We start from the raw sequence: 52,964 nt of genomic DNA on the forward strand, positions 1-52,964 counted from the left end.
GTACTTTGTACCTGTTACAGCAAGACATGGCGGCCTCGCGCAGGGGTTCCACCTCTTCCCATCCCGAACAGAGAAGTTAAGCCCTGCAGCGCCGATGGTACTGGGGTTACACCCGGGAGAGTAGGTCGCCGCCTCATTATTTATAGAGCCTTTCAGGAAACTGGGGGGCTTTTTTGTGTTTTAGGGGATGGGGGTTAATAGTACCAAGTATGAAGGATGAAGGATGAAGGATGAAGGAGCAGGTTTTGGGGTTTGGAGTACCGGGGGAAGGGTTGGATGCCCTGAACAGGATTGTTTTTGCCCACATCTTCCTGTCCAGGTCCGGTGTGGCGGATAAGCTCCACCATGACGGACAGGCCCTGCAGCGCCGATGGTACTGGTACGCCGCGGCGCACGGGAGAGTAGAGCCTGTCCCGAATGTCGGGATCGCCGCCCCATTATTATAGAGCCTTTCAGGAAACTGGGAGGCTTTTTTGTGTTTTAGGGGATGGGGGGTAATAGTCCCAAGTACCAAGTATGAAGGAGGAAGGAGGAAGGAGCAGGTTTTGGGGTTTGGAGTACCGGGGGAAGGGTTGGATGCCTTGATCAGGACTGTTTTTGGTCCACCTCTTACCTTCCCGGTCCGCCGCAGCGGGAAAGAAGTGCGAAGTACCAAGTAGTGACTATCAAGGTTTTTTGGTACTTAAGGAAGAAGTAGCTTCGGTACCGTAAAAGTGTCATGGCCTCCTTTGCTGGTAACCTCTCGATTGTGAACCACAGATCACACAGATGTACACAGATAAAGCTTCGCTTTTGATAAGGTTTGCTGTGTTGGCTTTTAGAAATATCCATTTAGTTTCAGCCAATATCTATTAGTATCTATCTAATATCCATTGAATATCCTGAATAAGGGTTTTTATATTGAAGAGGGTAATACTTGATCCGCTTAGCGGAATCTTTTTAATTGTAAAAATATACCTCCCCTAATACTGGGTAGTGATCGGATGGGTATTTTTTTCCATAATTATCTGTCAAAATCCCATGCCTGATTACTGAGATTCCTGAACTCACAAATATATGGTCTATGATATCTTGCGATAAATTGTTCCAATCAAAAGCTTTGAAAGTTCCTTGATTTCCGAATGATGGTAGTTTGGAAATCTTTCTTGAATCTGAAAAAAACCTGTGATTCTCAATTTGTTTGTAAGCTGGGTTTTCTTCATTCATATTGAAATCTCCCAAAAAAATCACAGGTGCTGAGTTTGTATTAATGGAGCTTATTTTTTTATCGTTATAAAAAATAGCACTGAACTCCCCCTCTTCTCCGCCATGATTCCGTCCAACTCCCAAATATGGGTAATTCAAAGCTGATTTCATTTCTTCCAATTGATGAAAGAAACCTTCCTGTGTGCCGATTATATCCATTTGGTGGAATAATATCTGATTGATCAAATGAGGTGCCCTGCCTTTCCATAAGTTGCCTTCATCATTAGGGCTGTCAAACCTTATATTGTAAATAGCCACATTCAATGACTGTGCTATCAATAAATTTGAGCTCATTGCCGAATTGAGTATAATGAGGGCTAAACTTTGAAATATGAAGGAAAAGCTGATTTTCATACAAGTAAATTTTAATGAAGTCATTAATTTAGAGAATTCGAAACAAGTCATGAAGCCATTTATAAAAGTGAGATAAAAATTATGAAATCTATAAACCCAAAAGATATAAGTACAGGAGAATTACATGGCTACTTACTGGGAGCAATCGCCCCAAGGCCGATTGCATTTGCAAGCACAATAGACAAAGAAGGTAATGTCAATCTCAGCCCTTTTAGTTTTTTCAATGTCTTTGGTTCCAATCCTCCTGTTCTTATATTTTCCCCGGCCCGTAGGGTAAGAGATAATACTACCAAGCATTCATTGGAGAATGTGAAAGAGGTCAAAGAGGTGGTGATAAATATGGTCAATTACAGTATGGTAGAGCAAATGTCCCTAGCCAGTACTGAATATGATAAAGGGGTCAATGAGTTTGTAAAGGCTGGATTGACAGAGGTGGGCTCAACGCTGGTGAAGCCTCCAAGAGTGGCAGAATCACCTGTAGCATTTGAGTGTAAGGTACTCCAAATCTTACCTGTTGGGGAAGAAGGGGGAGCGGCCAACCTGATTATATGTGAGGTGGTCATGGTCCATGTGAAAGAAGATGTTTTGGATCATGATGGGAAAATAAGCCCATTCAAACTTGATTCGGTAGCCCGTATGGGTGGCGATTGGTATTGTAGAGCCAATGGGAATGCACTTTTTGAAATCCCTAAACCAATTAGGAATAAGGGAATCGGAGTGGATACCATTCCAACAGAAATAAGAAATAGCGCAGTGCTGACTGGAAATAATCTGGGGAGGTTGGGAAATGTAGAAAAGCTTCCCTCAGGAGATGATATTGAAGCGTATTCTCATAATCCTGTCATTCAGGAATACAAGGTCCGTTTTCAAAATGATCCGGAAAGCTATATTTTTCATCTTCATGAATTTGCCAAAGAAAAACTTGAATCGGGAAATATAGAAGAGGCTTGGAAAATACTACTACAAAAATAGAGAAAGGGGAAATTCCCATTTCTCTATTTTTCAGATCTTTTTTAAAATTGTCTTATTTTATATTCATATCATAAGGCATACGGAGCATTAGCCCTTCCATTCTTTTTAATTTTTCCAATTCACTTGCATAAGGAGCTAAAGGACCCAATTGCTTGATTTTTGCACGGGTATGCACTTCATTGGTAAACTGACTGAAGAATCTTTCAAACCAAGGCTTCACCTGAGGATAGTACACGGCTCTGTAATCATCTTCTATATCAGCTTTAGAAGCAGCGACTTTAATGGCATCTTCAAGATTGCCCAAGATGTCAACTAAACCATTTTCCAGGGCTTGATTTCCAGACCATACTCTTCCGGATGCCACTGCTTTGATTTCATCTGCGGATCGGTTTCTTCCCGTAGCTACCCTATCAATGAAAAGCTCATATCCATCATCCACGTATCCTTGGAAGATACTTCTTTCTGTATCGGATAAGCTCCTTGTAGGACTTAAAAAATCGGATAGTTCCCCAGTTTTTGCTACATCAGTAGTGATGCCCAGTTTGTTTTTAAGGAGTCCCTCTGCATTGAACCACAAAGCAAAAATACCTATGGAACCTGTAATCGTATTGGGTTGTGCTACTATAGTATCTGCTGCTGCAGCCATGTAGTATCCGCCAGAGGCAGCAACATCTCCCATGGAAGCGATAACGGGTTTCTCTTTTTTAGCCCGGTCAATTTCCCTCCATAATACTTCCGAAGCTAGGGCGGACCCTCCAGGTGAGTTGATTCTAAGGACTATTGCCTTTATGTCTTTATTTTTCCTTGCTTTATTTATTTCTTTTGCAAACTTCTCTGAGCCTATCATGCCGTCCATTTCACCGCTCACAATTTCTCCTTCAGCTACTATGACAGCGATGCGGTTTTTGGATGATTTCCCTTTTGACTGGGAAACCTTGTTGATTTTAGTGACATTGATGGTTGGTATTTTATCGTCCTCTTCTAAGCCAAGTTTTTGTCTGATAAGATCCAATACCTGATCTTCATAAAATAACCCGTCAATCATATTGAGCTCTACCGCATCAGCTACCTTCCTGATCAGCATTTTAGAATTGATATCTCTGACAGTCTCAGGGTCGACACCTCTACTCTGGGCTACTTCGTTTATAGCTAGATTATTTAGATCCTTTAAGAAAGATTCAGTCTGCAGCCTGTTTTCTTCGCTCATCTCCTCCAGTAAAAACGGTTCAACAGCACTTTTAAAATCACCCACTCGGAAAACTTCCGGTTTGATTTCAAGCTTTTTAAATAGACCTGTGAAAAAGATAATTTCAGATGCAAAGCCGTTGTATTCCAGTAAACCGGCAGGGTTTAAGTAAACCTCGTCCGAGACACTACTGAGGTAATACCCGTTTTCACTATAGAATTCACCATAACTGAGGATGAATTTTCCGGATTCTTTGAATTCCAACAGTTTGTCCCTTAGCTCTTTCATATTGGCCTGACCGGCTGTGAAAGTTCCTGCTTTAAGGTAAATGCCTTTGACATTATCATTTTCTTTGGCAATTTCTATTGCTCTTTTTAAGCTGGTGAGTCCAACTGTGGGTACACCTCCAAAAAGGCTTAGGCTAGAAAATGAAGGATCATCATCATTGGTCCTTTCCACCATGACCCTGCCTTCAAGATCCAATACCAAGACGGTGTTTTCCTTTACTTTCACCTCGTCTTCGGAAGATGAAATGATGGCAATAAGTCCTGCGAAAAGAAAAAAGCTGATGACTGAAAAAACCAATAGGCCGACAATGACAGCCAATACATTTCCAAGAAATCTCATAGTAAGTCAGTTTTATTTCCCCTAAAATTACCGCTTTTTTAGTTAAGTTTAACTTTTTACAAGATACTTATGGGAAAACTTGTTGTAATCATTGGAGGAAATATAGGGGATAGGCTCATGTATATGCGAAAAGCAAGCCAACTTCTGGAAAACAGGATCGGAAAAGTGAAAGCAACTTCCTCTATTTATGAAACGGCTGCTTGGGGCGGGAATTCGGAGGGTGACTACCTGAACCAGGTTTTGCTTATAGAAAGTGAAGATAGTGCCTCAGTTATTTTGGAGAAGATTTGGGAAATTGAAGCCCTATGCGATAGGAAAAGGGACACCAAATGGGGAAATAGGACAATGGACATTGATATACTCTACTTTGGTAATGAAGTGATAGATACTCCAAATCTTCAGATCCCACACCCGCAAATTGCAAATAGGAAGTTTGTATTGGAACCCCTTTCAGAAATAATGCCTGACTTTATCCATCCTGTTCTCAAAAAGACACAAACCGAACTATTGGCGAAGTGTAAGGATCAGTCCTGGGTCAAAAAATACAAAAGCCCGGAGTGAAACCCGGGCTTGTTTATCTTTAAACGCTTGCCGTTTCGGCTTCTTTATGGATCTTTTTAACTAGGCCCTGTAATACTTTTCCCGGCCCGCACTCCAAAAAGATGCTTGCACCATCTTTTACCATATTTTGCACAGATTGGGTCCATTTAACAGGTGCGGTCAGCTGGGCAATAAGGTTCTTTTTGATTTCTTCTACATCGCTCACAGCCGTAGTACTGACATTTTGATAAACCGGACAGATTGGGTTATTGAAAGTGGTTTCTTTGATTGCTTTTTCCAATTTTTCCCTGGCAGGCTCCATAAGAGGGGAGTGAAATGCCCCCCCTACCGGTAATGGAAGGGCCCTCTTTGCTCCGGCTTCTTTCATTTTTTCACAGGCGATCTGAATGCCCTCATTTGACCCGGAAATTACCAGTTGACCCGGACAATTGTAATTGGCAGGTACTACTGTTTCATTTTGTATAGATGCACAGATTTCTTCTACTTTTTCATCCTCAAGACCTAGAATAGCAGCCATCCCTGAAGGATTGATTTCGCATGCTTCCTGCATGGCAAGCGCTCTTTGATAAACCAACTTGAGCCCATCTTCAAAAGACAAGGTTCTGTTGGCTACCAAGGCCGAAAACTCTCCAAGGGAATGTCCCGCAACCATATCCGGTTGAAAATCTGCTGTGGTTTTGGCAAGAATTACGGAATGTAAAAAAATTGCAGGTTGAGTAACTTTTGTTTGCTTAAGTTCTTCATCTGAACCGCTGAACATGATGTCAGAAATTCTAAAACCTAGAATTTCATTTGCCCTTTCAAAAAGAATTTTAGCATCTTCATTCGTTTCATATAATTCTTTGCCCATGCCTGAAAACTGAGCACCCTGTCCGGGAAAAATGTATGCTTTCGTCATTTTGTTGTTTTTTGAGTTCCAGGGCAAATATAAGAATAAAATAAAAGTGCAGGAGACTACCTCTTCCTTGGTATAAAGTCTATACCCCTAAATCATAGATTTCGCGGATTTCATTTAGGATTTTCTCAAAATTTATTTCCAGATCCTTTAGTTGGCCAGTTGCCATATCAAAAACCCATCCGTGTACCTGCATCCCCCTTTTCCTTACGGCTTTTTGTACTACAGCTGTTTTTAAGAGGTTGATGCATTGTTCCTGAACATTGAGCTCCACAAGTCTATTATTGCGCACGGTTTCATCTTCTATGGCATTTAATTCCTTTTTGTGTAGCCTGTAGACATCCCTGATATTTCTCAACCAAGAGTTCAGCAGTCCTAAATCAGCAGCTTCCATAGCTGACTTGACACCACCGCAAAAATAGTGGCCACATACGACCACATGGTTTACTTTTAGATGCTCTACTGCATATTCCAGTACAGACATGACATTGAGGTCTATGCTGATTACCATGTTGGCAATATTCCTATGAACAAAAACTTCACCTGGGTGAACTCCCATCAAATCCTCAGCTGACACTCTGGAATCTGAGCAACCTATGTAAAGAATGTCAGGACTCTGTCCTTTTGCTAAGTTTGTGAAATAATCAGGATTATTGTCTAATCTTTTAGTGATCCAGTCTTTATTATTTCTAAAAACACTCTCCAAGTCCATTGTAAATCTTGTTAGTAAAAATTAATAGTTAAAATCAACGGCCTTCAAGAAATTTGGCTCTTTCTTCGTCTGATGGGAAACGACAGGTTTCTCTTTTGCCAAACCATTTGTAGCGGTTTTTGGCTATCCAATCATAAATAGGATCCCTGATAAATGAAGGAATAACGATTAATGCGTAGGCTAGGGGCCATAATCCACTCAGATTTCTTGAAATCTCCAAGGCAGCCCGGCTTTTATAATAAATTTTATCCTTACGTATCAATATGATAGAGTCCAAGTAATCCTCTTTTACATCAAATTCTTCCAGTATTTCCTTTGACGTTTCATCCTGAAGTGCTCCAAATTTGAACTTATCTTTTTTATCTCTAACAATGATAAAGTCTACAGCGTCATTGCAAAGGTTGCAGACTCCGTCAAACATCACTATGTCATACTTTTCCTGAATACTCATCGGATGACCTGGATTGTGCCTTTCAGCTTCTTCTGCTGGAGTGCAGGATCCAAGGCATCAAACATGACTGTGGCACTGTAGAAATAAGTACCGGCAGGAAGATCATTGCCATTCATGTCGCGACCATCCCACCTGATAAAGATATCGTTCTCACTTGCTGTAAGGCTATTATAATTGAATACTTCTACTCCCCACCTGTTGACTATGAAGATTTCTACACCTGTTACGAACCTAGGGCATTTGGAAAATGGTGCGTCAAACGCCATGAAGGTTTCATTGATACCATCTCCATTTGGCGTGAAAGCATTGGGTAAGTCATAATTGGGGCAATTATCCACACAAACGACATTGCTTGGGTCACTCTCGTTTCCAGACCTGTCAACTGCTGTAATGTAATAACACCCTCGGAATGTAGGGAGGTTGGTGATGGTAGCCTGAAGATCAAAAGGCGAATAAGTTCCGACCAAATTGAAAACTCCATCTTCTCCATCAGGAGTGAAATACAACCTAAAACTACTTAGTTCATCATCACAGTCACCTGAGAAATCAGGTTCCCAGCTCAGTCTATGTTCAAAATTATTGAATCCGCAGATTTTATCCGAAAGAAATTCTGTACAGTCCGGTCCTTCAAATGTCAGTACAGGTGGGCAGGGAAGCCTGTCGTCATCAGGTCTTGCACAGACTATTTGGGATTTATTTTCAAGTGGATATTCCAATTGATCTATGTTGTATGCACCTTTGGTAATGACATAGTAGCAATATTCAATGTCCCTTTGCAATGGCACGCCATTATGGCTACCGTCATCAAAGTAAGTAAACCCGGCGGAAGTCACATCCACTTCAGCTATTAGTTCGAAGGTGTCTTCATCTTGAGCGTCAGCATCCGTTCTGTTTCTGTACACTTCATGGGTGAATTCTTGTATGGCATTGTTCCATGGCACATTGAAATCCCAATTGAGTTCAATGGCTTCATTGATAATTGTTGGTGAAAGCCTAACCGAAGAAGCTGAACTGGAGCTGTCAATGGTAGTATTGTTTTCCCGTAAGATTACTTTATAGTTGTATACCAGGTTTTCAGTATTCAGACCAACATCTGTAAATGAGGTATCAGATGTCGTAATCACAGATACCCTGTTTTGATTCCCTGTGAAGCCGGTATTCCGGAGAAGTTCATAAGTAAATGGACCTGGGAACTGTTCCCGGTCAATATCATAAGGTGGGGTCCATCGGATGAAAATTTCCCCATCTTCTGTATCCGTGGCTTCCACACTTACATTGGTGATGAGTGGTACATCTACATCTACAGTAATACATATTTCTTCAGAGACAATACTTTCGCCCAGTCTTGGCGTAGGGAAGGCAGCTACCAACCTGTAACAATAAGTGTTTCCAGGTGCGAGTCCTTCTCCATTGTTATCGTCTACAAATTCGAATATGTTCATGTTGGTGGTGCCTACAAGCTCATAACCTGCCCGAATTCCTGTCTCGCAGGAATCAGGTTCATAAGGGTCTGAGTTGAGCCTACGCCAAACCTGCATGGTTTCGGCACTGTTAGCACAGGAATAAGGATCCCATTCCAGCTTGGCTGAGCGGCCTTGTTGCTGCTCAATATTATCGATGACAGGAGGAGGTCCCACTACTTTAATTCTCCAAGTCCTTATATCTACTAAAGCTGGTCCCGAACTTGGCTGGTCAGTGATCCTCACCCTTACTTCATAATCCCTTTCTCTAACATGGTTACAGACGGTCTGCCACTCGAAATTAACAATACCAGGACTTGGCTGAAAAGAACTTAAAGGATTATAGGAAGCTGGAGAAGTATTTATTTCAAACGGTTCTCCAAATAACTCAATTCTTATAGGGTTTCCATCGGGGTCTGATCCTTGTATGATTTCCTCTATTTTGGTACCCGCGACTACACAGAGGTCCGGAGGAAGTTCCAATTCTGGGCGCTGATTATTGGTGTTTTCAATAATGATCTGCATGTCCCTGATCACATATCCGATCAAACGGTATTCTCCTCCTATCCGCCGCCATTCTTGCACCTGCAATGCAATGTTATATTGACCGGCAAGACCAGGGGCATCCCATACTAAGTCGCCTGTGATGGGATCCATAGAAATAAAGGGGTTACCTGAACCATCTTCCCGGTTAAAAGAAAACTCGCCTGAAGCAGGGCTTCTGTAATTGTTTACAAATCTCTGAAATCCCTGTTTGGGTCTTACGGTAATTTCATCGAAAAAATAAGCTAGGCTATCTCCGTCGGGGTCAAATGCACCTGGATTATGGATATATCTCACATTTACTCCTCCATTATCTACAGGTGGAATGGTCAGGACCGGTGAATTGTTGATTCCGATAAACGGATCAATGGTAATCATGGTCTCTACATAAAATGGTGTATCCACCGAATTGTCCATGTTGAGGGTATTCGCATTTCTGTTGAATTCCCTAAACCAAATGGTGTATTGACCGGGACCTTGATAAGTATGGGTAATGACAAAAGTTGTCTTTTCAATATTATTGCCCAGTTGTTCTACGGTCTGAAAATCATTTTCAGTATTTAGTCTCGTTTCTCTTCCATCACCAAAATTGATGTCTCCAGGCCCCAATACCACAGTGGACCGGGTGTCAGTATAACCAATTACTGTAATTCTGTACGTTAGTGCTGTTGTGCTGACCCTTTCAGCAATTATTTCTCCTGCGCGTATATGGGTAGCTTGGGAGTGATGAATGGCTAAGCCAAACATGCAACAGAAAATTAAAAGTATGTATTTGATTTTCATAGATACCAGACTTTACCGTACAAGATATACGAATTTAACTTATTCAGGACTAAATTATTTTTTTAATCAAACAATAATTTTAAACACTTGGTTAAGATTGCACTCGAAATAAATGATTTATAGTGATAAAGCGTTCTATTTAGAACGGTTTAAAATAAGTTCAATCGTTTGTGTTCAGATTGTTTGCTAAGCTTTCCAAATGTAAATTTGGCCCCTAAGTTTAATAAACCAAAAATCAACGAACACTTAAGAAAAAGTATATGAGTTGGGTAACTAAAACCTTGAATAGCACCCTGGGCAAGAAACTCTTGATGGCCCTCACCGGATTGTTTCTGATATTATTTTTGGTAGTACACTTGGCTGGAAACCTTCAGCTGTTGCTGCCTGATGAAGGTGAATCTTTTAACATTTATGCGCAGACCATGGCCAACAATCCGATCATCAGGGTTGTTTCTATTGGTAACTTTGCTTTTATCCTTATTCACGTGATCTGGTCAATTTTGCTCACAAGGGCTAACAAAAAGGCCCGTCCTGTTAATTATGCAGTAAGTAAAGCCGGTACCAATAGTACTTGGGCTTCCAGAAATATGGGGATTCTAGGAACAGTGATATTGTTGTTCTTGATAATCCACTTGAGAGGGTTTTGGTACGAGTTCAAGTTTGGGGAAATTCCCACAGCGGTGTATGATGGAGTGACATACAAAAATGTATTTCTAATCATTGCAGAAGCATATTCCAACATTGCTTATGTGGCAGTGTACGTGGTAGCAATGGCCTTTCTGGCTTTTCACCTTTCCCATGGATTTGCAAGTGCATTCCAGACACTGGGACTTAACCATGTCAAATATTCTCCTTTGATCCAAAAAGTCGGTATCGGCTTCGCGATAATTGTTCCAGCACTGTTTGCCCTTATTCCTATTGTGATGTACATCCAATCGCTTTAAGGTAATTGTAAATGTTTATGGAAATTAAAATTTCAGTCAGATGATATTAGATTCAAAAATACCTGATGGCCCATTGGCCGAAAAATGGACCAAACATAAATTCAACATCAAGCTGGTCAATCCGGCCAACAAAAGAAAATACGATGTCATTGTAGTGGGAACTGGCTTGGCCGGTGCTTCTGCGGCAGCTTCATTAGCCGAACTGGGCTACAACGTAAAAGCTTTTTGCTTCCAGGATAGTCCAAGAAGGGCGCACAGTATTGCCGCCCAAGGAGGTATAAACGCCGCCAAAAATTATCAAAACGACGGAGATTCTGTATTCAGGCTTTTCTATGATACTATCAAAGGAGGAGACTACAGAGCAAGGGAAGCAAATGTGTACAGGTTGGCAGAGGTGTCGGTAAGTATTATCGATCAGTGTGTTGCTCAGGGTGTACCTTTTGCAAGAGAGTATGGAGGATTGCTTGCTAACCGTTCTTTCGGTGGTGCTCAGGTTTCCCGTACTTTTTACGCCAGGGGTCAGACCGGTCAGCAGTTGCTATTAGGGGCATATTCCGCATTGAGCCGTCAGGTTGCAAATGGAAAGGTAAAGTTGTACCCAAGAACAGAAATGATGGATGTGGTGACCGTTGATGGAAAAGCCAGAGGTATCATTACCAGGAATCTGATTACCGGAGCGATAGAATCCCATTCTGCACATGCAGTACTTTTGTGTACAGGAGGATATGGGAACGTGTTTTTCCTTTCTACTAATGCGATGGGTTCCAATGTGACTGCAGCATGGAGAGCACATAAAAAAGGGGCATTGATGGCAAATCCATGCTATACCCAAATTCACCCAACATGTATTCCTGTATCGGGAGATCATCAGTCCAAGTTGACATTGATGTCCGAATCTTTGAGAAATGATGGTAGGGTATGGGTGCCGGCTACTGTTGAGATTGCCGAAAAACTAAGAAAGGGACAGATCAGTCCAAACGATATCAAGGAGGAAGACAGAGACTATTATCTGGAAAGAAAATATCCATCTTTTGGTAACCTTGTCCCTAGGGATGTGGCTTCCAGGAATGCCAAATATGTGTGCGATGAAGGTAGAGGCGTAAATGAGACAGGTGAAGCAGTGTTTTTGGATTTCCGTGATGCGATTATCAGAGATGGAGAGGATACTATCCGTGCGAAATACGGCAACCTCTTTGATATGTATCAACAAATTACTGGGGACAATCCATACAAATTGCCTATGATGATTTATCCCGCGGTGCACTACACAATGGGCGGGTTATGGGTAGATTACAACTTGATGACCAACATCCCAGGGCTGTACGCTTTAGGTGAGGCTAACTTCTCCGATCATGGTGCGAACAGATTAGGAGCGTCTGCTCTGATGCAAGGTCTTGCGGATGGTTATTTTGTGATTCCATATACCATTGGAGATTATTTGGCACAATCCGGATATGATAAAGTAGGTGCAGATCATCCTGAATTTAAAAAATCTGAAAAAGAAGTCCAAGATAGGGTTCAGAAGCTTTTGAGTATAAAGGGTAAGAAAACCGTAGATCACTTCCATAAGCGTTTGGGTAAGATCATGTGGGATTACTGTGGTATGGCGAGAACTGCTGAGGGTCTGACCAAAGCTAAGGCCATGATCAAAGATCTGAAAAAGGAATTCTGGACGGACGTCAATGTATTGGGAGATAATGAAGAACTCAATCAGTCATTGGAAAAGGCACATAGAGTGGCGGATTTCATTGAATTGGGAGAATTGATGGTAGATGATGCCCTGCACAGAAATGAGTCCTGCGGAGGTCACTTCAGAGAAGAATATCAAACTCCGGAAGGAGAGGCTTTGAGGGATGATGAAAACTTCGCCTATGTGGCAGCATGGAAGTATTTGGGAGAAGGTCAGGAAGAAGAGTTGGTTAAAGAGCCGTTGGTGTTTGAAAACGTGAAGTTGACCCAAAGAAGTTATAAGTAATTCTAAAGCATTAAAACTCGTAAGAGCCATGAATTTAACATTGAAAATCTGGAGACAGAAAAATAAATCTGACAAAGGCGGATTTAAAGATTATAAAGTAAGTGACGTATCCAAAGACATGTCCTTTCTGGAGATGTTGGATGTATTAAATGAGCAGCTTTCGGAAAAAGGTGAAGATCCTGTTCACTTCGACCATGACTGTAGAGAAGGCATTTGCGGGATGTGTTCCCTTTATATTAACGGGAAGCCACACGGTCCTTTGCAGACCACTACCTGTCAGCTACACATGAGGTCTTTTAATGATGGTGAAACCATTACGATTGAGCCTTGGAGAGCTACTGCATTTCCAGTAATGAAAGATCTGGTTGTAGACCGTTCATCTTTTGACAGGATCATGCAAGCAGGAGGATATGTTTCTGTCAATACCGGTGGAGTACCTGATGCCAATGAGATTCCCATTCCGAAAAGAATCGCTGATGAAGCATTTGATGCGGCTACCTGTATAGGTTGTGGGGCTTGTGTAGCAGCCTGTAAAAATGCCTCAGCCATGCTTTTCACTTCTGCTAAAATTTCACAGCTGGCACTTTTGCCTCAAGGTCAGGTGGAAAGGAAAGAAAGAGCTGAAAGGATGATTGCACAGATGGATGCGGAGGGCTTCGGCGCATGTACCAATACAGGTGCCTGCTCGATAGAGTGTCCAAAAGGTATCAGTCTTACCAATATTGCCAGGATGAACAGGGAGTATTTCTCTGCGGTAGTAAGTTCAGAGAATGTTTGATATTGAGTTTATTTGAAATTGAAAGCCGGCTAGTCCGGCTTTTATTTTTTAAGAATTTTAAAATTTCTAATCTTAGTTTAAGATGAAGGTATTTGTCTCAAATGATATTTTTTAAATAAAAATTTGACTTTATTTTTTTTTTTTAGCTTAGCTATGCTAGCAAGAATCAGTTGTGAGTTTGGTATTTCTCTCAAGGAGAAGTTTTTAGAAAATATGTTTTAAACTAAAAAAAATCCTGAAATGAAAAAAAGAAATTTATTAATTGGATTGTTTACACTACTCTTTGGAGTTGGTGTTTATGCGGGTTGCCCAGTGGTAGATTGCGGTGCAGATTGTGGTTCGGGTAGTGTTTGTTCCATTACACAATATGTAAACGGGCAGCAATGTTCTTGGACAATTTGTTATGGTGTAGGACCTTCTGACAATTATTAATGAAGGAATGAAATTTAACTTTGCGAGGGGAATTATTGAAATTTCCCTCGCCTTAAATCCTGAATGTAATTGATTTTAAAATATGGGAAGGTGTTTTTTTATATTGGTTGTATTTTTGATGTATTGTGATTCTAAATTAGAGTTGCAATCTGTTGATTTTAAATTTTCTTATGATTCCTTTTCAATACAAAAGTCATTAGTAGGAAAGAAACTTGATTTAGGTACAATTTATTCCCCTGTTGATATTTTTTTTGATGATTCACTTCTTTTTGTGTCATCTATTGGTCAAAATTTTAATGTAACTGTTTTTGACACGCATGATGATTATTCAAAGCTAGCTCATATTTTTAAAAATGGTGCTGGCCCTTCTGAGACATATTCAGTTGCTAAGATGGATTTTTTAAAGGATGGATCGGTATGGGTTCATGATATTATGGCTACTTCTATGAAGCGTTTCAACTTTTCTTCGATTATGGACTCAGTTTTTGTTGAGGAATTGGAAAGTGCTTTTTTTATGAATCCAATACTTTCTGCAGTTTATGTAAATGATAGTATTTTTTATACCACTACTCAAGGTGTTTTTCCACATTCTAGATTTTATGTTTACTCAAAGGATGGAGATGAAATGAGATCTCATGGAAGCTATCCAAATTTTGGTTTGGAAATTCCCCCCACGGTAGAAGTGGATGTATTTTGGGCAAAATCAATGGTACACCCTTCTAGAGAAAAATTTATTTTGGCATATGAGTATTTAGACTTAGTGGAATTATTTTCAAGGGATGGAAATCTCATAAAGCGCATACATGGGCCATTGCAATTTTTACCAAGTTTTGATATTGGAGAAAGAGGAGGGACTCCATATATGAAGCGTGTTTATGAAAAAACCCGACATGCTTACAAGTCATTGGCAGTCAATGAAGAAGAAATATTTTTGTTATTTGCTAATGGAAGAACAAACAAGCCTGGAGATAAGGAAGCTTCCATTCACTATTTTCATGTAGTAGTTTTAAATTGGAATGGCGACCCTATAAGATTTTATGAACTGGACCATGCTGTAGCCTCTATTACGGTTGATTGGAACAACAAGATACTGTATGGCTTGGATAGAATAGAATCAGAAATTTATGCATTCCAATTTTAAAGTTTATTTTTACTTTTTAAACATCGGATAAATTAGACAGTTTCTCGTTTTTAGACCAATTTAAATATTTGTATCTTTGAAAATTACTATAATTTAGAAATTTTATTTGATTAGATATTTACTGAGGAATGCACCTTATTGATCTGGGGATTTTTATAGGCTATATGGTGGCCATGCTTGGTGTTGGGTACTATTTTATGAACCAAAACAAAAGCCAGGATGATTATTATGTAGGTGGGAGAAGTATCGGGAGTTGGCACATTGGCCTTTCTGTAGTCGCTACGGACGTAGGAGGCGGATTCTCAGTCGGCCTGGGTGGGCTAGGCTTTGTGATGGGGCTTTCCGGTAGCTGGATGCTTTTTACAGGATTATTGGGAGCTTGGCTGGCAGCTGTATTTTTGATTCCTAGGGTGAAGTCAGACAAAGCCTTCGCAAGTTTTTATACATTCCCTCAAATCTTTAAACACCTCTTTGACAAGAAGGTGGGTATTGTTGCTGCCATCATCTCGATGGTGGGCTATTTAGGGTTTACGTCTTCCCAGTTATTGGCAGGAGCTAAATTAGCTTCCGGAACATTTTTGGAGCTAAGCCTTACCCAAGCTTTGGTCATCATGGGTGTGATTGCAGTGGTTTATACTGTATTGGGCGGTCTTAAGGCAGTGATTTATACAGATACAGTGCAGTGGATTGTCCTGATGTTGGGTTTTATATTTATAGGACTTCCAGTGGCCTACTATCATGTAGGTGGTTGGGAAAGTATAAGGGCAACTCTTCCCGATGAATACTTTACTTTGACTAATCTGAGGTGGCAGGATTTTGCCAATTGGGGGATAACGATCCTGCCGATATGGTTCATAGGTATGACTTTGTATCAAAGGATTTTTGCCAGTCGGGATGAGAAATCTGCCAAGAAGGCCTGGTTTATCGCAGGATTGTTTGAATGGCCTATCATGGCTTTTATGGGAGTAGGCCTGGGTTTGCTTTCCAAGGTAGCCTTTGAGCAGGGGCTTTTGATCATAGATCTTGAAAATCTGGATCCGGAAATGGGTCTGCCAATTTTGCTAAGGACAATCTTACCGCCCGGAATATTGGGCTTGATGATGGCGGCCTATTTTTCTGCAGTGCTATCTACAGCGGATTCCTGCCTAATGGCCGCTTCCGGAAATTTGTCAACTGATATTTTTGGTAAATGGCTTAATGCAAAACCTGAAAAACTTCAGATTAGGTTTAGTCAGCTTTTTACCTTGATTTTAGGTATATTGGCATTAGTGGTGAGTATGCAGATGACCAATGTGCTGGAATTGATGCTTTACAGCTATGCCTTTATGGTCTCAGGCCTCTTGGTTCCCATACTTTTTGGATTGTTTACTGATAAAAGAGAGCCTTGGGCTGCGGTTGCTGCCATGATTTCAGGCGGGACAGTCACTGCGACATTGGGAGCCTTAGAGATAAATCTGCCATTTGGACTTGATCCAAATTTTTTCGGTCTATTTACCTCTTTAGCAATGTATTTGCTTGTTTATTATTCTAAAAGTAAGAAAAAACAAAATAAAGACAAAGTTTATGCTTAAAATAGAAACACTTTCAGCCATAGATCAAGCAACGTATCTGCAAAAAAAGGAAATAGCTGATTTTCTTTTCGATCACCTTGATCAGTATGGGGATCCACATTCAGATATCATGAAATGTTTGGATTATGCGCTGGATCAGGCAGTGGACAAGGGAGGTTTTGTGGTTTTGGCTCGGGAAAACGAATCTGTAGTCGGAGCAGTAGTCATGAACAAAACAGGAATGTCCGGTTATATTCCGGAAAATATTCTGGTGTATATTGCTGTAGATGCCTCTCAAAGAGGTAAAGGAGTTGGGAAAAAATTGATGGAGACGGCCATTGATCTAGCCAATGGTGATATCGCCCTTCATGTGGAGCCAGATAATCCTGCCAAAAAATTGTACGAAAAACTGGGCTTTACCAATAAGTACCTTGAAATGAGACTGAAGAAAGGATGAAGGAGGAAGGATGATGGATGAGGGAGGAAGGATGAAGGATGAAGGATGAAGGAAGAGGGAGGAAGGATGAGGGATGAGGGATGAGGGAGGAAGGATGGATTAGAAATGAGGGAGGAAATGTCCCAAGAACAATTTTAAATTTGAAGGGAAAATCAATCATTTGATTCGAAATCCCTACTTGGTACTTGGTACAAAGTAAACTACAAGTAACTACAAAACGAAAAACTAAAAATGGCCTATCTGACTTTACATAGACAAAAACTAACCGAAAACTTTGAATTCTTGAAAGGGATGTTTGAAAAGCATGATGTCTCTTGGGGGGTGGTTTCGAAGTTGTTTTGTGGGAATAGGAAATTTTTAAAGGAATTGATTCAATTGGGTGTGCGTGAAATCCATGATTCCCGGATTAGTAATCTTGCCAAAATCAAAGAGCTTAATCCGGAAGTTCAGACGGTATACATCAAGCCTGTATCTAAGCGTAATATTTCCAAAATGGTGATGTATGCAGATGTAAGTTTAAATAGTGAATTGAATTCCATTCGCTGGATCTCAGAGGAAGCGGTCAATCAGGGAAAAACACATAAAATCATCATCATGGTAGAGACAGGAGATTTGCGGGAAGGAGTGATGGGGGATCATTTAGTGGATTTTTACGCCCAAGTATTTGACTTGCCAAATATTGAAATCATCGGACTAGGTACCAATTTAAATTGCTTGAATGGCGTCATGCCTTCGACAGACAAGCTCATCCAATTGTCTTTGTATAAGCAGATTATAGAACTTAAATTCAATAAAACCATTCCTTGGGTTTCGGCCGGCACCTCTGTTACCATCCCTCTCATGCTTCATAAGCAGTTGCCGATGGGTATCAATCACTTCAGGGTGGGAGAGACCCTGTTTTTTGGTGTAGATCTTTTTGAAGAAAAGGTGATCGAGGGGATGCATGGGGATGTTTTTACCCTTTTTGCTGAAATAATAGAAATGCAGGAAAAGCCACTCCTGCCCACGGGGACTTTGGCTGCCAATCCTCAAGGAGATGTCATTCAGATTGATGAAAAGCTTTATGGAAGGTCATCTTTCAGGGCAATATTGGACATAGGACTCCTCGATGTAGATCCAAAATACCTGATTCCAGAGGATGGGGAATTTGAAATTCTTGGAGCGAGTTCGGACATGCTGATTCTCAATCTTGGAGAAAACCCCAAAAAGTACCAAGTTGGGGATACTGTTAAGTTTGGTCTGAAATACATGGGGGCATTGGGGATTTTGAATTCCAGCTACGTGGACAAAGTCGTCAGTGAATAGTAATTGAATATCAGTATGTTATAATTTTTTTGTTAAAAAATGTAATTGATTGGCATGGTATTGGGTTTTTGGTAGCCAAACCAATTATTATTTATATGAAAAAGTTAACGTTGATTTTTGCTGTCATGACGCTTTTTACATGGCATGCAAGTGCACAGTCAGAAGGTAGAGGCGGTCTTGGAGTCCGTGGTGGTGGTAATTTTTACACTTTCGGTGGAGGAGACATTTCCGATGACAATTATACCAACAGAACAGGGTTTCATTTAGGTCTTTATGCTACATTTTTTGTTGCAGAGTCTTTTGCCATTGAGCCTGGTGCATATTACTCGATGAAAGGTACCAGAAATGATGATTTTGTAAATTCCAGGGCCTTATTGGATTACATTGATGTGCCAGTGTTGGCCAGGCTTTACCTAACAGAGGGACTTAACCTATTTGCCGGACCTCAGCTTTCCTTTCTGGCATCTTCTTCATTCGAAGGTGATCTGTTTGGTTCGACGGTTAGCTTTGATACCAATAATGTGAGAGAAACTGATTATGGTGTAGTAGTCGGATTGGGTTACAATCTTCCCAAAGGTCTAAATGTACAGGGATCTTATAGCTATGGTATGGCACCAGTTTTTAAGAACAGTAATTCTGATGTTTACAACAGAGGATTTAATTTATCTGTTGGTCTGACATTCTAATTAAAAGTGTGAGCAATAATTGTTATCAGCCCGGTTGCTTCAGCCGGGCTGTTTCTTTTTAAAATTTTTTTTCTTCCATTGCATTGATCCATTCTTTGATCAGCTGTACTCCTTCCTCGTGTACTGATACCCTGCCGATTTCAGGCATTGCAGCACCAACTTGATTGGTGCCCATACGGAAGGTCATGATGGATTCGTCTGCTTTGCCGGGGTAAATGGCAAATTTGAAAGATCCTGCTCCAAATCCGGCTGCCACAGGAGTCTTGAAAACGCCAAGCTTCAAAGGGTCGCGCTCTTCATAATTCAGAAACAACCCGGAAGTGCTTGCAGGGCCTTCTGCTCTGTGGCAGTGAGCGCAATTGATGTCCAAATAAGCCATGGCCCGTAAATTGAGGTCTTTGCTTTTATCCGCATAATTTACCATGGAAGCAATATCATCAGGAGACTTATCCATTTCTAATATTCCGGATTCCTGCCATTGAACCAGTTGGTTTTTAGGGCCATTTCCGTAATCAAATGAATGATTGAGGTGCTTGGCTTTTACCCCAATGGGTACCATTTGCTCATTTACATTGTGGCAGCTTTTACACTGGTTTTTATTGGGGACTATGTAGTTAATCAATTGTTGTTTGCCGTCTTCGTCCTGCCATTTCACAGGAATTTCTGCGCCTATCACTTTATATTTTGCGTCCGTCTGCTCGTTGTTCCAGATATAAGGGAAAGCTTCCCAAGTTCCGTTTCTTTTGATCATCAGCCTGGTTTCTATCATTCTGATGTCCTTATCTGGCTGATTGAAGTCGGCAGGGTAAAAGAAATTTTTGATCAGAACAGTTTGGTCAGGAAAGTCCAGGCTACCTTCTATATCATCTTTTAGGCTAGCAGCTGCCCCCTCTGGCATCCAGATGAAACGCGACTTGTGGGCATAGTCTGTGAAAAGGGAAGAAGCAGGTTCGTAGGTTAAAACACCTTTCTGAGGCTTCATTTCTCTGATTTTTCCTGTAAAAAAACCATAATCAGAAAGCTTTTCAAAGGGCATGCTCTCAAAATCAAGTTTGGCAATATTTACTGCCGGAGCTTCCCAATTCCCATAGCTGATATCAGCTACTTCCAGATCTTCTTTTTCTGCCACTTTCTCCGCACAGCCCAAGAAGAATATGAGGACTGGTAAAAGACTTATTGAAAGGATATTTTTCATTTTTTATATAATCATAAATCTGCCAAACCACTTACGTCCGTTTCTATGCTTGTCTGACATTGGAATGGAGAGTAGTTTTTACTTGACCTTATGTTTTCTTCACCTTCCCAAAGGTCAAATAGTGTGAAGTGCAGTTTTTCTATACCATTTTCTTCTATACAAATTTTCATAGGATTGCTCTGAATGTTATCAGAGAGACTTTTATCCCAGAATCCATCATATACGATGTCCTGCGTTTTCCCTTTGCCATGTGCATTATAGACTGAAATCAGCTGCCCCATTTCTTTTGTCAGGTCAGGAATTTTCATGGTCCTCTGGTAATCGTTATTGTGGATGTAAATGTTGGAAGTATATGGCGACCAATTGGGGGCTTCGGCAGGGAATCCAGTAATATGGTAATTGGCTATGGCGATGCCTACAGTCTTATTTTTGTGAATTCTGTTGTTGTAAATTTCCACGTCTTTGGCTGCAAGTAATATTACTCCAGATCCTGGAGGTATCATTGTAACCGTATTTCCGTTGGGCTCATCGCTTAGCGGAGTGGCAAAATTGACATGATTGTTTGAAACGATGTCATTGTCATAGATTTTGGTTCCTTTTCCCTCAGATTTCGGAAGTCCTGGAAGGTTAAAGACAAGAATTCCGCCCGAATTATCTCTGGCTGTATTTCCAAATACTTCTGCATTGTCCGAATTTTCAATTTCTATACCTGCTACATTTCCAAAAGCAAGAGAGTTTTTGACTATGATGTTTTCGGACTGACCCACATATATTCCGGCATCTTTGGAATGTGAAGCGATGCATTCGTCTATCATGACGTTTTTACACTGAACGGGGTAAATGGCGTATGTCCCGTTTTTGGATTTGTCACCATTGGTCCAGGTGACATTTATCCGCTTAAATGTAATCCCATCGCTATGCTGGCTTTTGATGCCGTCTCCGGGAGCATCTTCTATGCTCAGGTCTTCGATTTTGACATTGTTGCCTACCAATTTTACCCCCTCACCTCCCGAGCGCAATTCCCGGAATGAAAGGACAGTTTTGTCCATTCCTGCTCCTTTTATGGTTATATTGTTTTTATTGTCCAATATCAGCTGGGTTTTGAAGTTGTAAAATCCAGGGGGTATATCTATGACATCCCCGTCATTGGCAAGCATAAAGGCTTCTACAACCTTGTCTACTTGATCCTGACTTGCTCTGGGCAGTTTACTGCTGTCGTAAGTCATTTCGGTAGTACTGCTGGTGCAGGAAAAAACACCCATAAAAAAGATAGATAGGAGCGTAAGTAAAGTCAATGTGTTATTTTTCATAGTATCAGGCATTTTGGGAAGAATAAAATTACTTAAAAACCTGAGCAAAATCATTTGACAAAAATCAAAAAAAATCAAATGTTGGCCCTGATCCTGCTTAGGGTCTCAATACTCATGTCCAGGTAGGAGGCAATTTGTCCCACGGAGGCTTTTTGGATAATCTCAGGTCGGCTATGGAGTAAGTTTAGGTAGCGTTCTTTGGTTGATTTAAACTTCGAAAATATCAACTCCTCTTCTATACGGATATAATAATGTTCCAGTACCAAGCGGTAAATGTGCTCTAACTTTTGATCCGTATGAAACAAATTCATCAGGTCTTTATGTTTGATGGCCCAAAGGGAAGCTTCTTCGATTGCTTCCACATTTTCGTAAGATGGTTGTTGAAGTATAAAACTGGACATGGAAGTGATAAAGTCTCCCTTTAAGCTGAAACTTATCGTGATGTCTTTTTCTTCACGGAGGTAGTAGCTTCTGATAAAGCCTTTTTCAACAAAAAATAGACAGTCAGCTACCTCCCCCGCTGTGATCAGCCTTTCCCCTTTATTTTTGCGGATTTTGAAACCGCTTTCCAAAAAAAGATTCAAAGATTTCTCACCTAAATCAGTAAACTTAAGTAGGGTTTCTGTTAATTTACTTGCGTTTTCAAGCATGGTTTTTGACTGACATTTCTAGTGGAAATAATACTATACTAAAAAAAAATATGAATATGAAAAAGCTATTACTGCTTTGTTTTGTCCTTTTTGGATTCTCAGCACTTCAAAACGTCCAGGCCCAATTGGGATTAAAGAGCGGGATGAATCTTTCCAACTTTAACGGTTACAGTTTTCAAAACCGATTGGCATTTAGGGTTGGAGCTTTTTATGGTCTGGAAGCTTTTGATAATGTGACCATTGAACCCGGGATTTATTTTTCCCAGAAGGGAATCAAGTCTGATGCAGAGGGTATCAGCGATAGACTGAGCTATATTGATGTGCCAGTGCTTTTCAGGTATGGATTTACTGAGAGGTTTGACGTGTTCGCAGGTCCACAGGCTTCGGTGTTGGCCACAAGAAGATATGAAAACCCGGATGGTGTGTCCAGAAACACTTCCACAATCAGAGGCTATGACCTGGCTGCTGTTTTGGGATTCGGATATGAGTTGCTTGAAGGTGTTGGAATTGAGTTTGGCTATGACTTTGGGCTGATCAGCCTCAATTATTTCGATACCAATGTAAAAAGCAGGGTGTTTCACTTTGCCCTGACCAAAACCTTCTAACTTTTAATACGGTTGGGGTTTTCGTCCAAAAATGCTTTCCAACCAGCTGTGCGGCCTCGGCTTTGTATTCTGCCATCATGAAAATGGTGGCAGACTGCCACGGCTAAAGCATCAGTTGCATCCAATAATTTCGGGAGTTCTTCGATTTTGAGCAGGGTTTTTAGCATTTCGGCAACTTGCTCCTTGGAGGCATTTCCGTTTCCCGTAACCGACTGTTTTACTTTTTTAGGAGAGTATTCCACAATAGGTATTTCTCTGGCCAAAGCCGCAGCCATAGCCACACCCTGAGCACGTCCCAGCTTGAGCATGGATTGGACATTTTGTCCAAAAAAGGGCGCCTCCAATGCCACAGCATCGGGATGATATTCGTCGATGAGGCCCGTAATTCTTTCAAAAATCTTCTTTAGCTTTAGTTCATGAGTACTGTATTTCTTCAGGTGAATGACTCCATATTGGATAGGCTTATACTTCTTTCCTTCCACTAAGATCAGACCATATCCCATGACATTTGTGCCGGGGTCTATGCCAAGAATTATTTTTTCGTTTGCTTCTTTTTTGGCTACTTTACTCATTACCGCAAGTTAAACCAATTCATGCTAACATTTTACTTTTTGGTGGGGATACTTTATGTGCTTATGATGGGCACACTTGCATATTTGTGGCGGTCAGAAGCTAAGGGAGATAAAAAAAAACAGGGGAATTATTCGGTGACTATAATTCTGCCTTTCAGGAATGAAGCCCATCACCTGCCTACAATTCTTGATTCAGTTTTCAGATTGGATTATGAAAGGTTTGAATTGATATTGGTAGATGACGGTTCAGATGACGGCTCTTGGGAACTAGCCAAGAATATTTTAGCAGCTTGTGTGAAAAATAATTTTTCATTCAGGTTAATCAAATCAGAAGGTGCCGGCAAAAAGGTGGCCCTCAATACAGGTATATCACAGGCGAAAGGAGAGATTATACTGACAACTGATGCTGATTGTAGATTGCCTGAGAACTGGCTTCATGTAATGACAGCAGAATTTTCCGAAGAAGGGGTTCATTTGGTGGCGGGGCCTGTGCTGACTCAAAATGGGACTGGTTTTTTCGATCATTTCCAACAAATTGAATGGGCAAGTATTCTATTGCTTTCCAAAGCAAGTGTGGATTTGGGAAATCCGCTCATGTGCAGCGGAGCCAACCTGGCTTTCAGGAAATCGGCTTTTGAGGCTGTAGAGGGCTATCAGGGGAATTTTGAGCACTTGTCAGGTGACGATGAATTTCTGCTGAAAAAGGTGGTCAGGAAATACGGAGCCAAAGCAGTGTTCTATCAACATACCCCTGACGCAGTGGTGGTGACTGTTCCTCAAAGATCATTGAAAAGTCTTTTTTCCCAGAGATTCCGCTGGGCTTCCAAATGGAAGATGCACAAAAGCTGGGTGCATGCCTTGTCTGCTTTGGTGCCGGTTTTATTTCAGCTGATTTTCCTTTCAGCTGTATTTCTTGTGGGACTCGGATATGGGGGTTTAGCGTTGCTCTCCCTACTCCTTCTTTCAAAAATCCTGGGCGAGTGGTACGCTTTGTCAACCGTATTGGATTTTTATGGAAGGAAAATTTCTTTTTGGAGTTTTTTCAAAACAAGTTGCATCCATCCGTTCTTTGTACTGGGGGTGGTGATAGGAGTATTAATTGGAAAATTTGATTGGAAGGGAAGAAATTCTTCTTTTAAGCCTTAATTTAGTGCCGGAAAACGAAATAAAATGACGGACGAAGAGTTTGATGTAATAGACGAGCTTTACTTTGTACAGCACTTCAGCTACCTGAAAGAAAGTCTGGGCTGGGAAGAACAGTTGATTTTGCAGACACTCAGTAGCCTTCAGGAAAAAGGTTATATCAAATGTCTGACTGCTCCGGATGAGGAGGTTTTTGAAAAAATAGATCTTTTGGAACAGGGGAGGAAATTGTACTTCCTTGCTACTAAAAAAGGTCTGATGGAACATAACGCACTATAAATTGACACCAACTACAGTAGCATATCAGAAGAAGGAATTGGAGCTCAAAGCTCTTCTTGAAATCACTCAGGCAATCAATGAAAATAAGCCTGCAGCGGTGTTGTTGGATATTTTTAAGTTTACCTGCCTGGTCCATCTCAATATCAGGTCTATACTTCTCTATATGATCCATCAGGATCATTACGAAAAAAAAATCAGCCACGGGGTAAAAAGTACCATACCTGAAGCCATACCTGAGCAGAACGTGGAATATGATAAAATAGAAGGCAAACTCAACATACATGTAGGGCCCGGATATTCCTTTGGAGAGCTGGAGAATTACCTGCCTGTTTTTCACAAAGATAAGATGCTTGCCATCCTCTTTTTGAAAAAGAAGGACGAGATGGAGGAGCTCGATCTTAATTTCACCCAAGCACTTACCAATATTATGGTGGTGGCATTGGAAAACAAGCGTTTTGCCAAAAAGCAACTTGAGCAGGAACGGTTGAAAAAGGAAGTGGAAATCGCCTCCAATGTGCAGAGGATGCTATTCCCTTCAGTGCTTCCACAAACGGAAAAGCTAAAAGCCAAAGTAACCTATGTTCCACATTCTACAGTGGGGGGGGATTACTATGACCTGATCCAAAAGTCAGAGGAGGAGGTGTTTTTCTGCATCGCCGATGTATCAGGAAAAGGAATGCCGGCAGCCCTGCTGATGTCCAACTTCCAGGCCGCACTGAGAACCTTGCTCAGGAGCAGCTCTGATTTGAAAATGATCGTAGAACAGCTCAACTTTACCATCTATGACAATACCAAGGGGGAGAAGTTCATTACCTTTTTCCTTGGACACTATAATTATAAGAAGCGAGAGCTGATCTATGTAAATGCCGGGCATAATCCTCCGATTCTTTGTTGGGAAGGCGAAAAAAGAAGTGAATTATTGGGTGCAGGGACCACTATTCTTGGAGCTTTCGATACCCTTCCGTTTTTGGAAGTGGGGAAAAGAGAACACCTCAAAGGTTTTACGATCCACCTATACACGGATGGTTTGACCGAGAGCTTCAATCAACAAGAGGAAGAATATGGAGACCAAAGGTTCAATCAGTTTGTAAAGAGTCAGTTGTGTGTAGACCCTGACTACTTTCATGATACCTTCTTTGAAGAATTGAAGATGTTTTCCGCAGGAGGACAGCAGCGTGACGATGTGACTTTACTCAGTTTGAGATTCAAATAGCCATGGTCCTTATTCACCATGTCCCTTCTTTGATACCAGCCGTTTTTTCAAAATTACTGTGGCATAAAGAAAGGGATCAGAATAGAATTTACCTGACCTTTGACGATGGGCCTGTGCCGGGTGTGACAGATTTTGTTTTGGATGAATTGGGTAAAAGAGATCAAAAAGCCACTTTTTTTATGGTAGGGGACAATGTCCGGAAGCATCCTGAGTTGGCAGAAAAAATCGGGAAGTCTCCTCATGGTGTAGGTAATCATACTTATCACCATTTGGATGGTTTCAGGACACCCAATAAACAATATTACAAGGATGTAATGGATTGTTCCACTGTGCTTCAGGAAACCGTCGGGAGAGATGTACAGCTTTTCAGGCCTCCTTACGGAAGGATTACTGTATCCCAACAAAGGATGCTTGAAGGTGATTTTCAACTGGTCATGTGGGATGTGCTTTCTGGGGATTATGATCCGGATATTTCTCCAAAAAAATGCCTGTCAAAAACCAAAAAATATTCCAGAAAGGGCTCTATAGTTCTTTTTCATGACCAGCTCAAGACGGATCAAATGATCCGGAAGATTTTGCCGCAGTATTTGGATTTTATACAAAATCAAGGTTTCGAAACTGCGGTACTATGATGGAGCTTGCTGGGGTGATAATTGGGCTACTTCTGATCCAAGACCTGGCCTTGACGCTTCTCTTGGAATTCAATTACAAGATTTTCAGCCATGAAGTAAGGACTTGGCCGCCAGTAAGCATTCTGCTCCCTAGTAGAGATGAGGAGGAGAATCTTCCTGAATGTCTTGAAGCATTGGCAAACTTGGATTATCCTCCTGAAAAGTTACAGATCATATTAGGGAATGATCAGAGTAGCGACAGGACTGCCCAGATCCTTCAAGCCTGGGTGGCACAGAGTGAACTTAATGCGCGGTATATTGAAATATCCATGACATCCGTAAAGCTAAACGGAAAAGCCAAGGCATTGGCTCAAATGTGCAGGCTTGCCGAAGGTGATCTTTTATTGTTTACCGATGCGGATTGCAGGCCTAAGCCTGCTTGGGTAAAGGCTATGGTGACAGCGCAGCTATCTTCGGATGCGGGAATTGTAACTGGTGTTACGCAGGTCAGGGGAAAGAACCTTTTTACCAGGCTTCAAGGATTGGATTGGTGGCTTACCTTAGGGATGGTCAAAACCATGTCAGACTTAGGACTTAAATTAACCTCAATGGGCAACAATATGTTGGTGAGCAAAGAGGCTTATGATGCAGTTGGAGGTTTTGAAGGTATTCCTTTTTCTCTAACAGAAGATTTTGAAATGGCCAAACAGGTGGCTAAGAAGGGGTTTTTATCGGTTCATCTTACCTCAAAAGACAATCTTATACTTACTGAACCTAAAAGTAGTTTTGTGGAGTTGTTGTCCCAAAGAAAGCGATGGATGACAGGAGCGATGACCTTGCCTTTAGCCTGGAAAATATTGCTGGGACTTCAGGTACTTTTTTTCCCATCAATTTTGATTTTTATTGTTTTACATCCTTTTGAAGGAATTTTGGTATGGCTTGCAAAAGTGATTGTTCAGGGTTTATTTATTTATCGATTTGCTTCAAAAACAGGAGTTAGAATAGGGATAAGATATTTGTTTCTTTTTGAATTATATTATTTGATCACCTCATGGTCCACAATTGTTTATTATTTTTGGCCTGCCAAAACGGACTGGAAAGGAAGAAAATACGGATGAAGTTTACAGATACACACGCACATATATATTCGAAGAAGTACGACAATGACCGTGAAGAGGTAGTCAGGAGGTCTATTGAGCTCGGGGTGGAAAAGATATACATGCCCAATATTGATGTGGAGTCCATTGATGCCATGCTGGAGGCCGAACTCAAATATCCTGGAGTTTGTATTCCTATGATGGGATTGCATCCATGTGATGTCAAGAAGGATTTTGAGAAATCTCTCTATGTCATGGAAGAATGGATCAGCAAGAGGGAATTTGCTGCCATAGGAGAAACAGGCCTGGACCTATATTGGGACAAAACCTTCTTTGAGCAGCAAAAAGAAGCATTGAAGATTCAGGTACAATGGGCAAAGCAAAAAAAATGGCCAATTGTCCTGCACTGCCGGGAGTCCATGGAGGAAACTATCGCTATCATCAAAGAAGAAGCGCACGAAGACTTGAAGGGAATATTTCACTGTTTTTCGGGAACTGTTGAGCAGGCAAAAGAGATTGTATCTCTGGGTTTCCTTTTGGGAATAGGGGGAGTCTCTACCTATAAGAATGGGGGATTGGATAAGGTTCTTCCTGAAATCGGGATAGAACATTTGGTTTTGGAGACAGATGGGCCCTACCTTGCCCCAGTGCCACACCGTGGTAAGAGGAATTCACCTGAATACATTCCATTGATCGCCCAGAGAATAGGGGATGTTTTGGAAACCGGGCTGGAGGAAATTTCTTCCCATACCCAGGCTAATTCACATCGTATTTTTCATCATTTCTGACATGAACTACAAAATAGTAAGGTTAAATACAGTTGCAAAAAGTGAGGTCACCTCTTCTATATTGATCATCTACACAGGGGGGACCTTGGGGATGGCTTATGATAGAACAGGGGCATTGGTTCCTTTTAATTTTGGTCAAATTCTGGAGAAGATTCCAAACCTGACCAATATGAATATTGCCATTACGGTGATATCATTCCCTGAACCGATAGATTCTTCCAATGTCAACTTGCATCATTGGGTGGATATGGCCTATATCATATATGAAAATTACGACAGCTATGATGGTTTTGTGATTCTTCATGGTACGGATACTATGGCTTATTCAGCTTCTATGCTGAGCTATATGCTGAAGGGTCTGAGCAAGCCTGTGGTCTTTACGGGAGCCCAGCTTCCGATTTCTGCTATGCGTTCGGATGCCAGGGAAAATTTGATGACTGCTTTGGAAATCGCCACCTCAAAAGCCAATGGTAAACCCATTGTGCCGGAAGTTTGTATTTTTTTCAACCACATGCTATTGAGGGGAAACAGATCGAAAAAGGTGCAGAGTGTGCATTTTGATGCGTTTGAATCGGAAAATTACCCGCCTTTGGCAGAGTCAGGGATCATCATTGACTACAATTATGCAGCTATCAAGCCATTTGAAGAAGGGATGAAACTGGAGTATTTCTCCCAGCTGGACAATAATGTGATGGTGATCAAATTGTTCCCAGGGATTACTTCCAAAGTGCTGGACTCATGTTTTGAAACCAAAGGACTTAAGGGAGTGGTGTTGGAGACGTATGGATCAGGCAATAGTCCCAGTGAAAAGTGGTTTTTGGAATCTTTAGAAAAGGCGATTGCTAAGGGTATTATTGTGCTGAACGTGTCCCAATGCAATGGTGGAAGGGTAATACAGGGCAGGTATGAAACCAGCAAGGACCTATTAAGGATAGGAGTTTTGAGTGGAGGAGATATTACAACAGAGGCAGCGATTACCAAAATGATGTTTTTGTTGGCAAATGAGAAGAATGAGGCAGAAGTACGTAGGAAACTTGTACAGCCCATAGCAGGAGAAATGTCATTAACGGGAGTTTCTTTAGGTTGATTTTTTGAAAATCGTTTGCTTGGGCATGATTTAATTTATTTCTTTGCACTCCGTTAAGGAAGACCCATACACAGAGAGGTGTCCGAGTGGTTGAAGGAGCACGCCTGGAAAGCGTGTATACCCCTAAAGGGTATCGAGGGTTCGAATCCCTTCCTCTCTGCAAGTTTAGTTTTCAAATCTTTCAAAATAACCCTTGACCAAACAAGGAGAAGGTTCGGAAAACAAATTTTAAGCTGAGAAAAGTGCCTTACAGGCCTTTAAACGCAGATTTTCAATAATATTTACAAAAATTAAATGAAAAAGCCCGCATCGATGAGATGCGGGCTTTTTTCGTTTTGCCTCGGAAAGCATCAAAATTTTCAATTTTCCCTAAATTTCATGGGAGTCTTCTGGTGAGTCTTTCAGTTTTGAAAAATGACTCACCAGAACACGTTTAAATAATTGAAAATCAACGTGTTTGACTAATGAACATCTTGAAAAAATGACTCACTGGATAGTACTTTAGAACACTAAACAGTAAGAAAATGATAGAAAAAAGTTTTAGTATTCTCTTTTACCTAAAAGGCTCGAAAAATAAAAAGAGAAAGGAAAAGCATGTATATGTCAGAATCACGGTGGATTACAAGCGGGTGGAGCTTTCTACAAAGGTGACCTGTGAGCCTTGCGAATGGAATAGTGCAGCAGGAAGGGTCAAAGGAAAAAGTGAAAAAGCAAGACTGCTTAATGGGCTCCTTGACTCCTATCAGATGAAAATCTATCAGGCCAGAAAACAGCTGATGGACTTGGATAAGGATGTGACGGCCGAAAGGATTAAAAATATGCTGATCGGAAAAGCTGAGGATAGGCGTTTGATCCTTGAGATCTTTGAATCCCACAATCAAGACATGGAAGCACTGGTGGGAAACGAATTTGCGCCGGGGACAATGGAGAGATATAGAACTTCTCTTGAGCATACCAGATCATTTATTCGCTGGAAGTATGGCAAGGATGATATGGAGCTTAAATATCTTGACTATGAATTTATAAGTCAGTATTCTTTCTGGCTGAAATCAGTGAGAGGATGTGCCCATAACACAACAGTAAAATACTTGGCCAACTTTAAGAAAATTGTCCTTAACTGTGTGAAAAACGGATGGCTTCAAAGAGATCCTTTTATGGGTTTTAAGATGGTGAAAAAAGAAGTAAGGCGCGAAACCCTTAGCAAAGAAGAGCTTAAGAATATATCAGAAAAGGACTTTACCATTGAAAGACTGGATCAGGTAAGAGATATTTTTGTTTTCAGCTGTTATACCGGTCTTGCATACATTGATGTCAAGAACCTCAAAAGAACCCAGATTATAATCGGTATTGACGGTGAAAAGTGGATAGAGACCAAAAGACAAAAGACAGAGGCCCCCATCAGGATCCCTATACTTCCTGTAGCTTTGCGGATCATAGAGAAATACAAAGATCATCCTAAATGTATTCATGAAGATGCCCTACTTCCGGTGCCCAGTAACCAGAAGATGAATGCCTACCTGAAAGAAATAGCTGATCTTTGTGGGGTGAGAAAGGAGCTGACCTTCCACATTGCCAGACATACTTTTGCTACTACCATAACTTTAAGTAATGGGGTGCCTATTGAGACAGTCTCCAAACTCTTGGGGCATAGGTCTTTGAAACAGACCCAACATTATGCAAAGATCCTTGATGGAAAAATCAGTGAAGATATGCTGGCTCTCAAATCGAAGTTGGATAAGTAGGACTTGCTGAAAAACCCCAACTGGAGAATAAATTCTTTAAATTTTGATGAATACCCCGTTTGACAAGTATTTTCCTTTGATGAGTATACGCTTCATTGCACGTAGCTATAGATTGTTTTGAACCAGTTCTTTCTGCTAAATTTTAATCAAAATTTGATTATAAAGCTACTTTTTCTCCCGATTTTCGGGACAGGCTTTGATGAAAAAGTAGCCAAAAAATCAAGAATTTCGAATTCCCGAGAAAATCGGGACAGGCTCTATCCACGCTCAAGGCCTGCGCTGGCCCGGTCGAAATTCATCCCACCCTCCAATACCCAAATTTACTGTTAAAAGTAAAGTTGGCGGTTTGGCTCTTAAGGTTTAACGTGCAAGGATCCGGATACTCATATTTCCTTTTAAGCAGGTGCATGCTTATTCAATGATCTAGCTTGATTTCCGTGCTCCTTAAAATTTCAAAATCCGAAATTTTAAGGCTAGTCTCAAGCATGCCATCTTCTTCATTGGGCTCATTCGAAGTATAAGCATACATCTTCAATCGCCCGCTTCGAATCTGGCATACCTGAGACTTTTTCAGCAAGCCCTAATTAAAAGTACTTATTGAGAACTGGAATTACAAATTCCAAAAATAAGAAGGTTGGGAAGAACGTTAAGAATAGCTTCAGTGAAGTTATTTAGCGAGTAGCCAGAAGGTAGAGTGGGCAAACTACACCTAGCCCCCTGCAAATCTTCACCCAGCTGGGGATAAGTGGATACGGAAAGAGGATGGTGGGCCGTGGATGAGATGAGGTGAATACGGAGGGGATTTTCAATCGTGGATTTGTGGGGTTGTAATACTTTGGTGATTAAGGAAGTAAGTACATCAGTTCTAGTTTTGGATGGCTAGAAAACCATACTTTAAGGTGATGGACATGGTGGAATCTTACATTACTTACAACATTTTACATTTTGGAATTATCTCTGTAAATGTAAAATGACTTCTTGAGATATCAATGAACCTTTTATTCCCCAGAGCATTGCTTGGCCGCATGCTTCTTTCAGATTCCTATTCGTATTGGCACCCTTGAGTTTGGCTTGTAGTTGCCGAAACACTTCGACACAGTGAACTTTCTTCACTTAGTTGATTGATTTGAACATTGGGGGAAAGGGATGATAAACTTTATATAAGCAAAACCAAATCGCAAAAAGCAAAAAAATCTTTGTCTTGAATACCGGAGTGACCGATTCAGACTTTCCGAAAACAAAAAATTGATATCTTTATTTGATTTGGGATTTTTGAATTAATTTTTTAAATTTAAAAACGAAGAGATTCTTTATCAAAAGAAATTGTTCCCCATTATGATGTTTTTAGCCTAATTTTCAATGGATTATGTTTATTTGATTTTAAAGAAAATTCTGCTTCTGCTTGATGTCCCTTTTACTAGAGGATATCTTAAAGATAAGGTGGCATCCCATCCTGAACAGGACTCCCTGCTTTCCATTTCAGATACCTTGAAACATTATAAGGTGAACAGCCTTGGACTCAAGCTTACCATAGAAAAGTTGGAACAAATTCCGTTTCCCTGTATTATACAGATTCAAAAAAATGGACATCCCTTTTTCAGTGTGCTCACTAAATCGGAAATAGATACCGTATCCTACCTGGATGAAAAGGGAAAAATCAAAAGCATTTCAAAAGAGGATTTTGCCAAAAACTGGACAGGTGTAACCCTGTTATTGGAAAAGTCTGATAAATCAGGTGAACCTGGATTTAAGGCGAGACAGCAGGAGGCTTTTGTCTTCCGTTTTTTGCTTATTTCCCTAGTACTTATAAATCTCATTGGGTTAATTGCTTTTTATCAGCCTATTTTCACAAACCCAAATCAAGCTCTTGTAATTTTGCCCCTTTTCCTGATAAAAGCTATTGGATTGTTCATTTCCACTGTTTTGCTTTGGTCAGAAGTCGATAAGAAAAACGAGGCCATTCAGGATTTTTGTTCAGGAGGGAAAAGTTCAGACTGTAACTCAGTTATTTCTTCCTTTTCTTTATCAGGAGGAATAAGCTTAAGTGTTATAGCCTTTGCCTATTTCTTTTCTGGGGTTCTCTTTTTGCTATTTACTTCATTTTTAGGATCAGGTTTGCAGTTACTTAGCTATTTGAGTCTGTCAGGAGTATTTATAATTCCCTTATCCATCTTTTACCAATGGGCAAAAATCAGGAAATGGTGTATGCTGTGCCTTGGGATATCTGCAGTAATAATAGTAGAAATGCTTCTTCTACAGATTTTTCTAGAATTTACAGGTGTCATCCACTTACAGAATTTGGCTTTGTTTTCCTTTCTTTTTATCAGAACGATATTGGTTTGGCTGAGTCTTAAGCCATATTTCCTGTCAGATAAAGAACTTAAAAAACAAAAAATCAAGCTGGCAAGATTCATGTCGAACCGTAAAGTATTCGATTATTTACTGTCCAGTTCCAGAAAACTAACCCATAGCCCGGAAGGATTAGGGATATTAATGAAAGGACACCCCCCAAAAATTTCATGTACTCAAAGTATGCAATCCTTAGTGTGGACCATGTGCCAGGACGCACCCTATTTTGGAAGAATTGTATGAGACAGGGAATATTGACCTTCAGATCATATTTGTTCCGGGAAGCGGGGATGAGCTCAGGATGAAAACAATCAGGCATATTATGGCCATAGCGGCCAAAGATAATCCTGAAATGACCAAGAAGGCTCTGGACGATTGGTATCTCGCCGAAAAGAAGGATTATGCGGCTTTTGCTGTAAAGTGCCCTATGAATGGGGAACTCAAAGTACAGGAAGCCAACATTCAGTCCATGCTGTCATAGAGTGAGGGGGAAAATATTACCCATGCCCCGAGCATTTTCATTAATGGTTATGAGTTGCCCAAAGCTTATGCTGTGGAGGATTTAAAATATATTTTGGAATAGAAACAGCCAAACAGGCTATAAAAATATTCAATCGCGATGAATGGTCACAGTCTTCGGGTGACCTTAATGTCCGGAGATTTTAATAGTCAATAAAATTCTAAAGTTATGAAAAAGTTAAGCTTAGAAATGTTAAGACTTACTTCCGATGAAGTGCTTGGAAGAAGTCAAATGAAGAAGATTACTGGGGGGTATGATGCTGGATGTCTCGAAAGGAAATGTGGTTCAAAGCACCCTAATGTAAGTTGCTGCCCACAAACTACTTGTAGTGACCTTACGGATGGGTTTTGCGTTTTAAATTAACAAGAATTCATGAAGCCGCAGTTATTGTGGCTTCTTTTTATTCCTTCATAAGAAATCCTAATGAAATATTTTATTATTTTAATTATACTATTTTCTGCCTGTACGGCAAGAGAAATTGAAGTCGAGAATACATCAGTGTCTTATTCATTAGATACTGTGAGAACTAATTCTAAGGATGAAATTTTGGATTTGTGGGGATTTTTGTCATTTTCCGATTTAGATTTTGAAAAAAAATCGATTTTTGGTTATAATACTTTTAACCATTCTTTGGATCAAATAGATCTTGAAAAATTCGAATTTATAAAAAGGCTAGCATTTGAAAAAAATGGTCCAAATGGAACTGGTGAAACTTTCTATGGATTCAATGTATTGAAAGGTGATCGTTTTTTTATTAATTCTTATGAGAAATCCTCTATTTTTGATAAAAATGGTTTATTGATTCAAAAAGTAGATTGGAGAAATTCAATAGATTCTAATGGGGAAAAATATGGAGATAATCCTTTGAGACAAATTCTAGTAGATTCAGAAGATTTACTTGTTTTTGGTCTTTCATACGATTATGAAAATATTGAAGTTAATCTAGATGTTTTATCTGTAGGAAAAAATAAGGTTGACCGATTAAACCTCAATTCAAAAAAATCATATGGTGATTTAAGCATTAGGAGTGCTCAATCCGGTAATATTGTTGATCCTAGTGTTGAGTTAATAAATCAAAATAACAAGATCATTATAAGTTATGAATTTTCGAATGAGATCGTATATTATGATTACAAAGTTAAAGCATTGAGATTTGTAGACTATAACCCTACACTGACTCCTAAAAGGGTAACCCCCCCAAATATTAGTGTTGGTCCAATGGAACAAATAATTAAAGAAATAAAACTTTTCAAAGAACAAGTCAGCTATTATCGTCCAGTATGGGATTCTGAAAGCAAGCAGTATTTTCGTTTGTCAACAATAACAATATTTTCGGAAGAAAGTAAAGAAAATTCAAAGGCTACTTATGGTGAAACTCAAGAAATAAAGGTTTTTCTAACTGTTTTCGACTCTGAATTTAATCTCCTTTCTGAACTTGAGATAGAGGAATTGTCAGACTTTGATAATGATTATTTCATTAAAGATGGAAAGCTTTGGCTATTCATTAACTTGGACGATGAAATGGGGTTTGTCAGAATAAGTTTAAATAATGTAATATGATTATCCGCTTACTTACAAGTAGAATCTAAGTAATGGAACAAACCTATGATTTCTAGCCAATATCAATGAATATCCAATATCTATAAGTATCGGATTGATCTAGTCCCTTATTTAAATTGGTTATTGGTATAATTGCGGATATACATATAATGTAATAAGAAACTCATATTAGGTTAATTTAAAAGAATAATTTTTGAAACTGAATTTCCCCCTCTACAAACAACCCGAAGCCAACGACTGCGGCCCTACTTGCCTGCGCATTGTAGCCAAGCACTATGGCAAGCTGATCTCCCTCAAAGATATTCGTGAAATATCGGAGACAACTCGGGAAGGAAGCAGCTTATTGAAACTGAGTGATGCAGCAGAGACTTTGGGATTTAAGACCATAGGGGCAAAACTGAATTTTAATAAACTCAAGGAAGGCCCCCTTCCAGTTATTGTCCATTGGAACAAACATCACTTTGTAGTGGTGTATAAAATAAGAAAAGATACCGTCTATATCTCGGATCCAGCTTATGGTCTGATCCAGTATTCTAAAGAAGATTTTATTTCACGATGGATCGGCAACAATGCCAATGAGCAGACCAAAGAAGGTATTACCCTCCTGCTCGAACCTATGCCTGCCTTTAGGAAAATGAAATGGGAGGATAATGAGAAACGTTCTCTAAGTTTTTTGTTCAAATACCTCTTCAATTATAAAAACCTAATAACCCAACTGGCCATCGGATTGTTGGTAGGCAGTCTCTTGCAGTTGATTTTCCCTTTTCTGACCCAGAGTATTGTCGATGTGGGGATCCAGAACCAGGATATCAACTTTATCTATCTGGTGCTTTTTGCCCAGATCATGCTCTTCCTCGGAAGGATGAGTGTGGAAGTGCTCCGAAGCTGGATATTGCTGCACCTCACTACTAGGATCAATATCTCCCTTGTTTCGGATATTTTTAGGGAACTTACATTCAGATAAGTGATTTCCATTAAATTGTACTTTAACTTTTTTATAAAAACTATGAAAAAAGTTAAAAATTCTGTAAATCATCATTTCACTTATCAATTAGTTTGAAAGCGGACGGGGTAAAACGAAGTCTTTAAAATATAATTCTGAACTATTAGCTTGTAATAATGCAATTTGTTGATTTTCATGTGATTGTAATGTTTTTTGTTTTTGGAATTTCAAAATCTAATGATTAAGTTCATATGTGCTTTTATTATTTTGAAGCACTTGGTAGAATGATTAGGTATTTTGGAAATTTTAGTTTTTATGGAAAATTCATTTTTGATTTTGAAGAAAGTGCTTCTGCTACTGAATGTTCCTTTTACAAAAGGATACCTGAAAGATAAAGTGGCATCCCATCCTGAACAGGAATCCTTGATTTCCATTTCGGATACCTTGAACCATTATAAAGTGGACAACCTTGGACTCAAGCTTACCATAGAAAAGTTGGAAAAAGTTCCGTTGCCTTGTATAATTCAGATTCAAGAAAATGGACATCCTTTTTTTAGTGTGCTCACTAAATCGGAAATAGATACCGTTTCCTTTCTAGATGAAAAGGGAAAAATCAAAAATATTTCAAAAAAGGATTTTGCTAAAAACTGGACAGGTGTAACCCTGCTATTTGAAAAGTCTGATAAATCAGGTCAGCCAGGATATAAAGAAAAACAGCTGGAAGTTTTAGTATTCCGGTCTTTGCTTATTTTTTTAGGACTCATTAGCTTCTTTGGGTTAATTGCTTTTTATCAGCCGATTTTCGCAAATCCAAACCAAGCTCTTGCAATTTTGTCCCTTTTCCTGCTAAAAGCTATTGGATTGTTCATTTCCTCTGTTTTGCTTTGGTCAGAAGTTGATAAGGACAATAGAGCCATTCAGGATTTTTGTTCAGGAGGAAAAAATATAGACTGTAATTCAGTTACCTCTTCCTTTTCTTTGCCAGGAGGGATAAGTTTAGGCATCATAGCCTTTGCCTATTTCTTTTCTGGAGGTATGCTTTTGCTTTTGACTTCGTTTTCAGGTTCAGGATTGCAGCTGCTTGGCTATTTGAGTCTGTCCGGAGTATTTATAATTCCCATATCCATCTACTATCAATGGGCAAAAATCAGAAAATGGTGTGTGCTGTGTCTTTGGATTTCGGCAGTACTTCTCGCAGAAATCCTGCTTAGTCAGATTTTTCTGGTTAACACTGATTCCGTACAATTTCAAGATTTGGCTTTGTATTTTTTTCTTTTTGTCGGAACAGTTGTGGCTTGGCTGAGTCTAAAGCCCTATTTTCTAGCCAAAAAGGAACTTCAAAAGCACAAAAGCAAACTTGCCAGATTTCTCTCCAACACCGAGATTTTCGATCAATTATTATCCAGCTCAAGAAAGTTTTCCAATAACCCAGAAGGATTGGGAATATTGCTGAAAGGGGAAAAGGCCAAATACCATGTACTCAAAGTCTGTAATCCTTATTGTGGACCATGTGCTAATTCTCATCCTATTTTGGAAGAATTGTTTGAGTCTGGAAACATAAACCTACAAGTCGTATTTCATCCCGGCGGAGAAGATGCCATTAAGTATAAAACTATTAGTCATATTATGGCAGTAGCTGCTCAGGCCAATCAGGAGCAGATACTGAAAGCACTTGATGATTGGTACTTGCCAGAGAGGAAGGAGTATGAAACCTTTGCAGCCAAATACCCTATGAACGGGGAACTGAAAGCTCAGGAATCCTGCATAAAAGACATGTTGAATTGGTGTGAACTGGAAAATATCAGCTACACACCAACCATCTTTATCAATGGACATGAATTACCTAAAGCGTACAATATAGAAGATCTAAAATTTATTCTGGTATAAAAAACACCATTTTGTGATAAAAAATATTCAATCGCGATGAATGGTCACAGGCTTCGGGTGACTTTAATGTCCGAGGAAAGTAATATTTAATAAAATCTAAAAATCATGAAAAAGTTAAATTTAGAAATGTTAAGACTTACTTCCGATGAAGTACTTGGAAGAAGTCAGATGAAGAAGATTACGGGGGGATATGGATGTTGGCTGACTTGCGATGGTTGGACCAGGGCAATGCAGGTAAGTGATTGTAGTTTATCCACTAGAAGATTTTATTGTGGGGGTACTGACCCCATAGCTACATGCAATTGCTAAGGTTGTAGGTGCGGATTTTTTTAATTACTATCCGCACCTATAATTTTATTGCTACTTACTTAAATTATATCAATTAAACACAACCATAATTATTCGAGGGTAGTATGAAGCTTTGGCTTTGAATTTCAAGTCTATTAAAAATATGTTAATCATATAGAAACCCCTTTTAATTTTAATTCTATGTTTAGAGCCCTTCATTTAACAAAGTATTTGAAATCAAGAAAATTACATGCAATTATAGCTGTATTCACTACGTTTTTCACCTTTCCTTTTATTGCATTCTCCCAAAATTTGTTGCAAAAAAAGGGAGAGTTTAAAATCAATTCCCTTTCTCCCATTGAAATCCTTGACTACCATTCGGAAACTCAATATTTTTTAGGATATACCAGAACTATTGATGGCCTCAATTTATGCCTTATTAATGGTGATGGAGAGATAATTATTCAAAAAAAGTTGGTTGGTGAAGGCCCAGACCGGGTAAAAACTTCCATAAATTGTGTTGCATTTTCAGAGGAAGGAGAAGTTTGGGTACAGTCACCTTCTGAAATAGTATTATTAGATCAAAACTTTAATATAAAAACACGGACTAAGTATCAATCAGGGACAAACATTCAAATCTATGGGAGAATAGAATATTTGGAGTACTATTATCCTCAAAATTCTTTTTCAAAATTCACTTTTTCTACTATTCCGAATGGAACTAGTGCATATTTGGATGGAAGGGATTTTAGGACCAGTCATTTGATTGAATTTCTTGACCTTGAACTTGAAAAGCTATTTGAAATAGGACCAGTGTCAGAAAGAGGTAATTTTAAGCTCCTTGATAAATCAATAGGTTCAATTTATTTTCCCATTTTCACAATAGACAGAGTAAATAAAAAACTTTTTTTAACTGCTTCATTAGATGATGAAATCACGATATATGACTTAAAAAGCCAGAAATTGGAGTCTAGAATTAAAATTAATCATAATGAATTTAAAATACTTAACAGTGGCCGTATTGCTTTATCAAGATTACCCTCTTACGATAATAGGATAAATTTAGGTGCAAGGAACCATAAGATTTTTAGTTTAGAGGATGGCTTGATGCTGCTGGAATATATTCAGGAAATACCTTCTGGGATTTATGAACAGAAAAAAGCCTTAGATAGCGAATACCATCATTTTAAAGATCCGTATTATCACAAGCTTATCTTATTTAACGAAAACAAACAATTATCTGAAGATATTCCAATGCCCAACAATGGTAAATTGATGATCAGTATGCCTAAAAACCAACTTTTGTTTCAAATAGTCGATCCAGAGGTGGAGGAAGATTTTATCAGGTATGAAATATTTGAAATTGTAAATGAATAGGTTGATTACGATCCCTATTATTTAATTAATGTATATCCGCAATTAGACCAACAACCAATTTAAAGAGGATTTTGAATCAACCCCATATTTATAGATACCAGTCAGCCTGCAGGCAAGTTGGATCCGTCACGAACAAGTTATTCATTGATATTAGCTTTAAATCAAAAGTTTATTCTTTTGTGAAGATTCCACTGGTAAGAAAGCGGACAATCATATATTAATTTATTGAGCTTTGGGTTAATTATCGATTTAAATGAATTTAAAAACTAAATTCCCCTTCTACAAACAACCCGACTCCAAAGACTGTGGCCCCACCTGCTTGCGCATCATAGCGAAGCACTATGGGAAACTCATTTCCTTGAAAGAAATCCGGGAAATATCAGAAACAACGAGGGAAGGAAGTAGTTTGCTTAAGCTGAGTGAGGCAGCAGAGGCCATGGGATTTAAAACCATAGGGGCAAAACTGAATTTTAATAAACTCAAGGAAGGCCCCCTTCCTGTTATTGTCCATTGGAACAAACATCATTTTGTAGTGGTTTATCGCATCCGAAAGGACGTGGTCTATATTTCCGATCCTGCCTATGGTTTAATTCAATATACCAAGCAGGAATTTATTTCAAGATGGATAGGATATAACGCAAATGAGCAAACCAAAGAAGGAATTACACTCCTGCTTGAACCTACCCCAGCCTTCAGAAAAATGAAATGGGAGGATAATGAAAAACGTTCCCTCGGCTTCCTTTTCAAATACCTTTTCAATTATAAAAACCTGATTGCCCAGCTGGCCATCGGATTGCTGGTAGGCAGTCTCTTGCAGTTGATTTTTCCTTTCCTGACCCAGAGTATTGTCGATGTGGGGATCCAAAACCAGGACATCAACTTTATCTATTTGGTTTTATTTGCCCAGATTATGCTCTTCCTCGGGAGGATGAGCGTGGAAGTGCTCCGCAGCTGGATATTGTTGCACCTGACCACCCGGATCAATATATCTCTTGTATCGGATTTTTTTATCAAGCTGATGAACCTGCCCATTTCCTATTTCGATACCCGTATGACAGGGGATATCATGCAGCGGATCGGGGACCACCGCAGGATAGAAAACCTACTGACCGGGACCACACTCAGCACACTGTTCTCTTTTTTCAACCTGATCGTGTTTGGGGTTGTGCTGATCTATTACAGCCTTACGATTTTCCTTATTTTTCTTGGGGGAAGTGTGCTTTACTTGGTTTGGGTGTTGTTTTTTATGAAGCGGCGCAGGGAACTGGACTACAAGCGCTTTGCCCAGATGAGCCAGGAACAAAGTACGGTGATCGAACTGATCAATGGCATGCAGGAAATCAAGATGCACAATGCCGAAAAGCAAAAGCGCTGGAGCTGGGAATTTGTACAGGCCCGACTTTTCCATGTTTCCATTCAGTCACTATCTCTGGAACAGGCACAGCAGGTTGGCTCATCGGTCATCAACGAGCTTAAGAACATCCTGATTACCTTCACTTCCGCCGTATTGGTCATCGAGGGTAATCTCACCTTAGGAATGATGCTGGCACTACAGTACATCATCGGTCAGTTGAATGGCCCGATAACGGAGCTTGTGGGCTTTGTCAGGTCCTATCAGGACGCCACTATCAGTTTGGAACGGCTTAATGAAATCCATGACAGGGAAGATGAGGAAAATACTGAGGTTAAGTTTATCCGGAATATCCTTCCAAATGAGGCAATTGAAGTAAAGGACCTTTCCTTCCGCTATGTGGGAGCAGATGAACCTGTTCTTTCTGGTGTCAATCTGAGCGTTCCACCGCAGCAGGTAAATGCCATAGTGGGTGCAAGTGGAAGTGGCAAGACCACCCTAATGAAGCTCCTGCTGAAATTTTATGACCCGACATCCGGGGAAATCCGCTATGGGAAGCATGACCTCAAAACCATCAGTGCCAAAAGTTGGCGGGACCAATGCGGGGTGGTGATGCAGGAAGGCTATGTGTTTAATGATACCATTGCAGCCAATATAGCCGTAGGACAGGACCGGATTGATCAGGAAAGGTTGTTAGAGTCCGCCCGGATCGCCAATATCCTGGATTTTGTCCAATCCCTTCCCTTAGGCTTCAATACCAAAATCGGGAATGAAGGGGTGGGAATGAGTACAGGACAGAAGCAGCGCCTGTTTATCGCCAGGGCCATCTATAAAAATCCTGACTTGCTTTTTTTTGACGAGGCTACCTCGGCCCTTGATGCCAAAAATGAGCGGGAGGTCATGGAAAATCTCCAGAGGTTTATGCAGGGCAAAACGGTATTTATCATTGCCCACAGGCTGAGTACAGTTAAGAATGCCGATCAGATCATTGTCATCGATCAGGGGAGGATTGTAGAGCAGGGAACTCATATGGAATTGGTCAATGCTCAAGGTATATATTTTGATCTGGTGAAAAATCAGTTGGAACTCGAAAAAATAAACGGAAACTGATTATGCCTCTAGCTCCTGCCCAAAACGACAACCTACACCTTCGCTCGGAAGAAGTTCAGGAAATCATCTCCAGGCCTCCTGCCTGGCTGATACGCTGGGGGATTACCCTTGTGTTTCTGATGCTGTCACTAATGATAGGACTGTCCTTTCTGATCAGGTATCCTGATTTTGTAGAGGCCAAGGTTCTGGTGACCACCGAAGATCCGACAGAACGTATAGCCGCAAGGATTTCGGGACAGATCGAGACCTTATTTGTTAAAAACGGGGAAAAGGTCGGCATGGGGCAGCCCTTGGCAGGAATCAAGAGTACGGCCAAAATAGAAGATGTGCTTTTTTTGAAAGCCATGTTGGAACAAGAGCCTTTTATGAAGGACAATGATTTTTTATTTCCGGTTGATTTGCTTACTGAGTTGGTGCTGGGTGAGATTGGTTTGCCTTTTTTGGAATTCGAAAGGAGCTATATGGAATACAGACTGATAAAAGAACTCCAGCCTTTTGCTGGTCAGATGGAAGGCACCAAAGCTTCCATAGAAGAGATCCAGAAAAGGATAAATAGCCAGCAATCCCAAAAGGAATTGCTTGACCGCAGATTGTATCTGGCTAAAATTGATTATGAGAGAAATAAAGGTTTACATCAAGATGGTATAATCGCAGACAAGGATTTTGAGTCCAGAGAAATGGAATACCTACAAATGGAAGAACAAGTTAATCAATTGGCCATATCCATTTCCCAATTGCAGGAAGCACTGAATACCGCCTATCAGACCATCAAAAACACCAATATCAATCGGGAAGAGGAGGAAACCAGGTCTTTGAAAGCCCTGATCCAATCTTATCAGGGATTAAAAAGAAGTCTTCTGGACTGGGAGTATACCTACCTGGTGAAGTCTTCGATCAATGGAACAGTCAGTTTCCAGAAAGTTTGGGGTGCCAACCAACAGGTCAATTTAGGTGAGTTGGTATTTACAGTTTTGCCTGATGACAAATCACAATTGATGGGAGCCATGAAAATATCTCCCCAGAATGCGGGGAAAGTGAGTGTTGACCAAAAGGTATTGATCAAGCTGGACAATTATCCCTTTCAGGAATTTGGGGCCCTTATCGGAAAGATTTCCAGCATTTCAGTTTCTCCTGACGATGAGTTCAATTATCTGGTTTATGCCTCATTACCCAATGGGACGACGACTTCTTTCAATAGGGAAATCCCATTCAATCAGGAGCTGTTGGGAAATGCGGAAATCATTACAGAAGAGTTAAGTGTGGCAGAGCGGTTGTTTTTCAAGTTCAGGTCTATAATGGTTTACTAGGATGAAAATTATTCACACATTTTGGATGGATAAAGTTAAAGATACTCTCAAGGACAACTTTGGATGGTGTAGTGCACATATCAATTTGATGGGCTGGGAGAAAAACCACTTACAATTACTTCTTTTTTATGTCTATATAGAAAAGATTTGTTTGTATATCAAAAGAACTCAAAAATGAAGGATTTGAATAATAAGTATGATTATTTAATTGTAGGTTCTGGGCTTTTCGGTTCAGTATTTGCCCAACAAATGTCAGAAAATGGAAAGAGTTGTTTGGTAATTGAAAAAAGAAGCCATATTGGTGGTAATGTTTACTGTGAATCGATAGAAGGTATTAATGTACATAAATATGGTCCACATATTTTTCATACTAATGATAAGGCTATCTGGGATTACGTAAATTCATTCGTAAGTTTAAACCACTTTATTTATTCACCCCTGGCTAATTTTAAAGACAGGCTATTCAATTTACCTTTTAATATGAATACATTTTATCAATTATGGAAAATAAGTGACCCAGAACAAGCCTCAATTAAAATTGCAGATCAGGTAGCTAACTCTGGAATATCCAACCCTGAGAATTTGGAAGAACAGGCTATTTGTATGGTTGGATCTGAAATTTATGAAACTTTTATTAAAGGTTATACAGAAAAGCAATGGGGCCGAAAGGCAACTGAATTGCCAAAATCGATAATTAAGCGTTTACCAGTAAGATACACTTATAATAATAATTATTTTAACGATCGATACCAAGGAATACCAATAGGGGGATATAATAAACTAATTGAGGGTTTATTGAGAGGAGTAGAAGTAAAGACAAATGTCGATTTTATTAAAAAAAGGAAAGAGCTGAGCAGTGTTGCAGATTACATTATTTACACAGGAAAAATAGATGAATTTTTTGATTTTAAATATGGACATCTCGAATATAGAAGTTTAAGATTTAAGCATGAATACCTAAACCGTGAAAATTTCCAAGGAGTTGCTGCCATTAACTTTACTGAACGTAATGTTCCCTTCACAAGAATTGTTGAGCACAAGCATTTTGAGTTTGGAAAACAAAAAGGAACAGTGATCACAAAAGAATATCCACAAGAATGGATTCCCGGAGTGGAGGCGTACTATCCAATAAACGATAGATATAATTCTGAAAGGTTTAAGAAATATTGGGAGTTGGCAAAACTCGAAGATAAAGTTGTTTTTGGGGGAAGGTTAGCTGAATATAAGTATTATGATATGCACCAAGTAATTGCTTCGGCACTTTCAAAGGCAAAAACACTTTTGCAATTAAGCTGAAAACACAAGTCTCATCACAAAAGAATATCAATTTATAAACTCAGTTACATATTATGAGAATTATTCATTCATTTTGGTCCAAACCAAGTTTCCACCTACAAAAACAAGACTTCAGCAACAACCGGAAATTTGGAGGTTGGTTAGAGTATAAATTTTTCCTGATGAGTAATTGCTTTAGTCTGTTGACACTAAGAAGAGAGCATTCTAATGTTGATCTATATACAGATGACTTTGGTTTTGATATCCTAATCAATCAGTTAAATCTTCCTTATGGAGATGTTTCCTTAACTTTGAACAGTCTTAAAAACGAAGATCACAGGTTGTGGATTCTTGGAAAAATTAAAGTAATTGAACTACAAGAAAAACCTTTTGTTCATGTTGATAATGATGTTTTTACATGGGAGCCATTTCCTAAATCTAATCAAAATGATTATTTGTTAGTTCAAAGTAAGCACTTTGTGCCGGATAACTACAAGCTTGCATTATTGGAAGTTCAAAAAAAGCTTACAAATGTCCCGCTTCCTTTAAATAAGGACATTAATGAATATAATTTTAATGTAAATGTGGGAATTGTAGGTGGAAATGACATCGATTTTTTCCAGAATTGGTGTAATACGGCTAAAAATTTTTTAAAAGAAAATAAGCTGCAAATTACCGATTTAGAAAATATCGGATATTTCAACCAAATTATTGAAGAGTTTTTTATTAGTTGTTTGTTAAGTGAAAGAAAAAATGTCACTTACCTTATAGACTGTTCCAATGATCCGAATGTTTTGGACTCTGTACTTCAGTTTCATTTGGTGCCTTTCTTGGATAGGTATATTCACCTTGTAGGTATAGCAAAAAAAAATGAACTTGCATGTAAGCAATTGGAATTAAGGTTAAAGCATGAATTTCCAGAATATCATAAAAAAGTAATAGATTTAATTAACTCCTTTGATTGTAAAGATAGTTCTTCACTATATGAGAAAATGAAATTTGAACGAATTTCCAAATCATTACAAATTGTGTACAGTTATAAATATAGGGAATTAAAATCTCTTAAAATTAAGTTGTATGATAACTTTACAATTTATGAAAATGAGGAGGATGGTTCATTTTGTTTTATTGAAGTTGATCCTTTTTCGGGTATTGAATTACACAAAATGTCCTTGAAAGGGATTAATCAATTAATTTGTTATTTCGCCGAACCACTTTCATTAAATGAGCTTATAGAACTGATTAAAAGAAATTTGCAAATTAACAATGATATTGAAGTCAGGCAAATGGAAAAAAATATTGTAAGCTCGATTTTTGAGGAAATTCTTTTGGTAGGTTCACTTGAAATTGGTTTAGGTAATTAGCCTCTTCTCAAAAAATTTGAAATAGGTCAGAATTTGAGCGCTGATTTTCATGGAGAACAAATGATAAGAGTTACAGCAAAGACCTCCTAAGGCCTTTTACTATATAGTGAACACTGCAGTCCGAATCTTGAATGATCAACGGATTTGAAACTCCATCTCGACTACTAAAACAAGTATTTTACCATCTCAGAATTGAACTTGGGCTATTTCTGAATAAATTGGTTGAGTTAAACTTTCACCTAAACCCTAAAAAGGGCGAGCTGAAAAACGCCAACTGGAGAATAAATTCTTTAAATTTTGATGAATACCCCGTTTGACAAGTATTTTCCTTTTAAGCAGGTGCATGCTTATTCAATGATCTAGCTTGATTTCCGTGCTCCTGAAAATTTCACAACTTGAAATTTTCAGGCTAGTCTCAAGCATGCCATCTTCTTCATTGGGCTCATTCGAAGTATAAGCATACATCTTCAATCGCCCGCTTCGAACCTGCCTGACCGGTAGGCAGGTCTGGCATACCTGAGACTTTTTCAGCAAGCCCTAAGTAAATTTGAATTTATAACCGGAGGGGATTTAAAATAGAGGGGATTTAATCTTCTTAGGACCCTTCGGATTAACTTTTTTCTATAAAAACTTGACCAGTGTCCCAAGCTTAGGATGAAAGGAAGGTTGGTATAGGATTAAATTTGCTTTTACCAGGCCCTTTATACAGTGATGGTAAGTGGCTATAGAACGGATTTGGGCCAATCTCATAATCCTGCCTCTAGTGATCCTGAATCCGTCCTTTACATCCTGTATCAAAAACTCCTTTAAAATGGCAGTAAATACAGCGATATGACTAGGATTAAATTCCGGTCGATTAAGAACTTTTCCCAAGAGTGCGATGACTTTTTTGACTTTTGAATTTTTCCTTGCTTCCATTGACTACTTTTCAAATAGAGCCTCAATTTCCTCAGTTCTATAATACCAAGTCCCACCTATTTTTTTAGGATTTAGCAAACCGTTGATCCTTAAGTTCTGAAGGGATCCCGGGGAAATGCTAAGGATTTTTCTTACCTCATTTCCTTTTATCCATTCCTTAAGGACTTTCTTTTTAGGTTCAATTAGTTTCCTGAAGTCATTCATCAGTTGAACCCTTAGCATCTCAAGGTCTTCCTTGGTTATAAAATCAAAACTTGCCATAAATAGTAATTGAAGTTTCTAATCTAAAAAGACAAAAAGTAAGAAATCCACCTTCTGGGCATGAGGTGGGGAAATTTTATTGATAATACCTTTGATGAAGGTGGCAGATAAGTTTTTTGAAAGTAATTTAAAATCTATGTGATAAACGATTAGCTTGCCTTCACCTCTTCCAATTCATTTTACAATATTTATAAAGCCATAGCGAAGTTTCATTTTCGATTGTAAGTTTTTTGCCTTCAACAAATTCAGTCTTAGTAGAGAATTTAATTTTACCAAAATTGTTGCCCTCTGGAAGAAGACGATGTGTTCATTTATATCTACTAATTTACAAGATCGCGCAAGGAAAGGGGTAGTCCTATACAGGATTGGAAATCACTGCGAATAGCTTTATGTGGAACTGGGAAAACTGAGCTTGGAATGTTGAAATGTCATGTTTTTAAAAAGCCGTAATTCCCAAGAATAGGGGAAATAGGAACTGCTTTATCGCAGTTAGCTAGATGTAGGATTGTCTACAACAATCCCCAGCTTTCCATTTTGAAAGAGGAGAAAAATATCCTCGGAACTCGGATATTTGGATTTTTTAAAATCAATATTTTTAGAACCAAAAACAGTTATCAACATTGAGTTAAATTAAAGAGCTGTTCCTAAAACTTTTGATTCAGCATTTGATTTATGAAATTTTAGAAAAACCAATCTGAAGTACAAGGTTGCGCAAGCCTGAAAGTATAATCAGGGTTTTCCAAAGGAAGCCTTCCCGGATTATACTTCCATCCCTTGTTCTTCATCTGGTTTTTCTCTTAAGATACAAAATCAAATGTTGGCATTTGAAAGTTTGAATTTTGGATTTATAATTATTTTAAAAATTAGATTTTTGATTAAAGGATTTCAATTCCTGTATGGTGCTATTAAGAATGTTGTATTGTTGTGTAGGTGTTCTTCCTACCCTTCAACCTGGCCCCTCGCTAAAAACCTTCACTGAAGGTTTTCTAAACGCTCAGTCCTATTTCCTGTATGGTGCGATTGAAGGTTGAGTGCTATATTTAAGTTTTATGGTTACTCCATTATTTCAATTCCTGTATGGTGCGATTGAAGGTCTAAAATTTCAACTTTCATTGTAAACCTTAGATTATTTCAATTCCTGTATGGTGCGATTGAGAGTGTTGTAATGTTGTGCAGGTGTATTTCCTACCCTTCAACCTGGCCCCTCGCTAAAAACCTTCACTGAAGGTTTTCTAAACGCTCGGTCCTAATTCCTGTATGGTGCGATTGAAGGCAAAATAAGCCGATTAAAGAAAGTGAATTGTTTCCTTATTTCAATTCCTGTATGGTGCGATTGAAGGGTCTGATAGGTAATACAGCAAAACTCAATGAACTTTATTTCAATTCCTGTATGGTGCGATTGAGAGTGTTGTAATGTTGTGTAGGTGTATTTCCTACCCTTCAACCTGGCCCCTCGCTAAAAACCTTCACAGAAGGTTTTCTAAACGCTCGGTCCTAATTCCTGTATGGTGCGATTGAAGGTATTGGCCTGTATCACCCGGCCTTTTCCCTTGTCCAATTTCAATTCCTGTATGGTGCGATTGAAGGCAACTGGAAGGATCAGCAGCGATCAGCCAGGAGCTTTATTTCAATTCCTGTATGGTGCGATTGAGAGTGTTGTATTGTTGTGTAGATGTTTTTCCTACCCTACAACCTGGCCCCTCGCTAAAAACCTTCACTGAAGGTTTTCTCAACGCTCGGTCCTAATTCCTGTATGGTGCGATTGAAGGCACGTGGATTTTGACAACAAAACAGGGGAAATTTACATTTCAATTCCTGTATGGTGCGATTGAAGGAAAAACATCTTTAACAGTATTCAACTGCCAAAAGTATTTCAATTCCTGTATGGTGCGATTGAAGGCAACTGGAAGGATCAGCAGCGATCAGCCAGGAGCTTTATTTCAATTCCTGTATGGTGCGATTGAAGGAACACGACACCTGCTACCATGGCAGGATCGAGATCATTTCAATTCCTGTATGGTGCGATTGAAGGTGAATCATGAAGTTGTAGAAGCCGTTCCATTCTTCCATTTCAATTCCTGTATGGTGCGATTGAAGGTTTTTTACGCTTGTTGTCCAGGGCGACGGCAGCCTGATTTCAATTCCTGTATGGTGCGATTGAAGGACGGCAGTAAGGTTTAGGGTCAGAAATCTTAACATTATTTCAATTCCTGTATGGTGCGATTGAAGGAGCTGAAAACGAGTACAAGCCGATGCCGCTAAACGGATTTCAATTCCTGTATGGTGCGATTGAAGGAGATATGTTTAGACAATGCCCTTTCAATCAAGACATATTTCAATTCCTGTATGGTGCGATTGAAGGAAAGGCCAGACGGGCCAATAGACCACCTATTTTTGTATTTCAATTCCTGTATGGTGCGATTGAGAGTGTTGTATTGTTGTGTAGATGTTTTTCCTACCCTACAACCTGGCCCCTCGCTAAAAACCTTCACTGAAGGTTTTCTCAACGCTCGGTCCTAATTCCTGTATGGTGCGATTGAAGGCACGTGGATTTTGACAACAAAACAGGGGAAATTTACATTTCAATTCCTGTATGGTGCGATTGAAGGAAAAACATCTTTAACAGTATTCAACTGCCAAAAGTATTTCAATTCCTGTATGGTGCGATTGAAGGCAACTGGAAGGATCAGCAGCGATCAGCCAGGAGCTTTATTTCAATTCCTGTATGGTGCGATTGAAGGAACACGACACCTGCTACCATGGCAGGATCGAGATCATTTCAATTCCTGTATGGTGCGATTGAAGGTTTTTTACGCTTGTTGTCCAGGGCGACGGCAGCCTGATTTCAATTCCTGTATGGTGCGATTGAAGGACGGCAGTAAGGTTTAGGGTCAGAAATCTTAACATTATTTCAATTCCTGTATGGTGCGATTGAAGGAATTTTTGGTTAATAAAAAGCTGTGTATATATAGTTATTTCAATTCCTGTATGGTGCGATTGAAGGCAAAAGACCTTATGGTTAGGAATATCATCCACCAGATTTCAATTCCTGTATGGTGCGATTGAAGGCCTTGGGAAAATTCTTCTGTTGATCTTTTGACCTGTATTTCAATTCCTGTATGGTGCGATTGAAGGTGAAATCAAGTCTGTAAGAATGACTTTGAAAGATGTATTTCAATTCCTGTATGGTGCGATTGAAGGGAGGTTACAAGATGGATGCTAGTACCGAATCAGTCAATTTCAATTCCTGTATGGTGCGATTGAAGGTCAGGGCACAGGGAAAGGGCACCATAGGTTTTTTATATTTCAATTCCTGTATGGTGCGATTGAAGGCATCTGTAATCAGAATGAAATCCCACCCTTTAACCTTATTTCAATTCCTGTATGGTGCGATTGAAGGTTGGAGTGCTGCCTGGCGTTATTGTCACCAAGAAATAATTTCAATTCCTGTATGGTGCGATTGAAGGACCCGGGAAGTAAAACCACTGATAATAGTAGGTGTATTTCAATTCCTGTATGGTGCGATTGAAGGCACAAGGGAAGCAATCAGGGTAGTAAGCGCAACCAAATTTCAATTCCTGTATGGTGCGATTGAAGGTGCGGAGATGTTGGTCAAGGCTGACCGGAAGCTTCATTTCAATTCCTGTATGGTGCGATTGAAGGAAGCCCGCTGTGCCAAGGTAGTACCTTTGATGGCTGATTTCAATTCCTGTATGGTGCGATTGAAGGTATGTTGTGATGAGGGCAGAATAAAGGCCCTGAGAAATTTCAATTCCTGTATGGTGCGATTGAAGGATCCGGAGTTTGTGGTCAATGATATTGCTGAGCTGGATTTCAATTCCTGTATGGTGCGATTGAAGGATTATCTGCTGTATGATCTCATTGATCTCCCGCTTGATTTCAATTCCTGTATGGTGCGATTGAAGGTATTGAATTTGTTAAGGATGGCTTTGCTTACGTGAATTTCAATTCCTGTATGGTGCGATTGAAGGTAATTTAGTATCAGTCCAGTTGATACCGTAAAACAAATTTCAATTCCTGTATGGTGCGATTGAAGGGTAGATGTGTGTGGTGAGGTCGGTTTTGGTTATGAAATTTCAATTCCTGTATGGTGCGATTGAAGGCATTGTGAGGGAAAACTCAAAACTGTGGATTGCTCAATTTCAATTCCTGTATGGTGCGATTGAAGGTGCACTGACTCAGGCAGCGCAATTGTTAGCCTCGTTATTTCAATTCCTGTATGGTGCGATTGAAGGTATTCACATTGCTTATATCGGTGGTGTTGGAGCCGAATTTCAATTCCTGTATGGTGCGATTGAAGGAAACTACTGGAAAAATGTACTCGGATGGAAAAATCCATTTCAATTCCTGTATGGTGCGATTGAAGGTTGAATCCTTTGAAAGCCTTTTCCTTTTGAAGCTTTATTTCAATTCCTGTATGGTGCGATTGAAGGAGGTTTGGGAAAAAACTTTTATCATTCGGTTCTGAGATTTCAATTCCTGTATGGTGCGATTGAAGGCAAGATCCTTATCCATTATGGAGTACCGGCATTCCTATTTCAATTCCTGTATGGTGCGATTGAAGGCCGGCAGGGGAAGGAGATCCATCAGGACAAGTATATCATTTCAATTCCTGTATGGTGCGATTGAAGGCCGAATTTTGGGAATTCTTAAACAGTCTATAAGCAATTTCAATTCCTGTATGGTGCGATTGAAGGGACATTAGTAAGTATAGAAGACCCGCGCCCGGCGTTATTTCAATTCCTGTATGGTGCGATTGAAGGTAAATTCCCTAATAGCCTCTTTGTATTCCTTCATATATTTCAATTCCTGTATGGTGCGATTGAAGGAATAAACCGGGCACGTTTTCGATAAGCACATATCTATTTCAATTCCTGTATGGTGCGATTGAAGGTTTCTGACAGCGAAAAACAAAACTCTTTTCCTATGCATTTCAATTCCTGTATGGTGCGATTGAAGGAGTTTTCTTTAAGGGAAACCACTACCCCACTGTCCCATTTCAATTCCTGTATGGTGCGATTGAAGGACGACCCTTGTGCTGAAAAGCCTGTCCCATCTTCGTTATTTCAATTCCTGTATGGTGC

46 protein-coding genes, 1 tRNA gene, 1 rRNA gene and 2 CRISPR repeat arrays are annotated in these 52,964 nt (G+C 39.6%); of the genes, 35 read left to right on the forward strand and 13 right to left on the reverse strand.

The features are described 5' to 3' along the window. The first annotated feature begins 25 nt into the window (after window positions 1–25). Window positions 26–137: ribosomal RNA gene (rrf, locus tag EGN73_RS21375) — 5S ribosomal RNA — on the forward strand. A 57-nt stretch (window positions 138–194) separates the two neighbouring features. Here rrf and EGN73_RS21380 read toward each other — a convergent pair. Next, window positions 195–347, reverse strand: coding sequence for a hypothetical protein (locus EGN73_RS21380; protein ID WP_219294069.1), 153 nt, complete (start codon window positions 345–347; stop codon window positions 195–197). A 126-nt stretch (window positions 348–473) separates the two neighbouring features. On the opposite strand from EGN73_RS21380, the gene EGN73_RS21385 reads away from it, so the two are divergent. Beyond that, a complete protein-coding gene (locus tag EGN73_RS21385) occupies window positions 474–659 on the forward strand; it encodes a hypothetical protein (RefSeq protein ID WP_219294071.1) in 186 nt (61 codons plus the stop codon). 280 nt (window positions 660–939) lie between these two features. Here the strand turns inward: EGN73_RS21385 and EGN73_RS21390 are convergent, their stop codons facing one another. Further along, window positions 940–1,599: an endonuclease/exonuclease/phosphatase family protein gene (locus EGN73_RS21390; RefSeq protein ID WP_219294073.1), complete on the reverse strand. Its 660-nt coding sequence runs from the start codon at window positions 1,597–1,599 to the stop codon at window positions 940–942. An 81-nt stretch (window positions 1,600–1,680) separates the two neighbouring features. Here EGN73_RS21390 and EGN73_RS21395 point away from each other — a divergent pair, with 81 nt between their 5' ends. Further along, complete coding sequence (locus EGN73_RS21395) at window positions 1,681–2,571, forward strand: flavin reductase family protein (RefSeq protein ID WP_219294075.1); 891 nt, start codon at window positions 1,681–1,683, stop codon at window positions 2,569–2,571. Between the two features lie 52 nt (window positions 2,572–2,623). Here the strand turns inward: EGN73_RS21395 and sppA are convergent, their stop codons facing one another. Further along, the gene (gene sppA / locus EGN73_RS21400) at window positions 2,624–4,384 is read right to left on the reverse strand and encodes a signal peptide peptidase SppA (protein WP_219294077.1); all 1,761 of its coding nucleotides are present in this window, start codon (window positions 4,382–4,384) and stop codon (window positions 2,624–2,626) included. A gap of 69 nt (window positions 4,385–4,453) precedes the next feature. Between sppA and folK the strand changes: the two genes are divergently transcribed. Further along, window positions 4,454–4,945, forward strand: coding sequence for a 2-amino-4-hydroxy-6-hydroxymethyldihydropteridine diphosphokinase (gene folK, locus EGN73_RS21405; RefSeq protein ID WP_219294079.1), 492 nt, complete (start codon window positions 4,454–4,456; stop codon window positions 4,943–4,945). A gap of 19 nt (window positions 4,946–4,964) precedes the next feature. Here the strand turns inward: folK and fabD are convergent, their stop codons facing one another. The 4 genes from fabD to EGN73_RS21425 all read right to left on the reverse strand — a co-directional run bounded on the left by fabD (window position 4,965) and on the right by EGN73_RS21425 (window position 9,789). Further along, entirely contained in the window at window positions 4,965–5,843 is an 879-nt protein-coding gene (fabD, locus tag EGN73_RS21410) for an ACP S-malonyltransferase (RefSeq protein WP_219294081.1), read from the reverse strand. A gap of 79 nt (window positions 5,844–5,922) precedes the next feature. After that, entirely contained in the window at window positions 5,923–6,552 is a 630-nt protein-coding gene (locus tag EGN73_RS21415; protein WP_219294083.1) for a carbonic anhydrase, read from the reverse strand. A 34-nt stretch (window positions 6,553–6,586) separates the two neighbouring features. Then, window positions 6,587–7,003 (reverse strand): thiol-disulfide oxidoreductase DCC family protein, encoded by a 417-nt coding sequence (locus EGN73_RS21420; RefSeq protein WP_219294086.1) that lies wholly within the window; start codon window positions 7,001–7,003, stop codon window positions 6,587–6,589. Then, window positions 7,000–9,789, reverse strand: coding sequence for a T9SS type B sorting domain-containing protein (locus EGN73_RS21425; RefSeq protein ID WP_219294088.1), 2,790 nt, complete (start codon window positions 9,787–9,789; stop codon window positions 7,000–7,002). The genes EGN73_RS21420 and EGN73_RS21425 overlap by 4 nt, the downstream gene beginning before the upstream one ends. 260 nt (window positions 9,790–10,049) lie before the next feature. Here EGN73_RS21425 and EGN73_RS21430 point away from each other — a divergent pair, with 260 nt between their 5' ends. The 8 genes from EGN73_RS21430 to EGN73_RS21465 all read left to right on the forward strand — a co-directional run bounded on the left by EGN73_RS21430 (window position 10,050) and on the right by EGN73_RS21465 (window position 19,057). After that, entirely contained in the window at window positions 10,050–10,733 is a 684-nt protein-coding gene (locus EGN73_RS21430) for a succinate dehydrogenase cytochrome b subunit (RefSeq protein ID WP_219294089.1), read from the forward strand. 40 nt (window positions 10,734–10,773) lie between these two features. Next, entirely contained in the window at window positions 10,774–12,708 is a 1,935-nt protein-coding gene (locus EGN73_RS21435) for a fumarate reductase/succinate dehydrogenase flavoprotein subunit (RefSeq protein ID WP_219294091.1), read from the forward strand. Window positions 12,709–12,736: 28 nt separating this feature from the next. Next, on the forward strand, window positions 12,737–13,486 hold the full coding sequence (locus tag EGN73_RS21440) for a succinate dehydrogenase/fumarate reductase iron-sulfur subunit (protein ID WP_219294092.1): 750 nt from the start codon (window positions 12,737–12,739) through the stop codon (window positions 13,484–13,486). Window positions 13,487–14,000: 514 nt separating this feature from the next. After that, window positions 14,001–15,059, forward strand: coding sequence for a BF3164 family lipoprotein (locus tag EGN73_RS21445; RefSeq protein WP_219294093.1), 1,059 nt, complete (start codon window positions 14,001–14,003; stop codon window positions 15,057–15,059). Window positions 15,060–15,187: 128 nt separating this feature from the next. Then, window positions 15,188–16,630: a sodium:solute symporter family protein gene (locus EGN73_RS21450; protein WP_219294094.1), complete on the forward strand. Its 1,443-nt coding sequence runs from the start codon at window positions 15,188–15,190 to the stop codon at window positions 16,628–16,630. Further along, window positions 16,623–17,066 (forward strand): GNAT family N-acetyltransferase, encoded by a 444-nt coding sequence (locus EGN73_RS21455; RefSeq protein ID WP_219294095.1) that lies wholly within the window; start codon window positions 16,623–16,625, stop codon window positions 17,064–17,066. Before EGN73_RS21450 ends, EGN73_RS21455 begins: the two co-directional genes overlap by 8 nt. Before the next feature lie 231 nt (window positions 17,067–17,297). Then, window positions 17,298–18,371, forward strand: coding sequence for an alanine racemase (locus EGN73_RS21460; RefSeq protein WP_219294096.1), 1,074 nt, complete (start codon window positions 17,298–17,300; stop codon window positions 18,369–18,371). A gap of 95 nt (window positions 18,372–18,466) precedes the next feature. Beyond that, window positions 18,467–19,057, forward strand: coding sequence for a porin family protein (locus EGN73_RS21465; RefSeq protein WP_219294097.1), 591 nt, complete (start codon window positions 18,467–18,469; stop codon window positions 19,055–19,057). Between the two features lie 58 nt (window positions 19,058–19,115). Here the strand turns inward: EGN73_RS21465 and EGN73_RS21470 are convergent, their stop codons facing one another. From EGN73_RS21470 to EGN73_RS21480, 3 genes are all read right to left on the reverse strand, one after another. Further along, on the reverse strand, window positions 19,116–20,252 hold the full coding sequence (locus EGN73_RS21470; RefSeq protein ID WP_219294098.1) for an SO2930 family diheme c-type cytochrome: 1,137 nt from the start codon (window positions 20,250–20,252) through the stop codon (window positions 19,116–19,118). 11 nt (window positions 20,253–20,263) lie between these two features. Further along, window positions 20,264–21,562: a parallel beta-helix domain-containing protein gene (locus tag EGN73_RS21475; RefSeq protein ID WP_219294099.1), complete on the reverse strand. Its 1,299-nt coding sequence runs from the start codon at window positions 21,560–21,562 to the stop codon at window positions 20,264–20,266. A gap of 74 nt (window positions 21,563–21,636) precedes the next feature. After that, the gene (locus EGN73_RS21480; protein ID WP_219294100.1) at window positions 21,637–22,212 is read right to left on the reverse strand and encodes a Crp/Fnr family transcriptional regulator; all 576 of its coding nucleotides are present in this window, start codon (window positions 22,210–22,212) and stop codon (window positions 21,637–21,639) included. A 56-nt stretch (window positions 22,213–22,268) separates the two neighbouring features. Between EGN73_RS21480 and EGN73_RS21485 the strand changes: the two genes are divergently transcribed. Further along, window positions 22,269–22,817, forward strand: a complete 549-nt coding sequence (locus EGN73_RS21485; RefSeq protein ID WP_219294102.1) for a porin family protein — start codon at window positions 22,269–22,271, stop codon at window positions 22,815–22,817. On the opposite strand, the gene ruvC is transcribed toward EGN73_RS21485, so the two are convergent. After that, window positions 22,814–23,389, reverse strand: a complete 576-nt coding sequence (ruvC, locus tag EGN73_RS21490; protein ID WP_219294104.1) for a crossover junction endodeoxyribonuclease RuvC — start codon at window positions 23,387–23,389, stop codon at window positions 22,814–22,816. The genes EGN73_RS21485 and ruvC overlap by 4 nt on opposite strands. A 21-nt stretch (window positions 23,390–23,410) precedes the next feature. Here ruvC and EGN73_RS21495 point away from each other — a divergent pair, with 21 nt between their 5' ends. The 21 genes from EGN73_RS21495 to EGN73_RS21590 all read left to right on the forward strand — a co-directional run bounded on the left by EGN73_RS21495 (window position 23,411) and on the right by EGN73_RS21590 (window position 46,680). Beyond that, window positions 23,411–24,535 carry a glycosyltransferase gene (locus EGN73_RS21495; protein WP_219294106.1) on the forward strand — a complete coding sequence of 375 codons (1,125 nt, stop codon included), beginning with the start codon at window positions 23,411–23,413 and terminating at the stop codon, window positions 24,533–24,535. A gap of 24 nt (window positions 24,536–24,559) precedes the next feature. Next, the gene (locus tag EGN73_RS21500) at window positions 24,560–24,811 is read left to right on the forward strand and encodes a hypothetical protein (RefSeq protein ID WP_219294108.1); all 252 of its coding nucleotides are present in this window, start codon (window positions 24,560–24,562) and stop codon (window positions 24,809–24,811) included. 1 nt (window position 24,812) lies between these two features. After that, window positions 24,813–26,024 (forward strand): PP2C family protein-serine/threonine phosphatase, encoded by a 1,212-nt coding sequence (locus tag EGN73_RS21505; protein WP_219294110.1) that lies wholly within the window; start codon window positions 24,813–24,815, stop codon window positions 26,022–26,024. 2 nt (window positions 26,025–26,026) lie between these two features. Beyond that, on the forward strand, window positions 26,027–26,656 hold the full coding sequence (locus EGN73_RS21510) for a polysaccharide deacetylase family protein (protein ID WP_219294112.1): 630 nt from the start codon (window positions 26,027–26,029) through the stop codon (window positions 26,654–26,656). Beyond that, the gene (locus EGN73_RS21515) at window positions 26,653–27,753 is read left to right on the forward strand and encodes a glycosyltransferase (RefSeq protein WP_219294114.1); all 1,101 of its coding nucleotides are present in this window, start codon (window positions 26,653–26,655) and stop codon (window positions 27,751–27,753) included. The genes EGN73_RS21510 and EGN73_RS21515 overlap by 4 nt, the downstream gene beginning before the upstream one ends. Beyond that, window positions 27,750–28,520, forward strand: a complete 771-nt coding sequence (locus tag EGN73_RS21520) for a TatD family hydrolase (protein ID WP_219294116.1) — start codon at window positions 27,750–27,752, stop codon at window positions 28,518–28,520. Before EGN73_RS21515 ends, EGN73_RS21520 begins: the two co-directional genes overlap by 4 nt. A gap of 1 nt (window position 28,521) precedes the next feature. Next, complete coding sequence (locus EGN73_RS21525) at window positions 28,522–29,607, forward strand: asparaginase (RefSeq protein WP_219294117.1); 1,086 nt, start codon at window positions 28,522–28,524, stop codon at window positions 29,605–29,607. A 72-nt stretch (window positions 29,608–29,679) separates the two neighbouring features. Next, window positions 29,680–29,767 (forward strand) — tRNA-Ser (locus EGN73_RS21530). A 364-nt stretch (window positions 29,768–30,131) separates the two neighbouring features. After that, entirely contained in the window at window positions 30,132–31,349 is a 1,218-nt protein-coding gene (locus EGN73_RS21535; protein ID WP_219294118.1) for a site-specific integrase, read from the forward strand. A 1,359-nt stretch (window positions 31,350–32,708) separates the two neighbouring features. Next, window positions 32,709–33,941: a cysteine peptidase family C39 domain-containing protein gene (locus tag EGN73_RS21540; protein ID WP_219294119.1), complete on the forward strand. Its 1,233-nt coding sequence runs from the start codon at window positions 32,709–32,711 to the stop codon at window positions 33,939–33,941. Continuing rightward, window positions 33,925–34,179 (forward strand): hypothetical protein, encoded by a 255-nt coding sequence (locus EGN73_RS21545; protein ID WP_219294120.1) that lies wholly within the window; start codon window positions 33,925–33,927, stop codon window positions 34,177–34,179. Before EGN73_RS21540 ends, EGN73_RS21545 begins: the two co-directional genes overlap by 17 nt. 462 nt (window positions 34,180–34,641) lie before the next feature. Beyond that, on the forward strand, window positions 34,642–35,778 hold the full coding sequence (locus tag EGN73_RS21550; RefSeq protein ID WP_219294121.1) for a DUF4221 family protein: 1,137 nt from the start codon (window positions 34,642–34,644) through the stop codon (window positions 35,776–35,778). A gap of 193 nt (window positions 35,779–35,971) precedes the next feature. Beyond that, complete coding sequence (locus EGN73_RS21555; protein ID WP_219294122.1) at window positions 35,972–36,742, forward strand: cysteine peptidase family C39 domain-containing protein; 771 nt, start codon at window positions 35,972–35,974, stop codon at window positions 36,740–36,742. Between the two features lie 294 nt (window positions 36,743–37,036). Beyond that, on the forward strand, window positions 37,037–38,608 hold the full coding sequence (locus EGN73_RS21560) for a cysteine peptidase family C39 domain-containing protein (protein WP_219294123.1): 1,572 nt from the start codon (window positions 37,037–37,039) through the stop codon (window positions 38,606–38,608). Window positions 38,609–38,713: 105 nt separating this feature from the next. Continuing rightward, window positions 38,714–38,917 (forward strand): hypothetical protein, encoded by a 204-nt coding sequence (locus tag EGN73_RS21565; RefSeq protein ID WP_219294125.1) that lies wholly within the window; start codon window positions 38,714–38,716, stop codon window positions 38,915–38,917. Window positions 38,918–39,097: 180 nt separating this feature from the next. After that, window positions 39,098–40,273: a hypothetical protein gene (locus EGN73_RS21570; RefSeq protein WP_009186300.1), complete on the forward strand. Its 1,176-nt coding sequence runs from the start codon at window positions 39,098–39,100 to the stop codon at window positions 40,271–40,273. A 253-nt stretch (window positions 40,274–40,526) separates the two neighbouring features. Further along, window positions 40,527–42,734 carry a peptidase domain-containing ABC transporter gene (locus tag EGN73_RS21575; protein WP_219294127.1) on the forward strand — a complete coding sequence of 736 codons (2,208 nt, stop codon included), beginning with the start codon at window positions 40,527–40,529 and terminating at the stop codon, window positions 42,732–42,734. A 2-nt stretch (window positions 42,735–42,736) separates the two neighbouring features. Then, complete coding sequence (locus tag EGN73_RS21580; RefSeq protein WP_219294128.1) at window positions 42,737–44,041, forward strand: HlyD family secretion protein; 1,305 nt, start codon at window positions 42,737–42,739, stop codon at window positions 44,039–44,041. Window position 44,042: 1 nt separating this feature from the next. Next, complete coding sequence (locus tag EGN73_RS22875) at window positions 44,043–44,219, forward strand: DUF6734 family protein (protein WP_425515050.1); 177 nt, start codon at window positions 44,043–44,045, stop codon at window positions 44,217–44,219. Further along, the gene (gene glf / locus EGN73_RS21585) at window positions 44,216–45,337 is read left to right on the forward strand and encodes a UDP-galactopyranose mutase (RefSeq protein ID WP_219294130.1); all 1,122 of its coding nucleotides are present in this window, start codon (window positions 44,216–44,218) and stop codon (window positions 45,335–45,337) included. Before EGN73_RS22875 ends, glf begins: the two co-directional genes overlap by 4 nt. 53 nt (window positions 45,338–45,390) lie before the next feature. Continuing rightward, the gene (locus EGN73_RS21590; protein WP_343207150.1) at window positions 45,391–46,680 is read left to right on the forward strand and encodes a DUF6734 family protein; all 1,290 of its coding nucleotides are present in this window, start codon (window positions 45,391–45,393) and stop codon (window positions 46,678–46,680) included. Window positions 46,681–47,301: 621 nt separating this feature from the next. On the opposite strand, the gene EGN73_RS21595 is transcribed toward EGN73_RS21590, so the two are convergent. Together EGN73_RS21595 and EGN73_RS21600 are read right to left on the reverse strand one after the other, a co-directional pair. Continuing rightward, complete coding sequence (locus tag EGN73_RS21595) at window positions 47,302–47,598, reverse strand: hypothetical protein (RefSeq protein ID WP_219294134.1); 297 nt, start codon at window positions 47,596–47,598, stop codon at window positions 47,302–47,304. A 3-nt stretch (window positions 47,599–47,601) separates the two neighbouring features. After that, window positions 47,602–47,859, reverse strand: a complete 258-nt coding sequence (locus tag EGN73_RS21600; RefSeq protein WP_219294137.1) for a helix-turn-helix domain-containing protein — start codon at window positions 47,857–47,859, stop codon at window positions 47,602–47,604. 1,505 nt (window positions 47,860–49,364) lie between these two features. Here EGN73_RS21600 and EGN73_RS21605 point away from each other — a divergent pair. After that, window positions 49,365–49,580, forward strand: a complete 216-nt coding sequence (locus EGN73_RS21605) for a hypothetical protein (protein WP_219294139.1) — start codon at window positions 49,365–49,367, stop codon at window positions 49,578–49,580. Between the two features lie 18 nt (window positions 49,581–49,598). Beyond that, window positions 49,599–50,288: direct repeats of the CRISPR family, unit length 30 nt; unit sequence ATTTCAATTCCTGTATGGTGCGATTGAAGG. A gap of 84 nt (window positions 50,289–50,372) precedes the next feature. Continuing rightward, a CRISPR array of direct repeats spans window positions 50,373–52,906; the repeat unit is 30 nt; unit sequence ATTTCAATTCCTGTATGGTGCGATTGAAGG. The last annotated feature ends 58 nt before the right edge of the window (window positions 52,907–52,964 follow it).

It is taken from the genome of Arthrospiribacter ruber (assembly GCF_019343195.1).
Taxonomy (GTDB): Bacteria; Bacteroidota; Bacteroidia; order Cytophagales; family Cyclobacteriaceae; genus Arthrospiribacter; species Arthrospiribacter ruber.

Coding starts and splice junctions, on each gene's coding strand:
- EGN73_RS21380 (WP_219294069.1), bottom strand. CDS start 347: ATGGTGGAGCTTATCCGCCACACCGGACCTGGACAGGAAGATGTGGGC.
- EGN73_RS21390 (WP_219294073.1), bottom strand. CDS start 1,599: ATGAAAATCAGCTTTTCCTTCATATTTCAAAGTTTAGCCCTCATTATA.
- EGN73_RS21395 (WP_219294075.1), top strand. CDS start 1,681: ATGAAATCTATAAACCCAAAAGATATAAGTACAGGAGAATTACATGGC.
- sppA (WP_219294077.1), bottom strand. CDS start 4,384: ATGAGATTTCTTGGAAATGTATTGGCTGTCATTGTCGGCCTATTGGTT.
- folK (WP_219294079.1), top strand. CDS start 4,454: ATGGGAAAACTTGTTGTAATCATTGGAGGAAATATAGGGGATAGGCTC.
- fabD (WP_219294081.1), bottom strand. CDS start 5,843: ATGACGAAAGCATACATTTTTCCCGGACAGGGTGCTCAGTTTTCAGGC.
- EGN73_RS21415 (WP_219294083.1), bottom strand. CDS start 6,552: ATGGACTTGGAGAGTGTTTTTAGAAATAATAAAGACTGGATCACTAAA.
- EGN73_RS21420 (WP_219294086.1), bottom strand. CDS start 7,003: ATGAGTATTCAGGAAAAGTATGACATAGTGATGTTTGACGGAGTCTGC.
- EGN73_RS21425 (WP_219294088.1), bottom strand. CDS start 9,789: ATGAAAATCAAATACATACTTTTAATTTTCTGTTGCATGTTTGGCTTA.
- EGN73_RS21430 (WP_219294089.1), top strand. CDS start 10,050: ATGAGTTGGGTAACTAAAACCTTGAATAGCACCCTGGGCAAGAAACTC.
- EGN73_RS21435 (WP_219294091.1), top strand. CDS start 10,774: ATGATATTAGATTCAAAAATACCTGATGGCCCATTGGCCGAAAAATGG.
- EGN73_RS21440 (WP_219294092.1), top strand. CDS start 12,737: ATGAATTTAACATTGAAAATCTGGAGACAGAAAAATAAATCTGACAAA.
- EGN73_RS21445 (WP_219294093.1), top strand. CDS start 14,001: ATGGGAAGGTGTTTTTTTATATTGGTTGTATTTTTGATGTATTGTGAT.
- EGN73_RS21450 (WP_219294094.1), top strand. CDS start 15,188: ATGCACCTTATTGATCTGGGGATTTTTATAGGCTATATGGTGGCCATG.
- EGN73_RS21455 (WP_219294095.1), top strand. CDS start 16,623: ATGCTTAAAATAGAAACACTTTCAGCCATAGATCAAGCAACGTATCTG.
- EGN73_RS21460 (WP_219294096.1), top strand. CDS start 17,298: ATGGCCTATCTGACTTTACATAGACAAAAACTAACCGAAAACTTTGAA.
- EGN73_RS21465 (WP_219294097.1), top strand. CDS start 18,467: ATGAAAAAGTTAACGTTGATTTTTGCTGTCATGACGCTTTTTACATGG.
- EGN73_RS21470 (WP_219294098.1), bottom strand. CDS start 20,252: ATGAAAAATATCCTTTCAATAAGTCTTTTACCAGTCCTCATATTCTTC.
- EGN73_RS21475 (WP_219294099.1), bottom strand. CDS start 21,562: ATGAAAAATAACACATTGACTTTACTTACGCTCCTATCTATCTTTTTT.
- EGN73_RS21480 (WP_219294100.1), bottom strand. CDS start 22,212: ATGCTTGAAAACGCAAGTAAATTAACAGAAACCCTACTTAAGTTTACT.
- EGN73_RS21485 (WP_219294102.1), top strand. CDS start 22,269: ATGAAAAAGCTATTACTGCTTTGTTTTGTCCTTTTTGGATTCTCAGCA.
- ruvC (WP_219294104.1), bottom strand. CDS start 23,389: ATGAGTAAAGTAGCCAAAAAAGAAGCAAACGAAAAAATAATTCTTGGC.
- EGN73_RS21495 (WP_219294106.1), top strand. CDS start 23,411: ATGCTAACATTTTACTTTTTGGTGGGGATACTTTATGTGCTTATGATG.
- EGN73_RS21500 (WP_219294108.1), top strand. CDS start 24,560: ATGACGGACGAAGAGTTTGATGTAATAGACGAGCTTTACTTTGTACAG.
- EGN73_RS21510 (WP_219294112.1), top strand. CDS start 26,027: ATGGTCCTTATTCACCATGTCCCTTCTTTGATACCAGCCGTTTTTTCA.
- EGN73_RS21515 (WP_219294114.1), top strand. CDS start 26,653: ATGATGGAGCTTGCTGGGGTGATAATTGGGCTACTTCTGATCCAAGAC.
- EGN73_RS21520 (WP_219294116.1), top strand. CDS start 27,750: ATGAAGTTTACAGATACACACGCACATATATATTCGAAGAAGTACGAC.
- EGN73_RS21525 (WP_219294117.1), top strand. CDS start 28,522: ATGAACTACAAAATAGTAAGGTTAAATACAGTTGCAAAAAGTGAGGTC.
- EGN73_RS21535 (WP_219294118.1), top strand. CDS start 30,132: ATGATAGAAAAAAGTTTTAGTATTCTCTTTTACCTAAAAGGCTCGAAA.
- EGN73_RS21540 (WP_219294119.1), top strand. CDS start 32,709: ATGGATTATGTTTATTTGATTTTAAAGAAAATTCTGCTTCTGCTTGAT.
- EGN73_RS21550 (WP_219294121.1), top strand. CDS start 34,642: ATGAAATATTTTATTATTTTAATTATACTATTTTCTGCCTGTACGGCA.
- EGN73_RS21560 (WP_219294123.1), top strand. CDS start 37,037: ATGGAAAATTCATTTTTGATTTTGAAGAAAGTGCTTCTGCTACTGAAT.
- EGN73_RS21565 (WP_219294125.1), top strand. CDS start 38,714: ATGAAAAAGTTAAATTTAGAAATGTTAAGACTTACTTCCGATGAAGTA.
- EGN73_RS21570 (WP_009186300.1), top strand. CDS start 39,098: ATGTTTAGAGCCCTTCATTTAACAAAGTATTTGAAATCAAGAAAATTA.
- EGN73_RS21575 (WP_219294127.1), top strand. CDS start 40,527: ATGAATTTAAAAACTAAATTCCCCTTCTACAAACAACCCGACTCCAAA.
- EGN73_RS21580 (WP_219294128.1), top strand. CDS start 42,737: ATGCCTCTAGCTCCTGCCCAAAACGACAACCTACACCTTCGCTCGGAA.
- EGN73_RS22875 (WP_425515050.1), top strand. CDS start 44,043: ATGAAAATTATTCACACATTTTGGATGGATAAAGTTAAAGATACTCTC.
- glf (WP_219294130.1), top strand. CDS start 44,216: ATGAAGGATTTGAATAATAAGTATGATTATTTAATTGTAGGTTCTGGG.
- EGN73_RS21590 (WP_343207150.1), top strand. CDS start 45,391: ATGAGAATTATTCATTCATTTTGGTCCAAACCAAGTTTCCACCTACAA.
- EGN73_RS21595 (WP_219294134.1), bottom strand. CDS start 47,598: ATGGAAGCAAGGAAAAATTCAAAAGTCAAAAAAGTCATCGCACTCTTG.
- EGN73_RS21600 (WP_219294137.1), bottom strand. CDS start 47,859: ATGGCAAGTTTTGATTTTATAACCAAGGAAGACCTTGAGATGCTAAGG.
- EGN73_RS21605 (WP_219294139.1), top strand. CDS start 49,365: ATGGTGCGATTGAAGGTATTGGCCTGTATCACCCGGCCTTTTCCCTTG.